Source organism: Seongchinamella unica, assembly GCF_004354085.1.
Classification (GTDB): Bacteria; Pseudomonadota; Gammaproteobacteria; order Pseudomonadales; family Halieaceae; genus Halioglobus; species Halioglobus unicus.
In genome coordinates this window covers 1-57,671 of sequence record NZ_SMSE01000006.1, presented here as the reverse complement: position 1 = coordinate 57,671, position 57,671 = coordinate 1, and the positions used below count along the sequence as shown (strand labels likewise).

44 protein-coding genes and 3 pseudogenes (1 of these 47 running past the window's edge) are annotated in these 57,671 nt (G+C 57.9%); 21 read left to right on the top strand and 26 right to left on the bottom strand.

The genetic code is table 11. The features are described 5' to 3' along the window. The 14 genes from E2F43_RS18545 to E2F43_RS18480 all read right to left on the bottom strand — a co-directional run. Nucleotides 1–1,770, bottom strand: partial view of an efflux RND transporter permease subunit gene (locus E2F43_RS18545; protein WP_133215541.1) — the 5' portion only. 663 nt of this gene lie to the left of the window's left edge; 1,770 of the gene's 2,433 nt are visible here — the first part of the coding sequence; its start codon is at nucleotides 1,768–1,770; its stop codon lies off the left edge, out of view. 185 nt (nucleotides 1,771–1,955) lie between these two features. Next, entirely contained in the window at nucleotides 1,956–2,120 is a 165-nt protein-coding gene (locus E2F43_RS19595) for a class II glutamine amidotransferase (RefSeq protein WP_133215539.1), read from the bottom strand. A gap of 34 nt (nucleotides 2,121–2,154) precedes the next feature. Beyond that, nucleotides 2,155–3,618, bottom strand: coding sequence for an arylsulfatase (locus E2F43_RS18535; protein WP_238947023.1), 1,464 nt, complete (start codon nucleotides 3,616–3,618; stop codon nucleotides 2,155–2,157). Nucleotides 3,619–3,922: 304 nt separating this feature from the next. After that, complete coding sequence (locus E2F43_RS18530; RefSeq protein WP_133215535.1) at nucleotides 3,923–5,326, bottom strand: wax ester/triacylglycerol synthase domain-containing protein; 1,404 nt, start codon at nucleotides 5,324–5,326, stop codon at nucleotides 3,923–3,925. 316 nt (nucleotides 5,327–5,642) lie between these two features. Then, complete coding sequence (locus E2F43_RS18525; RefSeq protein ID WP_133215533.1) at nucleotides 5,643–8,165, bottom strand: TonB-dependent receptor; 2,523 nt, start codon at nucleotides 8,163–8,165, stop codon at nucleotides 5,643–5,645. A 20-nt stretch (nucleotides 8,166–8,185) separates the two neighbouring features. Beyond that, nucleotides 8,186–9,805 (bottom strand): sigma 54-interacting transcriptional regulator, encoded by a 1,620-nt coding sequence (locus E2F43_RS18520; protein ID WP_238947022.1) that lies wholly within the window; start codon nucleotides 9,803–9,805, stop codon nucleotides 8,186–8,188. Continuing rightward, complete coding sequence (locus E2F43_RS18515; RefSeq protein ID WP_133215531.1) at nucleotides 9,802–10,410, bottom strand: isochorismatase family protein; 609 nt, start codon at nucleotides 10,408–10,410, stop codon at nucleotides 9,802–9,804. The genes E2F43_RS18520 and E2F43_RS18515 overlap by 4 nt, the downstream gene beginning before the upstream one ends. 5 nt (nucleotides 10,411–10,415) lie before the next feature. Then, nucleotides 10,416–12,290: a hydantoinase B/oxoprolinase family protein gene (locus tag E2F43_RS18510; protein WP_133215529.1), complete on the bottom strand. Its 1,875-nt coding sequence runs from the start codon at nucleotides 12,288–12,290 to the stop codon at nucleotides 10,416–10,418. 13 nt (nucleotides 12,291–12,303) lie between these two features. Continuing rightward, nucleotides 12,304–14,364, bottom strand: a complete 2,061-nt coding sequence (locus tag E2F43_RS18505) for a hydantoinase/oxoprolinase family protein (protein ID WP_133215527.1) — start codon at nucleotides 14,362–14,364, stop codon at nucleotides 12,304–12,306. Nucleotides 14,365–14,399: 35 nt separating this feature from the next. Further along, the gene (locus E2F43_RS18500) at nucleotides 14,400–15,299 is read right to left on the bottom strand and encodes a hydroxymethylglutaryl-CoA lyase (protein ID WP_133215525.1); all 900 of its coding nucleotides are present in this window, start codon (nucleotides 15,297–15,299) and stop codon (nucleotides 14,400–14,402) included. Then, on the bottom strand, nucleotides 15,299–16,498 hold the full coding sequence (locus E2F43_RS18495) for a CaiB/BaiF CoA transferase family protein (RefSeq protein WP_133215523.1): 1,200 nt from the start codon (nucleotides 16,496–16,498) through the stop codon (nucleotides 15,299–15,301). The genes E2F43_RS18500 and E2F43_RS18495 overlap by 1 nt, the downstream gene beginning before the upstream one ends. A gap of 223 nt (nucleotides 16,499–16,721) precedes the next feature. Further along, nucleotides 16,722–17,144 carry a VOC family protein gene (locus tag E2F43_RS18490; protein WP_165954402.1) on the bottom strand — a complete coding sequence of 141 codons (423 nt, stop codon included), beginning with the start codon at nucleotides 17,142–17,144 and terminating at the stop codon, nucleotides 16,722–16,724. 333 nt (nucleotides 17,145–17,477) lie between these two features. After that, complete coding sequence (locus E2F43_RS19590) at nucleotides 17,478–18,422, bottom strand: thrombospondin type 3 repeat-containing protein (protein WP_133215519.1); 945 nt, start codon at nucleotides 18,420–18,422, stop codon at nucleotides 17,478–17,480. A gap of 2 nt (nucleotides 18,423–18,424) precedes the next feature. After that, nucleotides 18,425–20,887, bottom strand: coding sequence for a gluzincin family metallopeptidase (locus E2F43_RS18480; protein ID WP_133215517.1), 2,463 nt, complete (start codon nucleotides 20,885–20,887; stop codon nucleotides 18,425–18,427). 422 nt (nucleotides 20,888–21,309) lie between these two features. Between E2F43_RS18480 and E2F43_RS19355 the strand changes: the two genes are divergently transcribed. From E2F43_RS19355 to E2F43_RS18465, 3 genes are all read left to right on the top strand, one after another. Beyond that, entirely contained in the window at nucleotides 21,310–21,558 is a 249-nt protein-coding gene (locus tag E2F43_RS19355; protein WP_133215515.1) for an SDR family oxidoreductase, read from the top strand. 402 nt (nucleotides 21,559–21,960) lie between these two features. Further along, complete coding sequence (locus tag E2F43_RS18470) at nucleotides 21,961–22,683, top strand: oxygen-binding di-iron domain-containing protein (protein WP_238947020.1); 723 nt, start codon at nucleotides 21,961–21,963, stop codon at nucleotides 22,681–22,683. A 133-nt stretch (nucleotides 22,684–22,816) separates the two neighbouring features. Further along, nucleotides 22,817–23,203: a nuclear transport factor 2 family protein gene (locus E2F43_RS18465; RefSeq protein WP_133215511.1), complete on the top strand. Its 387-nt coding sequence runs from the start codon at nucleotides 22,817–22,819 to the stop codon at nucleotides 23,201–23,203. A 68-nt stretch (nucleotides 23,204–23,271) separates the two neighbouring features. Here the strand turns inward: E2F43_RS18465 and E2F43_RS18460 are convergent, their stop codons facing one another. Beyond that, a complete protein-coding gene (locus E2F43_RS18460) occupies nucleotides 23,272–24,951 on the bottom strand; it encodes an OprO/OprP family phosphate-selective porin (RefSeq protein WP_133215509.1) in 1,680 nt (559 codons plus the stop codon). A 412-nt stretch (nucleotides 24,952–25,363) separates the two neighbouring features. Between E2F43_RS18460 and E2F43_RS18455 the strand changes: the two genes are divergently transcribed. From E2F43_RS18455 to E2F43_RS19350, 3 genes and pseudogenes are all read left to right on the top strand, one after another. Continuing rightward, nucleotides 25,364–26,908 (top strand): di-heme oxidoredictase family protein, encoded by a 1,545-nt coding sequence (locus E2F43_RS18455; protein WP_133215507.1) that lies wholly within the window; start codon nucleotides 25,364–25,366, stop codon nucleotides 26,906–26,908. 585 nt (nucleotides 26,909–27,493) lie between these two features. Further along, nucleotides 27,494–28,066 (top strand): hypothetical protein, encoded by a 573-nt coding sequence (locus E2F43_RS18450; protein ID WP_133215505.1) that lies wholly within the window; start codon nucleotides 27,494–27,496, stop codon nucleotides 28,064–28,066. Nucleotides 28,067–28,154: 88 nt separating this feature from the next. Continuing rightward, nucleotides 28,155–28,232: pseudogene (locus E2F43_RS19350) on the top strand (IS6 family transposase); the annotation flags it as partial. 97 nt (nucleotides 28,233–28,329) lie between these two features. Here E2F43_RS19350 and E2F43_RS18440 read toward each other — a convergent pair. Both E2F43_RS18440 and E2F43_RS18435 read right to left on the bottom strand, forming a co-directional pair. Beyond that, a complete protein-coding gene (locus E2F43_RS18440; RefSeq protein WP_133215503.1) occupies nucleotides 28,330–30,249 on the bottom strand; it encodes a flavin-containing monooxygenase in 1,920 nt (639 codons plus the stop codon). Between the two features lie 343 nt (nucleotides 30,250–30,592). Continuing rightward, nucleotides 30,593–31,492 carry a LysR family transcriptional regulator gene (locus E2F43_RS18435; RefSeq protein WP_133215501.1) on the bottom strand — a complete coding sequence of 300 codons (900 nt, stop codon included), beginning with the start codon at nucleotides 31,490–31,492 and terminating at the stop codon, nucleotides 30,593–30,595. Nucleotides 31,493–31,609: 117 nt separating this feature from the next. Here E2F43_RS18435 and E2F43_RS18430 point away from each other — a divergent pair, with 117 nt between their 5' ends. After that, the gene (locus E2F43_RS18430) at nucleotides 31,610–33,163 is read left to right on the top strand and encodes an NADH-quinone oxidoreductase subunit L (protein ID WP_133215499.1); all 1,554 of its coding nucleotides are present in this window, start codon (nucleotides 31,610–31,612) and stop codon (nucleotides 33,161–33,163) included. Then, complete coding sequence (locus E2F43_RS18425) at nucleotides 33,160–35,607, top strand: YbcC family protein (protein WP_238947019.1); 2,448 nt, start codon at nucleotides 33,160–33,162, stop codon at nucleotides 35,605–35,607. Before E2F43_RS18430 ends, E2F43_RS18425 begins: the two co-directional genes overlap by 4 nt. A 90-nt stretch (nucleotides 35,608–35,697) precedes the next feature. Here the strand turns inward: E2F43_RS18425 and E2F43_RS18420 are convergent, their stop codons facing one another. Both E2F43_RS18420 and E2F43_RS18415 read right to left on the bottom strand, forming a co-directional pair. Then, nucleotides 35,698–36,189 (bottom strand): MgtC/SapB family protein, encoded by a 492-nt coding sequence (locus E2F43_RS18420; RefSeq protein WP_133215497.1) that lies wholly within the window; start codon nucleotides 36,187–36,189, stop codon nucleotides 35,698–35,700. 318 nt (nucleotides 36,190–36,507) lie between these two features. Continuing rightward, nucleotides 36,508–37,389, bottom strand: coding sequence for an SDR family NAD(P)-dependent oxidoreductase (locus E2F43_RS18415; protein WP_133215495.1), 882 nt, complete (start codon nucleotides 37,387–37,389; stop codon nucleotides 36,508–36,510). 232 nt (nucleotides 37,390–37,621) lie between these two features. Here E2F43_RS18415 and E2F43_RS18410 point away from each other — a divergent pair, with 232 nt between their 5' ends. After that, entirely contained in the window at nucleotides 37,622–38,299 is a 678-nt protein-coding gene (locus tag E2F43_RS18410; RefSeq protein ID WP_133215493.1) for a glutathione S-transferase family protein, read from the top strand. Nucleotides 38,300–38,590: 291 nt separating this feature from the next. Here the strand turns inward: E2F43_RS18410 and E2F43_RS18405 are convergent, their stop codons facing one another. Further along, nucleotides 38,591–40,183: a winged helix-turn-helix domain-containing tetratricopeptide repeat protein gene (locus E2F43_RS18405; RefSeq protein ID WP_133215491.1), complete on the bottom strand. Its 1,593-nt coding sequence runs from the start codon at nucleotides 40,181–40,183 to the stop codon at nucleotides 38,591–38,593. A 163-nt stretch (nucleotides 40,184–40,346) separates the two neighbouring features. Between E2F43_RS18405 and E2F43_RS18400 the strand changes: the two genes are divergently transcribed. Both E2F43_RS18400 and arsM read left to right on the top strand, forming a co-directional pair. Then, nucleotides 40,347–40,571: a tautomerase family protein gene (locus tag E2F43_RS18400; protein ID WP_133215489.1), complete on the top strand. Its 225-nt coding sequence runs from the start codon at nucleotides 40,347–40,349 to the stop codon at nucleotides 40,569–40,571. Nucleotides 40,572–40,873: 302 nt separating this feature from the next. Then, entirely contained in the window at nucleotides 40,874–41,677 is an 804-nt protein-coding gene (arsM, locus tag E2F43_RS18395) for an arsenite methyltransferase (RefSeq protein WP_133215487.1), read from the top strand. 175 nt (nucleotides 41,678–41,852) lie between these two features. Here arsM and E2F43_RS18390 read toward each other — a convergent pair whose 3' ends face one another. Beyond that, nucleotides 41,853–43,040: an IPTL-CTERM sorting domain-containing protein gene (locus E2F43_RS18390; protein WP_165954401.1), complete on the bottom strand. Its 1,188-nt coding sequence runs from the start codon at nucleotides 43,038–43,040 to the stop codon at nucleotides 41,853–41,855. Nucleotides 43,041–43,429: 389 nt separating this feature from the next. Between E2F43_RS18390 and E2F43_RS19585 the strand changes: the two are divergent. The 6 genes and pseudogenes from E2F43_RS19585 to E2F43_RS18370 form a co-directional block, all read left to right on the top strand. Beyond that, nucleotides 43,430–43,592 (top strand): annotated as a pseudogene (locus E2F43_RS19585) (IS6 family transposase); the annotation flags it as partial. 20 nt (nucleotides 43,593–43,612) lie between these two features. Further along, nucleotides 43,613–43,813 (top strand): DDE-type integrase/transposase/recombinase, encoded by a 201-nt coding sequence (locus E2F43_RS19580; protein WP_420820784.1) that lies wholly within the window; start codon nucleotides 43,613–43,615, stop codon nucleotides 43,811–43,813. A 291-nt stretch (nucleotides 43,814–44,104) separates the two neighbouring features. Then, nucleotides 44,105–45,577 (top strand): NAD-dependent epimerase/dehydratase family protein, encoded by a 1,473-nt coding sequence (locus E2F43_RS18380; protein ID WP_133215483.1) that lies wholly within the window; start codon nucleotides 44,105–44,107, stop codon nucleotides 45,575–45,577. A 77-nt stretch (nucleotides 45,578–45,654) separates the two neighbouring features. Continuing rightward, the gene (locus tag E2F43_RS19145) at nucleotides 45,655–47,163 is read left to right on the top strand and encodes an NAD(P)/FAD-dependent oxidoreductase (RefSeq protein ID WP_165954400.1); all 1,509 of its coding nucleotides are present in this window, start codon (nucleotides 45,655–45,657) and stop codon (nucleotides 47,161–47,163) included. Continuing rightward, on the top strand, nucleotides 47,160–47,552 hold the full coding sequence (locus tag E2F43_RS19140) for a cyclic nucleotide-binding domain-containing protein (protein WP_165954399.1): 393 nt from the start codon (nucleotides 47,160–47,162) through the stop codon (nucleotides 47,550–47,552). The genes E2F43_RS19145 and E2F43_RS19140 overlap by 4 nt, the downstream gene beginning before the upstream one ends. Continuing rightward, complete coding sequence (locus tag E2F43_RS18370) at nucleotides 47,549–49,186, top strand: FAD-dependent oxidoreductase (RefSeq protein ID WP_133215479.1); 1,638 nt, start codon at nucleotides 47,549–47,551, stop codon at nucleotides 49,184–49,186. The genes E2F43_RS19140 and E2F43_RS18370 overlap by 4 nt, the downstream gene beginning before the upstream one ends. Before the next feature lie 39 nt (nucleotides 49,187–49,225). On the opposite strand, the gene E2F43_RS18365 is transcribed toward E2F43_RS18370, so the two are convergent. The 3 genes from E2F43_RS18365 to E2F43_RS18355 all read right to left on the bottom strand — a co-directional run bounded on the left by E2F43_RS18365 (nucleotide 49,226) and on the right by E2F43_RS18355 (nucleotide 51,641). Next, nucleotides 49,226–49,471: a CorA family divalent cation transporter gene (locus E2F43_RS18365; protein ID WP_133215477.1), complete on the bottom strand. Its 246-nt coding sequence runs from the start codon at nucleotides 49,469–49,471 to the stop codon at nucleotides 49,226–49,228. A 356-nt stretch (nucleotides 49,472–49,827) separates the two neighbouring features. Beyond that, on the bottom strand, nucleotides 49,828–50,607 hold the full coding sequence (locus E2F43_RS18360) for a hypothetical protein (RefSeq protein WP_133215475.1): 780 nt from the start codon (nucleotides 50,605–50,607) through the stop codon (nucleotides 49,828–49,830). Between the two features lie 122 nt (nucleotides 50,608–50,729). Further along, nucleotides 50,730–51,641: a DMT family transporter gene (locus E2F43_RS18355; protein WP_133215473.1), complete on the bottom strand. Its 912-nt coding sequence runs from the start codon at nucleotides 51,639–51,641 to the stop codon at nucleotides 50,730–50,732. A 400-nt stretch (nucleotides 51,642–52,041) separates the two neighbouring features. Here E2F43_RS18355 and E2F43_RS19485 point away from each other — a divergent pair, with 400 nt between their 5' ends. From E2F43_RS19485 to E2F43_RS18340, 4 genes and pseudogenes are all read left to right on the top strand, one after another. Further along, nucleotides 52,042–52,173 carry a hypothetical protein gene (locus E2F43_RS19485; RefSeq protein ID WP_275259699.1) on the top strand — a complete coding sequence of 44 codons (132 nt, stop codon included), beginning with the start codon at nucleotides 52,042–52,044 and terminating at the stop codon, nucleotides 52,171–52,173. A gap of 191 nt (nucleotides 52,174–52,364) precedes the next feature. After that, nucleotides 52,365–53,543: a N(5)-(carboxyethyl)ornithine synthase gene (locus E2F43_RS18350; RefSeq protein WP_238947017.1), complete on the top strand. Its 1,179-nt coding sequence runs from the start codon at nucleotides 52,365–52,367 to the stop codon at nucleotides 53,541–53,543. 60 nt (nucleotides 53,544–53,603) lie between these two features. Further along, nucleotides 53,604–53,687: pseudogene (locus E2F43_RS19575) on the top strand (IS6 family transposase); the annotation flags it as partial. A 379-nt stretch (nucleotides 53,688–54,066) separates the two neighbouring features. Continuing rightward, nucleotides 54,067–54,351: a sll1863 family stress response protein gene (locus E2F43_RS18340; protein ID WP_133215471.1), complete on the top strand. Its 285-nt coding sequence runs from the start codon at nucleotides 54,067–54,069 to the stop codon at nucleotides 54,349–54,351. 546 nt (nucleotides 54,352–54,897) lie between these two features. Here E2F43_RS18340 and E2F43_RS18335 read toward each other — a convergent pair. Next, on the bottom strand, nucleotides 54,898–56,973 hold the full coding sequence (locus E2F43_RS18335) for a TonB-dependent receptor (protein WP_133215469.1): 2,076 nt from the start codon (nucleotides 56,971–56,973) through the stop codon (nucleotides 54,898–54,900). A gap of 88 nt (nucleotides 56,974–57,061) precedes the next feature. After that, nucleotides 57,062–57,496, bottom strand: a complete 435-nt coding sequence (locus tag E2F43_RS18330; RefSeq protein ID WP_133215467.1) for a hypothetical protein — start codon at nucleotides 57,494–57,496, stop codon at nucleotides 57,062–57,064. Nucleotides 57,497–57,671: the final 175 nt, after the last annotated feature.

The window sequence follows — 57,671 nt, the reverse complement described above, 5'->3', positions numbered from 1 at the left end:
GACGGTGTACCGGGCCTTACGGAACTGGCTGTCCACGAAATCCTCCAGGTCATCGGTACCGGTGTTTTCGAACAGGAACAGTTCCTGGGCCACAAGTTCCCTGTTGTCCGGAATGATGTAGTGCTCCGGTTGGTCCGCATTCAGAGCCAGGTTGATCTCCTTGATCACATCGGTAATGGATAAAACTTTGTCGCTCGACATACCCCGGTGCTCTATTGCCAGAACATCCCCTGCCAGGGAATCGATTGTCTGTAGAAGTGGCGGGGAGTAAAGACCGTTTTCCTCGCCGGTATCGATCACCAGTTCCATGGTCATCACGCCCTTCAGGGACTCATTCAGTGACTCGATATCAGTCCTCAGGGTGTGGTCGTCCGGAAACCATTGCAGCGGATCGTGTTCAAACTGTAGTCGGGTCAGCCCCAGAACGGCGAGCAGGGTGATGACGGCCGCTGCCAGCATGTTGGTGCGCCGGTGGCGGATCGCGAAGTCGGCGCAGCCAGCGAGAAATCGATCCATGCGTGTGCCCGTGGAACCTTTCGGTGCCTTGCGCCTGATGGGCACGAGCGCGAGCAAAGCCGGTATGAGAATCAGGGTGTACAACAGGGAAATCAGAATGCCGGCGCCGGCGAATATACCCATTTCTGCAAGCGGGGCCAGGCTGGCGCTGCTGAACGACATCATGCCCACTGCGGTGGTCAAAGCGGCGCCCAGGACCGGTGCGCCACTCTGCCTCAACGCCCCCGTGAGTGCCTCGATCCTTTCATCGCCGGCGTCGAAGCGCCAGTAGAACTGGCTGAGTATATGTACCGAGGAGCCCACCCCGACCGCTATCAGGAACGAGGGGAGTATCTGCGTGGGTACTTTGAACGCAACACCGGTGAGGCCCATCAGCCCGAGGGTACACAGCAGGGTTAACAGTACGGAGAGCAGCGGCAGCACAACGCCGGATATCCGCCGGAACATCAGATAAAGTAACAAGGTGATACCGACTATGGCGGCCAGCAGGAAGCGTGCCATATCCTGGCGCATGAGCTGCTTGACTACCTCGGTCATCACGGGCATGCCGCCGACCCTGAGCCGGAAGTCTTCGGATTGGAACTGCTGTACGACCTCCAGGGTGGCCGCCACGAATTCCGCGGTTTGCCGGTCATTGAGAAACTCGGCCGGTGCCGCGCTATCCCCCACTGGCATATCCTCGAAACCGGCCATGATGTCGCCTTCGTAGTCAGGGACGGCAAAAGGGCTTGGTCTCACAACCAGTGCGGTTACCCGTCCGTCGGCTGATAGCAGCAGATTGCGATACAGGGGGTTGGAGATGGCTCTTTGTCGCAGGGCCTCCATCGCATCATCGGTCTCTGGCCATGACTCAAACAGGTCCTCTACGATCAACTCGTCACCTTCACCGCGCGTATTGCGCGCGTTCAGGAGGCTGGTGACTTCATTGAGGTAGGGAACTTGTGCCTCCATGGCTTCGTGCAGGGAGCGGAGCCGACGCAGGAAGACGGGTTCGAACACGTTCTCGGTCTCGGTGGCGACAATGATCATGTCTTCCCGGCCGAACTCTTCCTTGAAGGCCATATAATTCAACAGCTCTGGCGAGTCGGCGTGGAAGAAGCCCTCGTTGGAGGTATCCAGGGTCAGTTTAGGCAGCTGCGTCACCAGGGCGATCGTGGCGAACGCAACCAGCAAAAGCGCGGATAAGGAGTGGCGGTAGATGATCTGCGCCAGGCCGGCAAAAATGTCCTCTACAAAACGATAGATTGCTTCCATGCCGGGTGCCGGTTGTGGGGCGTATCGGTCAGTTATAGTCGACCCGTCAGTGATCAGTCAACCGTCCCCCGGCTGAGCGGTTCAGTCACCCTACCAGAGAATGGATGGAAACCGCCTGAACTGCAGGCCCAGGTTTGGCAGCACCTCAGGTTCTTGTTATCCGACCACGCGGCCAGCGGAAATCATCAGCAGTTCACCTTGCTCGAGCGGCCGCCACGATGGTATACCTGCTGCCTGCTGCAGGAGGCCTGGACTGCACACACCTCGGTCAGCCTGTCCAACAGCACACAGAAAGCATACTCTGAGCCTGTTTGCCCGATTGGGTGATATCCCCGGGGGGCCCCACCCAAAAACCCGTCTCAGTTCGCGATATGTGCGATAACTCTATGGTCGGGCCTTGGCGGGCAGGTAAGGATCAGGCGTGCCCAACTTGATGGGGGGCTCTTCAATCAGGGTCTGCTGGTGCTGCAGTACCAGCTTCATCACGGCCGGCGTCACCCACATGCTGTCCTCGCCATGCGGACCTCCGTACTTATAAATGTCGTATTGCTCTTTGGGGTCGCTGAGTAGGTTGAATACTTGCGGCATACCCGGCCGATCGATGTCTCCCAGCATTGAATTCTGCGTCAGGAAATGCACTTTCCAGTTTCTCCACTTGTAGGCCTGCAGTTGATCTCCGTTGTACGCCGGAAACCCATCGCGTACACCCTTCCTGGTGCGACCAGTGAGCAGGGCAGACTGGTCCAGGCCATCGATGTATCGGTCATCGGGGACCCTGGCACCGACGATGCTGGCCAGTGTCGGGTAGACGTCCGTAATGTGCATGATTTCGTTGTGGACGGCGCCAGCCTCGATTCTGCCAGGCCAGCGGATGATGAAGGGTGCCCGCAGCGAGCCTTCGAGTGCTGTGAAGTAGGTGCCGCGCCAGGGGCCCGCAGTTCCGTTGTACGGATAGACCTGTTCAGGTCCGTTTTCACTCATGAAAATAATGATGGTTTCGTCGCGTATGCCCAGGCGATCCAATGCGTCGATAACCTGTCCGGAGCGATGATCGACCTCGGCCAGGACATCAGCCCAGCGCCCATTGCCGGTAATGCCCTCGAAATCGTCGTTCGGCAACGCCGGCACATGCACCTGGGTGAAGGGAAGATAGACAAAGAAAGGCTTGCCGGCCTTTACATTCTGCTCCATGAAGCGAATCGATCGCTCCGCGAGTTCGGCGTCGATCTGGCGCCGCGCGGCACGGTCATAGGGTTTGATCTTTCGAGGTTTCTCGCCCCTGTTGCTGGCGAAAATATAGGGAGGGGACACGCTTTCGGGGTCGAACTGTAATCCCGCCGCGTAGACCGACTCGTCCGACGTGTTCGCGATGCCGTAAAACTCGTCAAACCCCTGATCGGTCGGGAATCTACCCACCGTATCACCGAGATGCCATTTGCCGTAGAGGGCGGTGGCATAGCCTGCGTCAGATAGCGCCTCGGCGATGGTGTATTCCCACTGGGTCAGTCCGTAGAGTTGGCCCCAGACCACCTTGGTGGTGCCCGAGCGTATCGGGTGTCGGCCGGTCATCAATGCCGACCGACTCGGTGTGCACTGGGACTCAACGTTGAAGTTGAGAAAACGCATCCCTTCGGCGGCCAGCTGGTCCAATTTCGGTGTTTCGGCACCGCGGAGGATGCCGCCGCCGTAGACCCCGAGCTCTCCCCAGCCGAGATTGTCCATCACGATCAGGACGATATTGGGCTGTTTCTCGTTTGCAGAGACGCTGCCAGCGACGAGTAGGCTGGCCAGCAGAGCGGCCGCCAGGAATAATGCTCCTGCATTGAATTGTTGGATTTTTGCGCTCACAGAACCCTCCTTTCCCATCGCCGACGAACCTACCGACTGGTTGTTCCGTATTAGTCAGTTGTCAGCATATATTGCAGTGCCCCCGAAAGGAACCCGCCAGCCCCGCATGCCGGACCAATACCATCCGCCTGCGCGCGGCCGCCTGGTGACGCGCCGAGCACGAACAGCTTGGAATAACGAGAGACGGGTAATGCGAGCGCAGATAACACCCATATGTTTAACCTCCAACGTCACGCCCAGGGATTCCATTTGGTAGACCAATCTCGCCCATGTGTGTTCATACTTGCTGATCCCGGTCAATGGTTCAGAGAAATTGTGTCCCGGCGTTAGTCGCCGCATCGAGGAGTTCTTGGTGCGACTGCAGCAGCATTCTGCGGTAGTTGTCTGCATCCGGAAGCAACTTGCTGCAGGCACTGAACGTCAGGCTGACGTAGTGGTCGCTGCTGCTGATTATCTGGAACAGGCCCATGTTGTCCCGCACCGGGCCCAGTCCGGCGCAGGCCAGCAAGGGCAAGCCATCCAGGGATATCTCACCGGTCGGTCCCGGTACGTTCGAGATCATGGTGTGGAAGGGCACCGGCATCGAGCCCAGGCTGCCGGCCACGGCCAGGGTGCGCAACCCGCCCGCCAGTAATGCGGGGTTGAGGCTGTCACTGATGTCCATGATGGTGCCGGTACCCAGGGCATCGATATTGCGCTTGCCGGCCACCGCGTAGCGATGCAATAAGCGGGTACGCGCTATGGGGTCTGCCACCTGGGTTCCCAGACCAACCGCCATGGTGGCGATCTGGTTGCTGCCCGATCGCCGGGTATCGCCGCCACGCAGGTTGATTGGCATCCCGGCGACAAGGCTTTTGTCAGGGAGTTCGCCGCGGCCTGACAGATAGCGGCGCAGGGCCCCGGCAATGATGCTGGCCGCGATGTCATTGTAGGTGACGCGACGCAAGGCGCGCTTGATGTGCTGTACTTCCTCCCGCGGCAGCAATACCACCCCGACACTGCGACCGCTGCTGATCTGGGCATTGAACAGCGCTCGAAAGCGCCGCACCGGCGGCAGTTTCTCCTTTGGCTTCACCCCGTTGAAACGGGTGAGTGCGGGGAGCAGGCGCCCCACCGTGTCCGCCAGCTTTACCTGCCGCAGCAGATTGTTCTGGTTGACCCGGGACCACAGCTGCCACGGGCTCGGCTGCGGGGGAGCGCTCCCGGACTGCTGAGTGTCCTGCAGGCCCTGGTCGTGCAGCCGGTGCAGCAGGGAGGCCAGGCTGATACCGTCGATGGCTGCATGGTGCGCCTTCAGCAGCAGCGCCTGGCAGGGCTCTTCTATACCGGGCACCCCATGAATATTACTCACCAGGCGCAGTTGCCACAGGGGTTTTGTCAGGTTCATGCAGCGCGCGTGGAACTTTCCCAGCCGGGACTGGTACTGTGACCAGGGCAGACCGTCGGCGTCCTCCACCCCCAGGTGATAGCGCCAGTCCACCGGGCCGGCGGCAACCCAGTAGGGCGTGTCCATATCCAGGGTGACCCGCTGCATGCGGCGCTGGAACAACGGCAGCTGCAGGAGGCGCTGCTCGACGACTCCGCGCAGGGTGTGCAGGTCGAGGGAACGCCCTCCGGCTTCGTAGAGCAGGATGGCGGTGACATGCATGGGCGTGCGCGCACTGTCCTGGTGGACAAACGCGGCATCCAGCCCGGATAGCTGCTCCATGGAATGCTGCCTACCGGCGTTGACTGGCCAGTTTATAGTCTAGCGCCTCCGGGATCGAAAGGGCAGCGGGAGCGGATCCATCGGCAGCACGACCGCAGACGGCAGGACGTGTTCGATTACATTGAACGATTCTCCAGTTGCTTGAGATCCCACGGCTCAGTCGGGAACTTGAGCTCACTGCAATATGAGGAATTCATCCTAACCAAACCGTCTACGACACCGTGGGAAATCCACCGCGCGCATGACCGGTATTCGTTGGAACAGGCAGGCAAAAAAATGCGCGGTGTTAGCCGCGCAGTTTTATCAAGCGGGCCAATCAGAACCGGTACGAGAAATCCACGCCGTACGATCGCAGGGCTGACGGGTGGTTGAAGCTGCCGCCGAATTCCGGAGCCGGAATGACCTCCTGTAAATAGTCCTCATCAGTAATGTTGCGGCCCCAGGCGGTAACCGCCCAGTGCTCCGCCTCCAACCCGATTCTGAGGTCGAGGGTATCGTAGGCGTCACGACTGGCCTTGGAGAAATTCTGGTTGAAGCCAGGCCCGAAGAACACGTTCCAGATGGTCGGTGTTTCCTCACCCTGCAGGGTGTGGAACCACATCTCGCCGACATACTGCCAGTCAAGACGGCTTACCAGGTTGATATCTCCCTTCACCGGGAATACCCACTCAAGGCCGAGGTTGCCCGTAGTATCAGGCGCCTGAGGCACATCATTGCCCTCGGACAGTGGCCGGTTATCGTTCTTCTCGATTTCTGAGTCCATCAGGCCAATGCCTCCGTAAAGAGTCAGGCCCTCCGTCGCTGCAAAGGTGAAATCTGCTTCGAAGCCCTGGATATACATTTCATCGATTGTGGTGACTGAACGCAATAAACCAAACGGCCCGGCGAAGAATTCGAAGAATTGATTGTCCTCCACGTCGGTCCGGAAAACCGCCGCATTCAGTCGCAAGCGACGATCCATGAATTCTGACTTCATGCCGATCTCAAACGCTTCGGACACCTCTTTGTCATAGTCGTCAGTGACCTTGAGCTTTGCATCAACTGCCTCGCCAGGGCCTCCGTAGCCGGCGTTGAACCAAAAGTTCAGCAAATCCTCGGTGCCCACAGAGTTAAAACCACCGCTGCGGAAGCCGATGCCATAGCTTGCGTAGAGGTTTATGTTGTCACCGGCGGCCCAGTTCAGTGTCAGCTTGGGCTGGAACTGGCTGTAGGTGTCGTCACGTTTGGGGATCCCACCCGGATTGGAAGCAAATGCGGGGTTGATTGGGCCCGGCAGACCCGTTACCGGATCCAGCAGGTTTGAATTGAGCCCCGAATTGTTTACGTTCGGCACCTGGTTATCCACTTCTCGTTCTTCCCGGTCGTAACGCGCGGCGAACGCAACCTCGACCGTTTCACTCAAATCAAATTCGATCTGGCCATAGGCGGCATAAACCGTGGTATCAAACTGGTCCCAGAACAACAGGTCTGTCGGGTTGGGCCCGGTAGGCGAAACGTAGGGCCGACGTGCAAAACCCTGGCCCTGGTCGGCACCGTAGGCCACCACAACTTCTCGTTCGATCTCGGCGAAATACAGGCCGCCGATCCAGCGAATAGCCTGGTCGCCCGGTGAAACCAGGCGTGCGTCCAGGCTGAGGTCTTCCTGGTTGCGCTCCTGGTACTGGTAACCGTCGCAGGACGTCGCAGTATATGGCCCGTAGACACCCAGGCCCTCTCCCGGCGGAAACACCAGGAAAGGCTGCCCCGGCGGTCCGAACAGGTCTGGCCTGGTGAAACTATTCAGCGTTTCCCGGTCACTCTCGCAGGCCGGGGTAAACTCATAGCCGTAGAATGTGGCACTGGTACCGTCCGACAGCAGATACTCTTCCAGGTCGTTGTAGGCAATGCTTGCCACCAGATCTGCAAAGCCCAGGTTCCAGTCAGCTTTCAGGGCTAAATCCAGCGTTTCCTGCTCGTTCTCGCCCGGTGTGTTGAAAATGAACTTGAAGTCCAGGTCATTCACGTCTTTATAGAACTCGGGTGACCCGAAGGCGGCTTCGAATTGCGGAATGGCGAATGCAGCATTGAAGTTGATTGCGCCACCTTTCACTTCGGAGTAGCCGGCGCGAAAGTCGAAGGACAGGTCTTCATTGACATTCCAGATCAGGCGGCCCCGGGCGCTGGTGTCCTCCAGATAGTCTACGGAGTTATCTGAACCGGTAAATATGTTCTTGTAAAAGCCGTCAGTCTCGCGGGTACTGATAGCGAAACGCCCGAGCAGGGTGTCTTCAATAATCGGTCCGCTAATCATTGCATTGACTTTGTAGGCATCGTTATTGCCGATACCTCCGCCAATTTTTGCTTCGACTTCATTGGTGGGCTCTTTGGTGGTAACGAGGATAGCGCCTGCTACCGCGTTGCGACCGTACAGTGCGCCCTGGGGGCCTTTCAGAACTTCAATCTGCTGCACATCAAACAGTTCTTCGTTAAAGCTGTTGGGATTGGTGCTCAACACGCCATCAACGACATAGGCAAACGTTGATTCTGCATCCCGGGTGGATACGACACCCCGTATGCTGACTTGCGTGTCACCAACGTTGGCCGCATCGACGAGGGTTACATTGGGTATCAAACCGATGTAATCCGATGCTCGTTCGATACCGGCACGAGAAATTGTCGTTTCGTCAATGGCACTGATGGCAATCGGAACCTCTTGCAGGTTCTCCGTCCGTTTGCGGGCGGTTACCACAATTTCCTCTATCGCAAAGCTCTCGGACTGCGCCACCGCAACCGGCGCTGTTGTCATTACAGCAGCCGCCGCTGCCAGTCCCACTACCAATGGCTTCTTCTTAAGGTACATGGCATTCCTCCTGCCTTAAATCACCTGGATTGAGTGTTGCTTGAAAACTTTGTAGGTTTCTCTTCACCTGTCTGGGTCATCGCTCGCAGCCGTCGCCACAAAGTCGTGGTGCTGATGCCGAGATACTGGGCCACCTTTGCCTTGTCGCCAGCGAATTTCTGCATGGCGCTGCGGATGGCCTCTTCTTCCTGGTCGCGTAATGAACCACCATTGGCGTCCGTCCCGGTAACACGTTGGTGGAGTTCGGGAAGAATTCGCTGTACTTGCTCCCCACCCAGCTCTTCGTCGGGACAGGAAATGCGACTGACGACGATACGTTCGACGAAATTCTGCAGTTCGCGCACGTTACCCGGCCACGGATAGCGGAGGAAGTCGATGGCGACAGCCTGATAGAGCAAATCCAGGTCGGTGTTAAGCCGGTATTGCTGCGCATAGCGCTGAAGATAGTGTTGCGTCATCGCCTCGATGTCCTCGGGGCGCTCCCGCAGCGGTGGCAGCTTGAGTGAGAATACATTAAGTCGGTAGTAAAGGTCGTCGCGGAAACGTCCACTGCTGACCGCATCCCGCAGATCCCGATTGGTTGCCGCGATCAGTTTGAAGTCAACCGGAATCTCGCGGTTACCGCCGACCGGGCGAAAGCGCTTCTCCTGAAGTACACGCAGCAGTTTCACCTGTTGCGTCGGCGGTAATTCTCCCACTTCGTCGAGATACAGCACACCGCCGTTGGCCTGCTCTACGAGTCCGCGCCGGCCACCCCGGCGGGAGCCGGTGAAGGCGCCGTCTACATAGCCAAAAAACTCGCTTTCGAACAATTCATTGGGAATGCTGCCGCAGTTCACCGCAACCAGTGGTCCGTCCCGGTATTCGCTGTGGCGGTGAATTTCCCGGGTTATATGTTCCTTGCCTGTTCCGCTTTCACCTTCCACCAATACCGCGCCGGAACTTAGCGCGTAGGTCTGAGCCAGGTTAGCAACCTCCCGCATCAGCGGCGATCGGATAACAAACTGTTCGTGCTCGGCGGACGCACTCTGAACCGGCGAGAAACTGAGCCGGTTGCGACCGGCCTCTATCGCTTCGCGCAGCATCTGCCGCGCAGACTCCTTGCTGTATAGCAGAATCGTCGCCACGCCCTCTTGCTCCGCCATGTGGCAGGTGTATGAGGGACCGACCACGACCTGGGGATCGTCTTCTGCGATAGCGAGCTGCAGGCGCTCGTTCGCCTCACCCGATGTGCTGTAGCTGTGATGCACCAGGTCGATATCCAATAGCTCTGGCAGACTCAGGAAAAGTCGCCCTGGCGGCATGTTTTCGGGCTGGTAGGTAAAGAGGTGAACGCGGCCCGCAATGCGACAGGCCTTGGCCAGTGCCTCAATGATATCGGTATCGGTAACCGGCTGGCCAATGACGGGCACGGAAAGGGTGTTGGCCAGGTACGCCGCATTGGACCCGGCACTGGCCACGACGTCCGGATTGTGACGGGCGACAAGGCTATGGTACTCGGTATTGTGGCTGGCGACCGACTCGACAATGGTCACCTCCGCTTCGTCCGCAAACTCCGGCATGATTGCATTGATAAGTTCGCTGAACTTGCGGTAGCCAACAATCAGGATGCGTACCTTCTGGGTAACCACGGTACTCATGGGCCATCCTCCAGTGCGTCGAGATGAGCCAGCACTGCCGCGCTGTCTGTGACATCGGCATACTTGGCATCCAGGTCGTCCAGGTTGGCCAGATGTGCGTCCGGGTTGCGATCGCCAACGGCGTCAGCCACCACAGTCACTGGAAAATCGTTCTGTAAACCATCCACAGCCGTCGCGCGCACACATCCACTGGTAGTCATGCCGGTGACAACAAGAGAATCCACGCTGTCCTGGCGAAGGCGCTGGAGCAGATCGGTGCCGTGAAAGGCGCTGGCATACTGTTTCTCAATCACCGCCTCTGTGCCCAGGGGCTGTAGCCTTGGGTCGACCTGGACCCAGGCAGACCCCGGCTGCAACACATTGAGAGCCGGGAGCCGCGCGCGAAACACCTGGGCCTGCTTATCTGAGTGGTAGACAACCGTAGTGAAATAGATGGGCAGCCGGTGGCGGCGAAAAGCCTGCAACAGGCTCAGATTTACCGCAACCACACTATCGCATTCGCTGCCCAGGGGGCAGGCTGGATCTGTGAAACCATTGATCATGTCCACCAGCACCAGTGCCGGCCGCTGGCCGAGAGACTGTGATTGGCGGGCTAGATCAGGCATTCGATTCAGGCCGGGCTGCTGCCGATAAAGCTCGGCGATTCAGGTGGCGGCAAGTGGGTCTCCTCAAGGCACCGCGCTTTCAATTCCTCGATCGTACCACCACGGTTGAACAGTTCAATGTCACCGCGCTCGGCGCGTAACTCCGCCCGCAGGGCATCTGTAGCCGAGGCGTCTATGGTTCCGTCATCGCCCATTACCACACCGTAGCGCCTGGCACCTTCGTGGCTGACCAGGCGCCGTTCGACATCCTGGCGGACCAGCTCCGGATCACGTTCGTAAGGGTCTCCCCAGCCGCCGCCTCCCCAGGTGTTGAAGTAAAGGATGTCACCTGCACGTACCTTTACACCTTCGATCTTGGCTGGCAGCCATTGTTCGCTGCCGTCAGTCCGCACCAGGCGCTTGGTGGAGCGCAGGCCGGTCTCGCCGCCCAGGACACCCCAGGGATAGGTCAGCCAGCGCTCGTCGTGAATGCCGATCTCGCCGTCGGCCAGGAAGCGGTAAGCGACGCTCAGCCCGTTACCACCGCGATGCAGCCCGGCGCCACCCGAATCGCAAATCGTCTCATAACGCTCGATACGCAGTGGAAAGTAGGATTCGATAAACTCGTTCGGAACATTGGTAAAGCCCGGCCACAGTGAATGCCCGTCGGGGCCGTCCCCTACCGGGCGACCGGGGATGCCGCCAAACCCGATCTGGAATAGCTGGAACCACTCGCCGTTGTTGTCATAACCGGAATAGAACAGGTGAGGTGAGTCGGAAAATCCGGCGGCGTTGAGCATCTGCTCCGGCGCGCCCATGCCGAGCAGGGCGCCGAGCAGGTCGAAAATCCGACCAAGCGCGTGCGTGCGGCCAGAGAGGGCGGCGGGGAAATTTGGCTTGAGCAGGGTTCCCTGGGGGATACGCACGTCGACCAGTTCGTAAAACCCATCGTTGAAAACGATCTGCGGGTCCACAACGTTGATGGTGAAGGAACCAAAGAACATCTTGAACATGTCCTCGTTCAGGTAAAAGTTCACCGAACTCTGTGCCTGCGGATCCGTGCCATCGAAATCGAAGATTGCGGTCGAGCCTTCACGCCACATCCGGCATTTTATCTTGTAGGGCCCCATACCCATGCCGTCATCGCACAGATAGTCCTCGAACTCCCGGGGCTCTTCCGGGATGAACATCTCAATGATGTGCTTCATGGCCCGATAGTTGCGATCCAGCATGATATCCATGGTCGACATCAACACGTCGTCACCAAATCGCTCAGCCAGTTCGACGCAGCGCTTTGCCGCCGTGTTGCAGGCTGCCACCAGGGCATTGAGATCAAAGCGGTTCCACTGGGGGGTTCGCACATTGTGCAGAATGAGCTCCAGCAGATCGGTTTGCAGCACGCCTCGCTTGTACAGCTTGGTAGGCGGAATACGAATGCCTTCCTGGTAAATGGTGGTTGCCTGGATCGGAATTGAACCAGGTACCATGCCACCGTTATCCGACATATGGCCAAACATCGCCGACCAGGCGATGTGGCGGCCGTCCTTGAATACCGGCACCAGCACAACCCAGTCCGGCAGGTGCGATACCGCCGCGTTGCACAGGTAGGGATCGTTGGTGAGAATGATGTCTCCCTCTTCGATCTCCGCATCGTAGGCCTCGAGGAAAGGCCCGATAAATGAGCCGAACTGGCCCACAACCATTTTGCCCTCGCGGTTGGCGATCATCGGGAAACAGTCACCCTGTTCGCGGATGCCCGGGGACATGGCGGTGCGAAACAACACCGCGTCCATTTCCTCGCGGGCATTACGCAATGCGTTCTCGATGATGTCCACGGTGACGCCATCAACCTCTACCGTATTAATCTGGGCGTCGTTGGTCTGGATTATTTTTGCAGCCATAGTCCTGGTCTCCTTAGGCCACCGGATTGATTAACAGATTGCCGATCGCGTCGACCTGCGCATCGTAGCCCGGCAATACAACCGTGGTGGAATCCATTTCGCCGATGATCGCCGGTCCCGGGACCACCAGGCCCTCGTGCAACCGACCGCGATCGTAAATAGCAATGTCATACCACTGGCCCTCGTAGTAGAAACGGCTGTCGTGAATCTTGCAGTCCTCCAGTGTTGTCTCGGCCTTGCCCACGCGAAGCTCGGCGATGGTCCTGGCCCTGGCTTTGGCAACCGCGCGAATCATCAGAATCTCGTGACCGTCACCGAGCTTGAAGGTGAACAGTTGTTCGTGCTCAGCATCAAACTGGTCGGTGAGCAGCTTGATACCGCGCTCCGCCAGGTCAGCCTCGGTAAAATCCACCGTAATCTGGAATGCCTGGCCCGCATAACGCAGGTCTGCCTGATAGGTCACCTCGTGCTCTTCCAGCGGGATACCGTCCGCGAGCAGGGATTCCCCCGCGCGCAATTGCAGCTCTTTCAGATCGGCGTGCAGCTGTTCATCGGATATATCGGTCGCTATGGTGAGATAGGTCCGTGCCGCCTCGTCCTGCACCTGGGTAGTAGCGTCACCGTAGGCACAGAGAACTCCCGGGCCGGGGGGCACTATAACCGGCCAGGCATTGCTGAGAATACCCAGGGCATTGGCGTGCAGCGGGCCCGCACCGCCGAAGCCCACCAGTGCGAAGTCGCGCGGGTCGTAGCCCTGCTCCACCGACACCAGTCGCAGGGCACCAAACATTGATTCATTGACGATCTTGATGATGCCCTCGGCCGCCTCCATCAGCTCAATACCCATCGCATCGGCCACCTGCTGTACGGCCTTGACGGAAGCGTCGCGGTTGATTTCCATTTTGCCGCCGAGCTGCACGTCAGACGGGAGATAGCCGAGTACCACGTTGGCATCACATACCGTAGGCTGATCACCACCTTTCATGTAACAGGCCGGGCCGGGGACCGCTCCGGCGGATTCCGGACCCACTCGCAGTGCCCTGGTCAGCTCGGGGACAAACGCGATGGAGCCGCCGCCGGCCCCTACGGTGCGTACATCCACCGATGGCGCGCGCACCCGGACATCCCCGACGATGGTTTCGCGGCGTACGCTCGCTCGCGAGTCCTGAATCAATGCCACATCGGTGGAGGTGCCGCCCATGTCAAAGGTGAGTATGTCGGAAAAGCCCGCCCGGCTGCAGAAGTAAATCGCCCCGGCAACACCGCCGGCAGGACCGGACATGAGCAGGTTCACCGGCGATTCAGCGGAGGCCCTGGCGGAGGCAAGGCCCCCGTCAGAGCGAAGTATGGAGAGCTGGGTGTCGTCGCCCAGCCGATCCTCGAGTGCGGTTTGCAGGTTTCTTACATAGCGCGCTACTTCCGGGCGCACATAGGAGTTCACCACCGTGGTCTCGGTGCGCTCGTATTCCTGCATTTCAGGCACCACCTCACAGGAGATGGAAACGGGCGTGTCACCGAATATCTCGGCCGCGATCTGCCGCGCCCTGCGTTCGTGCTCGCCATTGAGGTAGGCGTTGATAAAACAGATGGTCAGTGCCTGTATGCCGCCCTTCGCGTGCAGGGCTTCAAGGTCTTGACGCAGCTTCTCCTCATCCAGAGGTTCCACCACGGTGCCGTCTGCCGCAATTCGCTCCCGTGCGCCGATGGTCAGCTCCAGCGGTGCCAGCAAAGGATTTTTCACATAGCTGACCCAGCCACCCAGGCCACCCGGGCAATAGGAGCGGGCCACCTGCAGGGTGTCCTCGTACCCTGAGGTCGTTACCAGGCCCACGGTTGCACCCTTGCCGGTAAGCACTGCATTGGTCGCCACGGTAGTCCCGTGCATCACCAGCTTGATTTCGTTGGGGTCTATACCTGATTCTTCGCAGATGCGCCCCACGCCATTGAGTACACCTATGGATGAATCTTCCGGTGTGGAAGGGACCTTGGCGGTGTGCGTCTCGCCGGTCTTTTCATTCATCAGCAGAAAGTCGGTAAAGGTTCCGCCGACATCGACACCCAATCGGTATGCCATCCCTGTTGTCTCCTCGTCTTTACATCGTTTGTTTGTCAGGCGGCGTTATTGCTCAACCAGTAATAGGCCCGACCACCCTGAGTGTAGCCGGTCAGCTCGCTCGACAGTTGTACAGCCGCGAGCAGAGCTGGCATGTCGATGCCAGTCGTAAAGCCCATTTGCTCACACAACATCACTACGTCCTCAGTGGCCACGTTGCCCTTGGCACCCGGTGCGAACGGGCAGCCGCCGAGGCCGCCGATGGCACTGTCGAACTTGCGCACGCCGCTTTCGATAGCGGCAAACACATTTGCCAGGCCCATGGCGCGGGTGTCGTGAAAATGACAGGCCAGTCGCTGCGCCCCATGCTCCGCAACAAGGGCATCCATCAGACGGCGTACCGCAGCCGGGTTCGCAGCACCGATGGTATCGGCGATCACCACCTCATCAGCACCCCAGTCGGCGAGTTGGCGAACCTGCTCAACGATGATCTCGTCGGCCACCGGCCCCTCAAACGGGCATTCGAAAGCTACCGACAGGTAGGCCTGTACCCGAGCGCCCTCAGCCTTGCCGCGGTTGATAATGGCCTGCGCGACGGCGAAGGTCTGCGCCAGGTCCATGCCAATATTTTTCTGATTCATGGTCTCGGTGGCACAGGCCACCAGGGCTACCGTACCCGCACCGGCTTCACGAGCGAGTTCATAGCCTTTCATGTTGGGTACCAGAACGCTCAGCTCAACGTCGTCTGGTATGCGCAGGCGGGCCAGCAGTTCGCCGGTTCCCGCCATCTGTGGCACCGCTTTGGGTGACACGAAACTGCCGGCCTCGATGTGTTTCAGGCCTGCCCCGAGCAAAGCCTCGATCAACTGCTGGCGCTGGTCGAGATTCAGGTGCCGGTCCTGGCTCTGCAGTCCGTCACGGGGACCTACCTCATTGATAACGATGTGTTGCGACATCAGCCAATGACTCCTCTATCGCGCAAGCCCTGGATTTCCTCGGCGCTGCAGCCCAGCAAGCCCTTGAACACGGCTTCGGTGTGCTGGCCCAGGAGCGGCGCGGGGGTAAAGGATTCCTCGGCGGTACGCGATAGCTTGATCGGGTTGCCGGGGCCGCGAGTGGCGGGGCCATCGGGGTGCTGCAGGTCAATTACCATATTGCGATGCTGTACCTGGGGATCCGCCAGGGCCTGGCTGAAACGGTTGACTGGCGCACAGGGAATACGCTTTTCCTCGAGCTGTTCCAGCCAGTAGTCACAGGTATTTGCACTGAGCAACTCGTTGAGCCGGGTGTTGATCATGTCGCGCGCAGCCCAGCGGCCGGGTTGCCCGTCCAGCGCGGGGTCATCAAATTCGTCGCAGGGCACCACCTGTTTCAGGTTTTGCCAGAAATTATCGGTAATGACAGCGATCACGATAAACCCGTCAGCACAGCGGAACGTGTTATAGGGTACGTGGACGAAGTGTGAATTGCCGATGGGGTACGGATCCTCTCCGGAAAGGAAGTGCATGGTTGCCATGTAATTGAGCAGGGATATCTGGCAGTCGAGCATGGAGATATCCACGTGCTGACCCAGGCCGCTGCGCTCACGCTCGTACAGGGCCGCCAGTATGCCCATCACTCCGAACATGCCACCGCCAAGGTCGCCGATCGGTATCCCGGCCCGCACCGGATGATCCGGGTCCGTGCCGGTAATAGACATCCCGCCGCCGGTGGCTTGAGCAACCTGGTCGAAGGCTGGCCGCTTGCTGCCCGGACCGTCTGAACCAAAGCCGGTAACAGCGCAGGTGATGATGCGTGGGTTAATCTGGTTGAGGGTGTCGAAATCAATCTTCAGGCGCTCGGGCACACCAGCGCCAAAATTGCTGATCACAACATCGGATTTTTCAACCAGGCGATAGAACTGGGCGAGACCTTCTTCGCTCTTCAGGTCAATGGCGACACTTTGTTTGTTGCGGTTGAGCGTGAGGAAATAGGCGCCCATGCCATTGAGGGAATGGGCGGGATCACTGGCCAGCAGTTTGCGCGTACCCTCGCCCTGGAGGGGTTCAACCTTGATTGTCTCGGCACCGAGGTCGGCGAGAATCATCGCGCCGTAGGGGCCAGACAGCATGTGGGTCAGGTCCAGTATTCGCAGGCCGGCGAGCGGTTTTTTCATTATGGGCTGACTCCTGTGCATGGGTTGCGTAAGGCAGACTTCTCCAGCCTTGGTCGCAGGAACCATGCCAACGGCTGTACCTGCTCCGCATTTCGGCGCTAACTTTAAAAAAACCTGATAAAAATCAGCAGGTTGTCGAAGGCGCTATTATTTGCTGCGAGCGGAGCCTGATAGCTAGTGTACGCCAAGTGTCAGCGAAAATGTTCAGGTTGAAATAAATATTTCATTCTGAATCAAAATCTGTCGGTTTTTCTTCAGTGAGTTGCAATAGGGCGCCGGAGAAAAGCGCCGGGTCCAGGTCCAGAACCTGCCAGCCCTCGAGACCGGTGCGCGGCTTGTCCTGGGTAAACGCTCCGCCCCCGGCGAGAACCGTCTCCCGTGCCGACGCCAGCGAGTCTACACCCAGCGAGAGCAGGAACAGGCCCTCTCCGTGGGCAGCCAGCTGTTGTCCGGGCACGCTGTCGGGGTCGGTGGGTTGTACCAGTACTATCCAGCTTTCCCCGGCGCGGAAGCGGGCCGTGCGTACGCCACGCTCTGGCAGATCGCCGAACTCAAACCTGGCGATGGCAAATGCGGCGCGATAGCGCGCCACCGCGGCGTCCAGGTCCCGGACCAGCAAATTGATGTGGTGAACCCTGGTGAGCATCTGTCTAGCTCCCTGCCCGCTTCGATCACGCCCAGTGTTTGTGGCTGGCCCGGTAATGACAAGTGGCTTTTTATCATTACCGGCGGGCACCGGCATGCACTAGACTGATTTTGCGAAAAATCGATTTACCTGAGACTGGCGATGCCCCGCGCAGGAATTATTATAGGCATACCTGGCGCTGAAGTAATGCAGGTCAAGAGCAAGCGTCGTATTGATGTCTGGGCCGGGCCATCACAGTGACCCAATGCCATGTTACCAATTCGCGAACTGCGCAGAAGCCGTAAACACGAGAGGCTCACAAATTCCGATCAGTAGTGCCACTGACAGGGGAAGTTACTCCGATTGGACCCAGTTTATCAGCGCACTTGTCGAACATCCGCTCTTCAAGTGGCCCGAACCATATCCGGCGGCGGCAATGATCTGTTCACAGGAGCAGCCGCGGGTATCCGAAAGTGTAAAGGTATGCTCTGTTCCCTCCTGGGGAGGCGCCTGTACAAAGTTGCCACCGGCATCAAGTGCCCAGCGATTGCGTCCGAGGACCCCGGATGTTGGCGCTGACTCCGGAAATTGAGTAGAGGGGCAAAGATCCCGAGTGTCGACTATGCCGTCGCCATCGCTGTCATCGCCGCCGGGACTATCGTCGCAAGCATCGCCGATAGTGTCACCATCGGCGTCGGCCTGATCCGGATTGGCGACGTCGGCGCAGTTGTCTTCACTGTCGATGACGCCGTCACCATCCCGGTCTTCGGTTTCAAAGCCCGTGCAGTTGTCGTCGGCAGGATTGCCCAGGCAAAACGCCTGCACCAGGTCACTGACATCAACGTCCACGAGTTCCAGTGGGGTCGCCAATTGCTGGTCCAGGAACCGGATATGTGTGATCCTGTGGTCGAATGGCACCTGAAAACGGCCAATCCCTTCTGCAAGCAGGACAACCTGTTCTCCTGTCCCTGTTTGCTCGTATTCGTAGCGCGGGTCCCACCCATTCTGGACGCCAATGATCTGGCCACTCGCATCGAGGAATTGCAACAGCAGAAGCGGTGGGTCGTCATCAGTTGCGCCGGGGGGAAGGTCGGTTACCCCGGATCCGAGAAGCTGTGTGCTGCCGTCTGCAAATACAGAAAGCTCGATGTAGATCCCACGCCTGCTATCCAGGATCAGTTCGCTTATGTTTGGAACCGGTGACGTGGAGGGGTCGGCCTCCAAGGAAGAGGCATGCGGAGTCAGGAGGGAAAAGGTCATTCCCAAGAAGGCGGCGATTCGAATGTTAGGAATGTTCATGATCAGCACCTCCCCGCCTTGCACTTATTGATCTTCCACTCCATTCGATCAATCTCGGAAGGGCCCACGCCATACTGGGCGCATGAGTCAGCGCTGCTACAGCTCCCAGATCCGGACTGCTGCATCAGGTCCGGTGTAGGCGGGCTGGTAGTGCGATAGTCTGGCTCGAATATCCAAGTTGCATTGAGTAGGAAAACGCCCCTGGCTTCAGACAGATATCGGCACGCGTTCGGGTCCTTATCTCGACGTTGAGCGGCATTTTTACAGGCGTTCTCACTAGTCAGGAGGTTCGGAAAATCCGGTAGTGTGAAATACAGCGAGGGTTCCCCCTGGTATTCGTCGGACAGGCTGAACGCAGCGTGTCCGATTTCATGGGCAACGACTTGCAGTCTATCAAGCTTGAATTTGGTGGTGAAAAAATCCATGGAAGAGTTGTCCCTGCATTCCCGGTCGTGAATCGTCCCCGTTGCATCTGAAAATTCATAACCATTCGGGTACACAGCGGGCTTGTCTTTTTTGCATTTCGAGGATGCGTTATTGGCGTCCTTTGGCGTTACGGTTGCGAAATCACGCCCGAGCCAGATATTGATCTCGCTTTGGTGCTTCACGAACCAGGGGATTTCAAGCAAACCCTCTCTGACTACCTGGTAGATATCGCTCTGGAACAGGGCCCAGCCTGCTGTGCCTGAATGGCGATTGATTTCGGGAATGAAGACCAGGTCCAGTTTTTCCTTTACCGGCCCGTTATACACGACCGGCACCGCGCGATACCCGCCCATTTCAGGTTCACCGACGTCAACGTCTCGCCAGCCACTGAACGTCGCTTCATCGCCCAGTTCTGCCCGGCATCCATAGTGGAGGCTCCGGCCGGATGCGACGGTACTGGTCTGTAAGCCACTGGTGGTATCCAGAGCAGCAACAGGATTGCTGGTATCGTTGACATAGATTTCTACTCGATCTGCGATCAGGTCGGCGCCGTTCTTGTCAATTGCTTCCGCGTGAATGGTGATCGGTTCGTTGTCCTGCGGCCACAGGGGCTCGTGGATGCAGCGCACGAGAAGACCGACGGGAGGCTCGTACGTGGCGCAATCATCGTCGGCTCTGTCTATCAGGCCGTCGCCGTCATCGTCGAAGGTGTTATCACAGGACTCGCGTGTGGCGAGCCTCGGCTCGCGGGAAAGAAAGTAACCGTGGAAGGGGTTGGGGGTGTATGTATCGCCGATGTTTGGCCCTGGAGCAGTAGTTATAAAGTCTTCAAGGGGGTCATCGTCAAAATAATCGACAACCGAGAAAATCCTGGAGCTGTAACAGGCGGGGTCTGCAAAATCCACCGAGCCGTTGAGATTGTCGTCGAGGCCATTGCGGCAGGTAAGCGGGTCGCCGAAATCCTCCACGCCGTTATTGATGGCGGAGAATGCGTACCAGAAGTCGCCTGACCTGGATGGGCTCTCGCTGCGGATGCTGTCATAGGTGTTACCAAACAGGATATCGGCCGTAGCCAATGAAGCGGTGGGACTGAACTTGTCGAACACCTTGGGTACCACCGTCGGGTCGGCGGGAATCGACTCAAATGCACCGTATCCGGTCAGTGCTTGAAACATGTAATAAACCTCGACGCTGTTGGCCCAGATCCAGCCATCGAAATTAACGTTCCCGACCGAGCCGCTGCAGGGAAGTCCGCCGGCGGGGCAAACGGCGGCCACATCCCAGAATGCCATGCCCTGTGTCACTGTAAGCTGCCGCCACTCACGCCCGTTGATGACTGGATTAAGGGCTGTGCAGGCCTCATCATCGATATCGGCCAGCCCATCGCCGTTGTCGTCGATGCCGTTGTTGCATATCTCCAGCGCAGGATCCCGGACCAGAAACACCCCGATGGGCTGACCGCCAAAAAAAGTGCCGCCGGCCTCTGTTGCGGTAACATCAATCGGCTGCTCATCAATGGCGTCAGTTCCCGCCGGGACCTTGGCATCGATAATCCAGATGGCCCCCACCATCGCGTCACCCGGGATTTCCGGCAACGCGTAGATGGCGTGAGACAGTTTCACGCCATCGGTTTCCTTTACCGGAGCGAACTGGTCGAAAAACAAGTCCAGCGTTGAACCGTAGTAGGGCCCTGAATCACCGATACTCCAGCCCGTGAGTTGGTAGAGCATTGCTTCCACGCGAGACTTGGAAGCCCAGGTCCAACCGGTGAAGTCAATGCCGTTGACACTACCTTTGCAAGGGGTTTCGTTCAGGGGGCAGACCGTGGCCACGTCGCTCCACGACAGGCCGGCGCCCGCGGTGTCGGTCAGCGCCCGCCATGCGAGGCCGTCGATCAGCGTCTCCCCGGCTTTTGCGGGTGCCGCCTGTGCCGTCAGCATCAACAACAACACGAGAGCGCCTAGAGCGGCTGAAAATGTTCGTCCAGGAGAGGTGGATGAACGTCTTTTTGTGGCCTTGTCTTCCTGCAAATCGTTCACGGCTGGCTCCCTTTTGTTGGACTCTTCGCCTGAGGTGTAATCCAGAGGTGATCGATCGGTGGTGCTTCTCAAGATTTGACCGACATCTTTCAGGTCGAAAAAGCGATGTGGCTTTGGACCTTGGGTTGGGTGGTCGGTAAAATGCAAGGTACATCGCGCATACTGAATCCTGAACCTACTCGTTTCAGCATGGCGCGACAATGAGCTTGAATACTCAACCCACTAAGCATAAGTACTCATCTGGGTTACAACAGAAACCAAAGCGCGACGGACAGGGTTGGTGGATTAGGCGAGACTGTTCCGTCTTGCCTGAACTGTCGTTTTGTCACCCTCCCGGGCCCGCTTCGCATTGTTGGTTTCAGACGCCTTCAACCACTATTACACGTATCGAGTAACTCTCTACCAACCGGTAGCGCCAGTCGATTGCTACGCAGAGGTATAGTCAGTGCGCGCCGGAGTTACCCTATCGCCTGGTCACGGACGAGGCCTCGCCTGCGCCAAACGGCCGGCCTGAGACGTCCTGCGGACAAACCGTGGCAGAGCAGCTGCCCCTGAAGCGGGTGGGCTGGCCATCGGACATGGCGGGACTGATACTTTATCTCTGCTCCGAGGCGGGATCATTCATCACTGGCAACTGTATTCATATCGACGGCGGTATTTCCATCCATTAGCGCACGCTCAGACATTGACAAGGTGCCACTCGCCGAACAGCCTGCCAGACTCTCTGTGGGTAAGCTCGCAACCTGAGAGCAGAATTCTTCCGGAGAGCAGAATTATTCATCGACCGGAGATAGCGTGCGATTTTGCCCTGGGTCATTCGGTGATACGGGGCGCCCCGAGTGTGCTCGTTGTCCTGCATTGGGGAACTAGGGGATTAGCACTTTGTAGAGGTGTACTCCCACGAGCAAGAACACCAGCACCTTTCGCACATAGGGTGAAATATAGGAGCCAATAATCCTGACCATTGTTTTCCCCGCGCGATCGATTTCAGTCTATGCTTCAGGTGCGCTTTGCAAGGTATTTGAACTGGCGGTCAGTAGCAAGTCGCCAACGCCGGATGGGGAGATATGAGCATGAATACACCGGGCACCCGTATCGACGATATTGGTAATGGCCTGTACCGAATCAGCACCCCCGTTTCACCCGATACGGTACCGGGAGGGTTCAGCTTTAATCAGTATTTATTGGTGGACGAGGCGCCGCTGTTGTTCCATACCGGCCTGCGCAGGCTATTTGAGCCTGTGAGCCGGGCCATCGAATCGGTGCTGCCATTGAACGAGCTGCGCTACATCTCCTTCTGTCACGTGGAAGCCGATGAGTGCGGCTCACTCAATGAATTTCTCCAGGCAGCCCCCCGGGCCGAAGTGCTGTGCGGTCAGGTCGCGGCAATGACCAGCGTAGCGGACCTGGCCGACCGGCCACCGCGGGCGTTATCCGATGGTGAGGCGCTGTCACTGGGTGCGCGCACGGTGGTCTGGCTCGATGCACCCCATGTTCCACACGGGTGGGAAAACGGTTTTTTATTCGAACAGACCACCAGGCTGCTGTTCTGTGGTGACCTCTTCACCCAGCCGGGCAGTGAGCACGCTCCGGTATCGGATGATGTTCTGGACAGCAGCGAGCAGATGCGCCGCACCATGGATTATTTCGCCCACGGCGCAAATACCGGCCCGGTGCTGGAACGGCTGGCGGCCCTGCAGCCGCAAACCCTGGCCTGCATGCATGGCAGCGCCTTTCAGGGAGATGGCGCAGCGCAACTGCGCAAACTGGCCGACCGACTCTGCGGCGCTGGTTGAACAGCGCTCTACCGTCGAAGATCGCTAACCAGTTCCTTCGACTCCAATGGATGCCTGTCACTCTTGGTTCGCCAGAAGTAAGCTTATCGATCTGCAGGTGCTTGGCATCAAAAACTGTTCAGAGGGTTAGTAAATGCAAACGATTGACGTAGTGCGCGGTGTCTATGAAGGCTTCGGCAATGGCGATATTCCGGCCGTACTCGAGCTCCTCGCTGATGACTGCAGCTGGACGGAAGCTGCGGGGGGACCTTATGGGGGAGTGTACGTTGGCCCTCAGGCGATACTCGACGGTGTCTTCATGAAGCTGGGTGATGACTGGAACGGATTTACCGCAATGCCCCAGGACTTTGTGGCCGACGGCGATCGCGTTGTCGTACTGGGTGAATACAGCGGCAGCTACAAAGCCACTGGCAGGAGCTTCAGGTCACCCTTCGCCCACGCCTGGACGGTCAAAGATGGCAAGGCTGTGCGGTTTCAGCAATATGTCGATACCGTCCTGCACCGGGAACCCATGGATTGAGCTAGCGGGTCATTCTCGCGGACTCTGCTACCGGTGCTTATGACTGGATCGCAGCGTTCGCCCACCTGTTACTCCAGCATCAGCAAAAGCCGTGAGTTTATGCCCTGGCTGCTGCTCTCCAGACCGTTCCTGTCCAGGGTGATATAGCGGTAATTGAAGTTGAGGTTGAGGTAGGGCGACAACCACCAGTTGAGGCCCGCTGACCAGATGTCCATATCACCTGCCTCAAGCAGACCGTCGTTGGCATCCAGGGTTGAGTAGCGTGCCGCGACTTCCCAGGCGCCCCAGCCATTCTGGTTTACGGTGCGGGCGATGGGCAGGCGCTGGAATACGCCGACACGCTTCTTGTATGGCCGCATTTCACCGCTCAGTGACCAGGATGCGGTGACGCTGTACCCCTTCACCGTCGGATCGCGGAGCGCCTCGGCGTCGACATTGGTGCGTGTGTACTCACCGTGAAGCCAGAGCCTGCCTGAGCGCCATGATGTCTCTGCCCGGTAAGTGTTCAACTCTTCGGCATTGAACACCGCGCTGCTGATAAAGTCCGGTGACTGGTTGAACTCGGGTTCCGTGGACACGCGTGTGCTCTCCTTGGCATCAGAGTAGCGGTAAGCCAGGCCAAGGTGGAGCAGGCTGCTGCGGGAGTCGTCCTCGAAGGGTACCCATGTCGCACGCCCGACGTAGTTGATGGTATTGTCACTGAATGAGTTGGGTTGATCCCGGTCCAGCCAGTTATTGAAAGCGCCGCCCGCGAGTGCCACACGGTCATTTAAAATCGTGCTGGAGATCACTACCCCCACATTACGCGAGGGCAGCAGCGCGTCGGCTACGCTGCTCCGTTCCTGCATGGGCAGATGGACGAGTGACATCAATCGCTCCATCGAAATAGGCTCCTTCTGCTTGCCAATAGACAAGCTGGCTTTTTCCGCGATCGGGATGTCCAGCCGAACATCGGTCCAGCTGAATGTGTCATCGTCCTTATCGTCGAAGCCCTTGTCGTAGGAATGGGTGGCGCCATACAGGGCCCAGACCCAGGGGCGATTGAAATTGATGGTGCCAAAAGCACCCATGCGCAGGGCGCGGATTTCTCCACCTTCGAACCCTTTCAGGTCGCCGACCTGCTGTCTGCTGTCGGCGCTCTGGTCCAGCCAGTACATTCTGTCCAGCCCCAGGCCACCGGTGAAAATCCCGGAAACCGGGGCGGTTTCAAATCGGTTCAACTTGCCAGTATCCTGGTAGTCAAGGGGTACCGCCAGCGGCGGGGGTGAGTAGGCCAGCCATCCCAACTCGGATCTTCTCCGTTCCTCCGCAGTTTCATCGATGATGGTGAGTAATCGATTGCGTACGATCTTGCCCTCGCGCATGGCGAAAATACCGTGGACCCTGGTATCGAGCAGGATACCCACGTCTTCGCGAGGGTCGCCGTCCAACAGGAGGAAACTTGCGGGTTCGCCCAGGTTCAATTGTCCCAGGACTACGCCATCCCGGCCGTCGTAGGCGATTTCTGCCTCATTGAGAGGAATCAGGTCTTCGGAGATCAGGTCCAATCGGTCATTCTTTACCAGAATATTGACCCGGAGGGTTTCGGCGGGCCTGGCCGGGTCGATCAACACGACGTTGCGCAACAGGATCGATCGCGGCTTGTTTGCTGGTACCGGCTCCCTGAAAGTGTCCTTCAGTTGTTGCGCGTAACCTGGCATGGCTGTCAGCAGGTACAGTGCGGCGATCAGTGTGACGAGGTGTCTCATGGGACGAAAGCGATCTCGACTTAATCCAGGGTGTTCCAACCTTAAAGCAAATCTGGGAAAAGTCACGGATCAGTAGGGAGCCCGGTTTTGTCGGTGCTGCCAGTGCCCGATGTCCGGCCTGTTTGGTGGGCGCACTTTGCCTGTTTCAGGGAAAGCGCAGATTTATGTTGCCTTGATCGATAACATCGCCTCTACTTCTCCCTATAAGTATTCACGCTATACAAACAGGGACGTTTTCATTTGGCTTACCGCAGATACCTGGTTGGTGTGAGCGCTTTCGAGCGCGTCATTCACACAGCCCGCAGCGCAACATTCTGCTGCCACTCAGCGCCTGCCTGCGGCATTGCCCCCCATTCAATTGTCGGTATCTATTGCAGATTGATTGATTTCCTACCATGGACTGGAGACTCTTATGAGTAACACATCGGTAATTTTCACAGCACGGATGGCTACCGGCGTAGCGGGGCCCGTTTTCGCCGCCCTCGTCATGCTTACCACTTCCAGTGCTCTGGCACACGATTGCCTCCCGCCACTGGAAGCAGACGATGCCATCATCGGCACTCACCTGGAACAGGCGGACATTGCTCTAGGACTGCACACCTTCCAGGAGATCGTTGATCACGGCAAGGCACTGTTTATCGCACCTTTCAATACCTGTGATGGCGCCGGTCGCCCCGCGACTACCGGCGGCGGCGACAAGCGATCCATACCGGTGATAGCCGACAATGGTGAGCTTCTCACGGATGGGCAGGTGGCGAAATTGCGCACCTCTGCGCCAGACTCTGATTCCTGCGCCGGCTGCCACGCGCAGCCCGCGGTAGGGGGTGCCGGGGACTTCGTCGCCAATGTTTTCGTGTTGGCGCAGACACTGGACCCGGTAACCTTTTCGACCAGCGCCATGCATAGTAACAGCCGTAATACCCTGGGCATGAATGGATCGGGGCCGATTGAAATGCTAGCCAGGGAAATGACAGTCGACCTGCAGTCGCAGGTCCAGGGACTCCCGGACGGCTGGCACACGCTGATTACCAAAGGTGTCGAGTTCGATGTGAAACTGTTGGACGGCAATGTCGTCGATGCCCGCGGCATAGACCACGATCTGGTGATAAAGCCCTTCCATCAGGCAGGCAAGGTGGTATCGCTACGCGAGTTCTCCAACAACGCCATGAACCACCACCACGGTATCCAGGCGGAAGAACGGTTCGACCTGAACCCGGACAAGGGATTTGATTTCGATGAAGACGGCTACAACAGGGAACTGACCATCGGCGATATTACCGCGCTCAGCCTGTGGCAAGCGCAACTGGGCGTTCCCAGCCAGGTATTGCCCAAAAGCAGCGTCGGTAAAGCGAGCGTCAGGCACGGTGCCACGGTGTTTGAGGACATCGGCTGCGCCGCCTGCCACACACCGGAATTGACCCTGAACAGCCGCCTTTTCAGCGAGCCGAATCCGTTCAACCCACCCGGTACCTGCAGCGACCCGATTGCCTGCCCCGAGTACGTCTACGACATGACCAGCCAGGGGGAAGGCCCGCTGTTGGAAAAGCGGCCCGAAGGCAAGGCGGTGGTTCGCGCCTACACGGACCTCAAGCGCCACAACCTTTGCGACGAACCCGGACCCGGCGCCATACGCCATTTCTGCAACGAGACACTCGCCCAGGGCCGGCCGGATCAGGACGGCAAACCCGGCAGTGAATTCTTTCTAACCCGCAAGCTGTGGGATGTGGGCAACTCGGCTCCGTACGGTCACAGGGGAGATTTGACAACCATCACTGAGGCCATCCTCGCCCACGGCGGCGAGGGCCGCGTCGCCCGGGACACTTTCGAGGCCAGTTCGCTGTCTGATCAGAGGGCGCTGGTGCAGTTCCTGAAAAGCCTGCAGGTTGTACCTCCAGGCGACCATAGGGGCAACGGCTTATGGCAGCAGCGCTTGCACTCCCTGGCTCATTCTCCTTAGCGGCTCCCCGGCGACACCGGCATCCGGGGTGAGCGACCTCACGCCCCGGATGCACTCCCAAACGTCACTTCCCCACCCGATGGGTACCATATCCTTTGTCGACGCACAGTGCGGGGCTATCACTCGGATTCTTTTCGATGTGGCCAGGATGGGAGTGGCCCTTTGCGCCGGGGAGGGTTGCCGAAAATAAGTAATGAAGACGTTGGCAAGCAGCTAGCTTGGTTCGGACGAAGTCGTGACAGGCATAGTAGATCAGTCGCGACTGATCACCCGTAGCAGGACTGAAGGGGTGATCCTGTGCATTTGCGACAGAGGTGTCAACAGCGTCCTGGGTATTTGATCACTGTATTTGCGGTTTCCTGTTCAAGATACAGCAGGAATTATGGATCAATCATGTCGGCCCAGAGTCGGGTCATGGTTCCGTGGGGTTATTAAATTGCTTGGATATAACTAATGGTTATTGAAGAGTGCACCAAGAGCATCTTCGACTTCACCGTCTGGATCATCGTCTATAATAAACACCCCTTCGGGGAAACAGGGTTGATCTCTGTAGCCCAATTAGCCAAGTAAGACTGGAGGCAGATTGTGAAAAATTCATTGATATTGTTCATGGGCTTCGTCCTGGCGTTATCCATTTCAGGAGGAGCGTTTGGGAAAGATAAGGGCGGTGGCAAACGCTACATATTCAGCCTTGTGGGTACGGCCACAGGAGAATTGCAAGAGGTACCCGACCCAGATAATCCTGGTGAATTGATGGAAGCGAATTGTTTTGAGTTTGATTTATTTGAGGTAAAAACTCGGCGAGAACTAGGTACGGTCGTGGACTGCCAGACCATCCAGGACGTCCTGGGTGACTTCGAGTTCATTCGTGTTGTGACGACGACAACGTTTAACCTTCCCCAGGGATCCATTACTACCCAGGGATTAACTACGGTCGCAGCTTTACAGGATGGTTGGCCGGGCGTGGCATCTCCTGTAGTGGGGCCAATGACGCATTTCTCAGCTTACTACGGAGAAGGGAGTGTGGTAATTGGAGGCACTAAGCGATTCAAGAACGCCACAGGGATTTCCCGTCTCTCAGGTCTTGCAAATCTCGATAATATGTTTACAGGAAATGAGCTAACCGCGGACTGCATATTCGTCGTAGATATCGACTAGCAATGTACCCGGGATTGTCAGTTTAACTGCGCGAAACTGGTAGAATCGGTGGACGAATACCTATAAACGCCACCGATTCCCTCCCGACATCACCAGCTACGCTGGATGGCTCTACTATCGCTTTGATATGAGCCATAGGGATATTGAAGACCCCAGGGCTCAGAGATTCGTCACTGCCTATGCTGCTTCCAGAGTCTTTCCAATTTGGGGAGGCACTGGGTCAGATCTGGACACTACCGGAATCTGAGGGTCGCCGAACCCGACTAGTGCTTGTCGAATACCAACTCGTCAGGCTCAGGGCTCCGGGTCTGTTTCCAAAACTCCCAGTGCGTTCCCGGCCAATTCTGGGTTACACGCCCCTGTCGATTCTTGTACCAGCTTGAAACCTGCGAAGCTCCCCATGCCCGCTGGCGGTTGAGCGCATCGATTTGCTGATTGTAAGCCTCCATCACCTCCTCGCGGCACTCCAATGCGCGGTGGCCCTGTTCCAATTGCAGCTTGAGGCAGCCCAGCACATAACGCAGCTGACACTCCACATAAAATATAATGCTGCTGCCAACAACGATATTGGTATTGGGCCCGTAGAGCGTATAGAAATTGGGGAAACCGGGCACCATCGCGCCTTTATAGGCACGGGCGTTACCACCCCACACCGTGGCGAGCCTCTTTCCCTCGCGGCCGTATATCTGCATGTTCGCGAGAAACTCGTCTGCCGTAAAACCGGTGCCGAAGATGATGACGTCGCACTCGTGGAGCTCACCGCCCTCGGTGACGATGCCACTCGTGACGACTTGTTTGATGGAATCTGTTTCCAGATTCACGTTGTCGCGCTTGAGTGTTCTTATCCAGGAACCATCATCTACCACCGGGCGTTTACCTCCCGGTGGATAGCTGGGAATCAGCTTTTCCAACAGTTCCGTATCTCCTGCGCACTGCTCAGTTACCGAGTCAATGAGCGCGTCACGCAGCAGTTGATTCCCTTCACTCACTGTATTGGGAGGCCCACTCCAGTCAGGGTCGGAATAGAGAAGGGGCAATTCGCCGTCCACTGCCCGTGTACGAAAAAGGAAAAAACGGTACCAGCGCCCGTAGAAGGGCAACTCACGAAAGAGCCAGAGCTCCTCTTCCGTCATTGGCGTGTGATACTCATCCACGGGTAACAACCAGGGTGGAGAGCGTTGAAAAATTGTCAGCTTTCTGCACGAAGGGGCAATCTCCGGCACGAACTGAACTGCGCTGCAACCCGTGCCAATTACCGCAACCCGCTTATCCGACAAGTCGTATTGATGATCCCAGCGCGCGGAGTGGAAGCTGGTTCCGGAAAAATCCTCGAAACCTTTGAACTCGGGATATTTGGGAATATTCAACTGGCCAACTGCACTGATAACCGCATTGGCTAGGAGTTCCTGCTGAAGGCCATTCTGTTCAATGGTCACAGTCCACAGGCCTGTCGTTTCATCGTAGCGAGCCCTGGAAACGGTACTGTTCACTCGTATGTGCTGGCGCAGATCATGCTTATCGACAACGTCACTGAAATACTGATACAACTCCGCCTGACCCGAGAAGTGGTTAGGCCACTGGGTGTTGTGATCGAAAATATAATTGTAGAGATGATTGGCGGAGTCCACTTGGCAGCCCGGATAGGTGTTTTCATACCAGGTACCGCCAACTTCAGGGTTTTTCTCCAATACCAGAAAAGGGATTCCCTGCTGCTTCAGGCGAAATGCCGCAGCGATTCCCGACATACCCGAACCTATAATCAAAACCTGAAAATCAGAGGTCATGGATTGCGTATCGATATCGACCCGCCGAGTATCCTCAGCAAATAAATTGAGTTCCTCGCGCAACATGGGAAGTAGATGCTCCGGAAACTGTTCCCCGGTAATACGCTGCATCGTATCCACAATCACTGCGGCGGATGGCTCTATCAATTCGCCATGAGCGCGATAGTCCTTAAGCGCATCAAACGCCAGTTTGCGCGCGCCCGATCGCTCTTCCTCGGTCAGGCCATCGTCATTCTCGGCAAACAGCTCAAATCGAGGTTGGACCTGTTGAAAATGGTCGGCTTTACCCGTCAGGTGAATGATCGACGCCAACAAGGCAGGAATATGGGCCTGCTCTAGTGCAGCGCGCAGTTGCGCATCGGACACTTCGCCCAGAGAGGCCTTCCAGTCGTAGGTCATAGTTTGTTTCCGGCTTTATGAGCGCTTTCCGCAGTATGGTTCATTGTCGCGGATGGAACAAACTGCAGATCCGATGCGGCGCGCCAGTGTGCCGCAGGAGGGTTGCGGGTGCTGGCAAGTTAACGGACCGAAATTGCCAAGAATGGCCCATGAGCATCTATCTACTCAACCGATGCCCACCAGATAGCATTTCCTACCCTGTCTGGCTCCACTGTTGATGCAATCTCAGCCACCGGGATATTAAAGACTGACTGACTGACTGACTGACTGGCTCAGCGAGGCCTAATTGTATCCAGAGAAGTCACTGCCACTGCGTTACGCCTGCAAGTAGTCGCAGGCGTGTTTAGTCCAGCGCCTCCAGGCTTTGCTGGGATTGTTCCAGAAGGGTATTCAGGGCCACCAGCTCGAAGTGCCTTTTTGCCGTGATCGCGTAGAAGCGTTCCACCACGTCTTCAAGAATGCAGTAACGCTGCAGCCGCCCGTTCTGCAGTTCGTCCTGAACGACAACCTCGGGCACTATCGACAGTCCACCGGAGTCGCGTGCCAATAGCCGCAGCATGGCCATGTCGTCCACTTCGGCGTAGGGGTCTACTTCTACGCCATGTTCCTCGCACAGCAGGTCGAACTGGCTGCGAATGTCACTGCTAGGCCCCGGCAGTAGCAGGGGCAATTGGCCGAGGTCGCGGGGGAACTGAAACTGCTTCGCGGCCTTTCCAGGTGGCCCCACAATGCACACGCGCTGCTGCGCTATCTGTTGGCAGCGCCAGGGCGTGGAGTTGTCTGCCGCAACAGCCCGGTTGGACAGGATGAGGTCCAGCTTGTACACCCGGAGCTGTTCCAGGAGTTCGTCCAGGGTTGCGGAGTGCAGGGTCAGTTTGATTTTCGCCTCACCAATGACCGGGCGCAGGAAGTTCTCCTGGAAGTTGCGCGACAGGGTCGCCACCGAGCCGATGCGCAGCCGCTGCAGGCGTTGCAGGTCGCCGCTTTCGGTCAGTGCCAGCAATTCACTGCCAAGGCTGAAAATGCTCTCGGCATATTCGAGAACCACGTGCCCCACCTCGGTGAGCCTGAGATTGCGCCCATCGCGGTTGAACAGCTCGTGACCCAGTTGCTCCTGCAGCTTGCGTATCTGTGTTGATAAGGCGGATTGAGAGACATGGAGCTGTTGTGCGGCGCGGGTGAGATGCCCCTCCTTGGCCACGACCCAGAAGTAATAGAGATGATGAAAGTTGAGATTGCGCATCGCATAGTTCTCCAAAAAAGAACGATAATATAATAACAATATATTATACAAAAGGATGAATTGGCCTCAGGATGTCGCCATCAAGAGTCACTATGGTCGCGCAACAGGGGAACCCGGATGACAGATTTTCATGGCGGTTGGCTGTTACCGTTGATTTACACGGCAGGTTTTATCCTGTTATGCCTGCGAGATCACGAGCAATGGCAGCTGGCTCGTACCACCGCAACCGCAGGTCTGCTCGCTACCGGCGCAATGACGCTGTTGGCACTGGTGTGGGCGCAACTCGCTCCCTTGCGCGTTGACGCGCCGGGGCTCACGGTGGCCCTGCTGGTCGCCTTACTGGGCTGGGTGATTGTCAATTATTCCTCCCGCTACCTGAATGGCGAGCCCAACCAGGTTCGGTTTATTCGCGCCATGGTGTTCACCCTGGCGGCGGTGTCGGTGCTGGTCACCAGTCGCAACCTCCTGGTTATTGTGCTGGCTTGGACGGGAACCAGCGTGGGGCTGCACTACCTGTTGACCTTTTATCATGAGCGCAAGGCCGCCCAGATCGTGGCGCACAAGAAATTCCTGGTCAGCCGCTTTGCCGAGGTCTGCCTGGCCATTGCACTGCTGCTGGTTTACCAATCGGTGGGTACGCTGTCACTGGATGGCCTCAATGAGTACCTGTCTAGCGCCGCCTCACTGCCCACTGCCCTGCACTGGGCGGCGCTGTTGTTCGCACTGGCCGCCATCCTGAAAACAGCGCAGTTGCCGTTGCATGGTTGGCTCATCCAGGTCATGGAGGCACCCACGCCGGTGTCAGCGCTACTGCATGCCGGTATCGTCAACATGGGTGGATTCATCCTGATCAGGCTGGCAGACCTGCTCTCGCTGGCCCCCGCCGCACAGTGGGCGCTGGTTGTCGTGGGCAGCCTCACTGCAGTGCTGGCCGGCCTGGTGATGCTGACGCGTATCAGCATCAAGGTGCGACTGGCATGGTCAACCTGTGCACAAATGGGCTTTATGCTCATGGAGATAGGACTGGGGCTTTACGAGCTGGCATTGCTGCACCTTGTGGCGCATTCACTTTACAAGGCACACGCTTTCCTGAGTGCGGGGGAGGCCGTGCGCACTGCGCGCAGTAACGATTTGTTGTCGCCCGGAGCCTCGAAACGCACCCCCGTCTGGTACCTGGCTGCCGTGGGTCTCAGCGCGGCGTTGGTCGCTGGGTCCACCGCTGCCTGGCAGTTTTTCCTGCCCTCCCTGTCTGTGCCGCCGGTGGCGCTGTTGGTTGTGACCCTGGGCCTGGCGCCCCTGCTGTGGATGGAACAGCAGAGCAACGGCGAGCTGTTGATTCGCGGTGTCCTGCAGATTCTGGCTCTCACTCAGCTCTACCTGCTCTGGCATGTCGCATTTGCGGCACTGGCCCCGGCGCCGGCGGACGTTGCCTCGCCACTGGTTGCCTGGGTCATGCTGAGCTTTGTGGTGCTCTATGGCACCCAGGTCTGGTTGCGTTGCCACCCGCAAGGCCGCTTTGCCCGGGCCTTTTATCCCTGGGCCTACTGTGGGTTTTACCTCGATGAAACCTACACCCGGCTCACCTTTAAAATCTGGCCGGTGAAACTGAGCGCCACCCAGGCCCAAACCCTCGCCATACGAGAATCTGCCCTGCAAGGAGAACCGCTGTGAACGCTCCCGTCAAACCCTTGTTGCCGAATGTTGCAACGCTGCCTTCGGCCATTGCCGCCGCTATTGATAGCATCGCTCCGACCTGGCCGCTGGACAGGATGATTGCGGTAAATCCCTACTGGGGGTGGATTGATCAACCCTTCGACAAAGTGGCCGCAGCCATGGCGCGTTGCGCCGGCTCTCCCATGACCCTGCCGTTGCGAGACTACGCCGCTGCCTGGAAACGTGGTGACATCACTGAGCCAGACTTGCAGCTGGCGCTGGCAGAGACCGACAGCGAGCTCAGTGTGGGACAACTCATCGCCGCGCTGGAGTCACCGCAACCTGCGCCGGTCCCGCTGCCACTGCTGAGCGATGTGCTGGATCGCAAACGTGATCTGCAACAGGAGCCGGCCTGGTGCGACACCATAACCCACCAGGTGTCCCAGTTCTGTGCCGCCTACTTCGACCGCGAGCAGGCTGACTGGCACCCGGACCAGGGCGGCCGGCTTTATGCCAGCTGGCGCAGCGCGCTGGGCGATGACCACAGCGTGGCTTTGCTGATGCGTGCACCGCATATTCCCGCCAAGGCGACAGCCCTGGCGGAGGACCCGCAGCAACAGATTCTGGACACACTGGTGCAGCTGGCGGTACCGGAATCTGAATGGCCGGGCTATCTCCAGGCCGTGTTGATGCGGGTGAGCGGTTGGGCTGCCTGGTGTGCCTACCTGCGCTGGCAGGCGCGCCTTGATGGCGGTGATGACGACACCCTGATCGACCTGCTTGCCATTCGCCTGAGCTGGGAGGCGCTTCTGGACGATGGCAGCAGGGGCTACAACTCCCAGTGGTCGGCGTGGCGAGAAGATTGGCTCAAGCGCTCTGCCGACGAGGACTGCAGCTCGCTCCAGGTCTCGCTTGTCTGGCAGCGTGCCCATGAGCTCAGCTATCAGCGAGGTTTACGCCACAGTCTGCTGTCGGCACCGGCCGCGGACGTGACCGTGGAGCCGGCGTTGCAGGCGGCGTTTTGTATCGATGTGCGCTCGGAAGTGTTTCGGCGCCATCTGGAGGCCCAGTCAGCTGATATCCAGAGTCTGGGATTTGCCGGTTTTTTTGGTTTGCCGATCAGCTACGCCCCACTGGGAACCCGGGCGCGGCGGCCCCAGCTGCCCGGACTGTTGGCACCGAAGCTGGCTATCACGGACAGCGCCGGGAATGCCGCCCGGGATGCTGACATTGTCGTCCACAGGGCCCGGAAGCTGCGCGCGATGTCGGGCTGGCGGGTGTTTGAGTCAGTGCCGCTGTCCAGCTTTACCCTGGTGGAGTCGCTGGGGCTGGGATATCTGGGCAAACTGATCAAGCGCACCTTGCCCGCAGAGACGCCTCCGGCCTCCGCGGACACGCTGGGTCTGGGTGCCCGGCAAGCAGCACAGGTAAAACCGACGCTGGACGCGGCCACAGCGGGTGGCGTTGAGGGCCAGGCGGACATCGCGGCCCAGGTGTTGGCCGGTATGGGTTTGGGCGAGTCTTTTGCGCCGCTGGTACTATTGGTCGGGCACGGAAGCCAAAACCGCAACAACCCGCACCGGGCTGGCCTGGACTGCGGCGCCTGTTGCGGGCAGACCGGTGAGGTCAATGCCCGGGCCCTGGCCGGGCTGCTCAACGACGCTGCGGTACGTCAGCAGTTGGCGACCAGAGGAATACATGTGCCCGAAAGCACACACTTTATCGCCGGCCTGCACAATACCACCACCGACGAAGTCACTCTCTTTGATTTGCACGACGTGCCCGCGAGCCACAGCCAGGAACTCGAGCGTGTGCAGGCACAGCTTGCCGCGGCTGGCGCAGCCGCTCGCGCAGAGCGAGCGCCCGCCTTGGGTCTGGGGGGGCTGGCGCAGGAACCGGAGGCCCTGCAGAAGGCGCTGCGCCAGCGCGCTGATGATTGGGCCCAGACGCGGCCCGAATGGGGGCTGGCAAACAATGCCGCCTTCATTATTGCGCCGCGAGCCAGGACCCGGGGTGTGAACTTACAGGGCCGCAGTTTCCTCCATGACTACGACTACCGTAAGGACATCGACGGCAGCCTGTTGGAATTGATCATGACTGCGCCCATGATCGTCACCCACTGGATCAACATGCAGTACTACGCCTCGACCGTGGACAACAGGCGGTTTGGCAGTGGCAACAAGACGCTGCACAACGTGGCCGGAGGGCGCATCGGCGTCTTTGAGGGCAATGGCGGCGACCTGCGCATCGGGCTGCCCTGGCAGTCGCTGAACGATGGCGAACGCTGGCTACACAACCCGTTGCGGCTGACGGTGGTTATCGCAGCGCCCCGAGACGCGATCGAGGGCGTGATCGACAAGCATCAGGTCGTGCGGCAGCTGCTGGATAATCGCTGGCTGCACCTGATGCGTCTGGAGGGCAAGCAGATGGAGTTCTATCGCAACGGCAGCTGGGAATCCTGATTGGCTAGGAGGGCTTGAAGCAGGGCGTTTGCAAGCATCTCCTGGCCGACTTACGGTGAAGGCGCAGCCACCAGGCTCGGTATCCCAGGGTCAGTCGCGGCGCCGCCACCCGGTGTATCGGCTGTGCACTCCCCGGGTCAGGGACGAGGAATAATCCTCGAGCAGGTCGACACCGTAGAGGATACCTACAATCACCAGCGAAAGCTTGATGGCGGTGGCTTCGCTGGCCAGCGGGATCACTACACCGACGGCCGCAAGGGCCCAGATGGTGGCGGCCGAGGTCACTCCCACTACCATGCCCTCCTTGGCCAGCATCACGCCGGCGCCAAGAAAGCCGATACCGGTAACTACCTGGCCGATAATCCTCGAGGAATCCATCAGCTCATTGGCGGTAAAGTTGGAGATCGCGATGAAGACGTAGGTGCCGAGCACGATCAGCGACGACGTGCGAATGCCAACGGGCTTGCCTCGCAGCTGGCGCTCCAGGCCGATAATGGTGCCGCACATAATGGCCGCCCCCACCGCACTCCATTCAAGGGGATGGATTGAAAGCCATTCATGGAACGGAAGTGAGTTATTCATCGTTACAAATTTCACAGTGTAAAAAGTATCGGGCGCTGCCGCGCAGGTGATCGCCACAGCGAGCGGGTGTCAGGGATTGGCATTGCCGCAGCAGGAAGGCAGCTGCGGGCGGCCTCTGCCGCCCATCATCGCCTATTCCGACCTGCGAGGTAGCACTGAATTTTTGAGAATTATTGCCGCAGATCCGGCTTGGGTGGCAGGGGCCGGCTGCCCTGGAATTGCACCCCTTTCTTACCCTGGCGCAGCTGCCGTCACCCTTGAGATACGCGGGTGCGAACGCCTGAATAAGATTTTTCTGGTGACCGTTGGTCGTTCTTTTCAGCGGTCAAACCGCGTCACTTCCTGATCTGATATTCCCTCCAGAATCGGACTCTGGGCGGCGCGCTCAAACGCAGCGGCGATAGCGGCACTGCGTTGCTGTGGCACCACACTGTAGTTGGGGTGAGTGAAGATATACAGTTCGCCTTGCTCCAGCGCTTCCAGCACGCGCGCGCCCACTACCTCAACGTCAATACCGTTCTCCACCGCTTTGGCGGTGACTTTTGCTATGTGCAATACGTCGGGAGTGGGTGCTGAGACCGGTGCATAACGGGCCTGTCGATTGCGATGCGACAGGTGGATACGCGTTTTCACGAAGGCTGGAGCCAACACGGATACCTGTACGGGGGTGTTTTTCAGCTCGTCATGCCATGACTCGGACAAAGCGACCACCGCGGCCTTGGTGGCGGTATACGCGCCGCCAAGGGGCGCACCCGCCATACCCGCCATGGAGGCAACGTTGATCAGCCACGCTGACTCACCGTGCTCCTTCAAGAGTGGAATGAAGGTATTGGCGCCGTACACAACGCCCATCAGGTTGACATCAATCGCCCAGCGCCAGCCTGGCTCGTCCAGTGTTTCCAGGGCACCGATACCACCGCCCACGCCGGCGTTGTTGACCAGCATATGTACGCTACCGAAACGCTGCACGGCCACCTCAGCCGTCCGCGCCCAGTCCTCACGCAGGGCCACGTCCATGGCCACGGCAAGCACCTCGATACCTGCGTCGCGTAGTGCTGACTCAGCGCTGGCAAGTTGCGGCTCCTCGATGTCGGCCAGCACGATATTCATGCCGGCCTTCCCCAGGGTCATGCCCAGGTTAAAGCCAATGCCGCCAGCGCCACCGCTGATGACGGCTGTCTTGCCTTCTAAATCCAGCACCTGATGATCCTCCGAAACGTGTCACTCTGAAGTGTCCGATTGGCACTTTATACAGGGTAAGCAGTCAGGGCAACTGCAAGGACTGAGGTGACTCAGTCTCCTGGCACCGGTATCCGGCTTTGGTGACCCGCGCGGCGGCAATTACGCGCTATGCGCTAAATGATAGCCAGTACCTGTCCATTGCGGGTTCAGGCGGTGATACACTGCGTGTTTTTCCAACCAGGCGGTGACCATGCTCAAACTTTACGGCTTTTCTTCCAGCAACTATTACAACGCACCGAAGCTGGCGCTACTGGAAAAAGGGGTGCCTTTTCAGGAAGTGGTTTCCTATACCGGTGTTGGGCCCAAGTACCGACCCGAGTACCTGGACAAGAGCCCGCTCGGCAAGGTGCCCTGCCTGGAAACCCCGGAAGGATTCATCAGTGAGTCGCGGGCCATTCTTGAATACATTGAACGTGCCTATCCGACGCCGACCCTGCTGCCGGGTTCGCCATTTGATGTTGGCAAGGTGCAGGAACTGTCACAGTTCATTGAGCTTTATTTTGAACTGGTGGCAAGACGCCTGATTCCCAACCTGCTGGGGGGTATGGAACCCGACCCAACCGTGTTGCAGGAAGTTGAAGCCGCTCTGACCAGGGCAGCACAAGCTCTGCCTAAACTGTCCCGGTTCGAGAACTTCGCTTATGGTGACCAGTTCACCCTGGCGGACATTGCAGCGATTCTCAACCTGCCTATCGTCCGCAGGGTGAGCAAGCGTTATTTTGGCAAAGACCTGTTGTCCGACGTTCCGGGCCTCGATGCCTATCATGCCCGGATGGAGGAGCGTCCCCACGTGAAGACCATCAGGGCGGACGCGGCGGCTGACCAGCCGGGATTCATGGCGCACCTGAAAAAACTGTACGGGTTCTAGGAAACTGTGTCGGACGCCACCTTGTGACTTTTTCCGCAAAACTGTTGATTTGCATCGAGATCTGAACCATTTTGAGGCGATATCTGCATTACCGAGTGACCCATTGGCCCGCAAAGATATGATCAAGTGTCAAAGACTTGGCGAACTTTACCCGGGAAAATATTCAGTGCAAATGCAGGGTCAAATTTGGGCGCAATTCAACAATTACGTGGGACTGTTGCGATCAGTCATCGCACGGGACGCATAGCAGGGGACCGCGAACAGTTGTTGCCGGCGCGTATTACCCCGCAATCAGGGTAGGGCGCCTTTGAACCCCAACTGGGCCAGTGCTTCTGCCATTCTCTGGCGCTGCCGCGGGTCGCGGATGGGGAAGGCCTGGAAGAAATCCGTGCGGGTGACGCCCGGCAGGCGCCGCCGGACGTCGGTGGCCCAGGTCTGCGCGCGCTTCTCCTGCCCGGCCAACTGGGCGGCTGCTGCCGCGATCAAGGCAATGAGGGCGTGGGCGCCGGGTGCACGGGCGCCGCGATCGGTCCAGTCGGCTGCCTCCAGGTCCTCGCCCAGGGTTACGTGGGTCAGGCCGCGGGCGGAGAGCATGCCGTAGTACAGCGGGTCGAGAGGGCTCAGACGCATGGACAGGCTGAGGTGGGCGCGCGCATCGAGCGCCGCACCGGCCATCGATTCGGTCCAGGCCTTGGCGTACAGGCCCTGGGCGTAGTTCGGGCACAGCGAGGTGGCTCGCTCAAGCCAGCCGTAGGCTCGATCGAGGTCAGATTCGAGCCAGTAGGTGCGGCCCATGGTGAAGTTGACGAAGGGGTCCAGCGGATCGAGATCGACCCCCCGCTCTGCGCACTGCCTCGCCTTCGCCACCTCCGCATCGACGTCACTGGCCTGGCGCAGGAATGCGGTCTGGAAGTGCACGAACGACAGTCCCGCATGGGCGCGGGCGAACCCCGGATCGCGTCGTACGGCGCGGCCGAACATATCCGCTGCAATCGCATTGTCTTTCTGGTTGAAGCGGTACAGATGCTGCAAGCCCAGATGGTAGGCCGACCAGGCGTCGAGATTGTCCGGCACCTTTAGCCGTGCACTGGAGGCTTCATGTTGGGGAATTCGAATTTCCAGGTGCGCAAGGACACTGGCACAGATCTGCTCGCGCACGCTGTGTACATCATCCAGCGATCCAGCGTAGCGCTCTGCCCACACCACGTCGCCGCCGGCCGTGTCTGCCAACTCGGTGGTAACAGTCAGTCGCTCCCGGCTAACCTCTACCGCACCCGACAGACAGTAGCGTACGCCCAGAAGCCTGCCCACCTCGCAGGGTTCGATGTTATCGCTCCGGAGCCGGAAGGAGGAGGCGCGCGCCACCACAAATAGCCAGCGCAGGCGGGACAGTTCGGTAACAAGCTCGTGCGGCAGGCCATCGGCAATGCTGAGCCAGTCGCCAGCTTGGCCGTGGGTACGAAACGGCAGTACCGCGATAGAGGGCCGAGCGTCTGCTGCCAGTTCCACTGCCTGGGAAGGCTCCGCCGGCTCAGCGGGTGCCGCCGACGGTGACGGTAGCGGCTGCTGCCTGCTGCGAATCTGCGTTGTGGCAACAAAGCGAAGTCCCTTCCCGTGTACCGTGCGGATATAGCGCTGGACTTTACCGTCGTCCCCCAGCGCACGGCGGGCCGACTTGATCCGGCTGGTGAGGGCCGAATTGCTGACCACGCGATGTTCCCAGATCTTTTCCAGAATCTCGTCCCGCGACACCAGCCGGTCCCGGTTCTCCAGCAGCAGCGCAAGCAGTGCAAACACCTGCGGTTCCACCGGGCAAACCGCCCCTCCGCGCCGCAATTCGGCACGGGCCAGGTCGAGCTCGAAATCATCGAATGCGTAGATCATGAGCGGAGCATAGACCAAGGCTGAGATAGCATCCGCAAAAAATCCACAAAACCTCCACAGTCTCTCCATGCCTTCCAGACCGATTATGACGACAATGCACCTGTCGTCGCAATAACGCGGCCTCAGACCGAAACAACTGCCATAGGGCAACAGGAGAACTCACATGCCACTCGTAACCATCGATGTCATTAAAAACGTATTCACCCCGGACCAGAAGCAGGCCCTGATCGAAAAGGTCACGGAAGCCATGGTCGCTGTGGAGGGCGAAAATATGCGCTCTGTCACCTGGGTCCGCATCCAGGAGATCGAGGGCGGGGACTGGGCCATTGGAGGCAAGTGCCTCGCTGCTGCGGACGTCCACGCCCTGCAAAAGGGCGAGGCAGCCTGAGGACGCGCCGCTGAGCTCCCAAGGGCAGGAGCGGGACGCGCAGGCGTCTCGCTCTGAAGCTGTGGCCAGGCGTCAAATATTGATCACTATTGGCGGCAGAACATTCTCCGACCCACAGTCAGTGGTTATGCGTTCAGATCTTCGTCGTAAATAGGAACACTTCGGCATTCTGATAAATACAAAGCCGCGCAACTGACAGTAACAACTCCTGCTATCCGTATCTCAGGATTCAGGTTGAACTTCTGGAAATAGCATCCAAACTTCAGTGCAGAGGGTCAAAAACCGCTGCGAGGTGAAGTTCCATGAAAGCTTCCGAAACCCATGACATCGTCAGGAAAAGTTATGCGGACATGCTGAAAAAAGCGCAGGAACAGGGTAGCTGCTGCGCGACCAGCCCGACGGCAAAATTGGCTGGGTACGGCGATTCAGCCAAACACTCTGAAGCGGCTGGCGCCTCCCTTGGTTGCGGGAACCCCGTTGCTTTCGCGGGCGTTCGCGAGGGTGACACGGTGCTCGACCTGGGCTGCGGAGGCGGTCTGGACCTGCTACTGGCAGCGGAGAAAACCGGTCCGAGTGGCAAGGTCATAGGGGTCGATATGACAGATGAGATGGTGCTCGCGGCGAGACGGAACGCTGCCAGGGCGGGATTCGACAACATCGAAGTGCGCAAGGGTTTGATCGAGCACTTACCGGTAGAAGATGGCTCAGTGGACTGGGTGATCTCAAATTGTGTGATCAACCTGTCACCGGACAAAACCGCGGTCTTCCGTGAGATTGCCCGTGTAATGAAACCGGGGGCGCGGTTCATGATCTCGGATATGGTTGTAGGTGACCTGCCCGAGGTTATTCGCGAGAGTGTGGCGGCATGGTCTGCCTGTGTGGCCGGGGCCATCTCGGAAAATGAATACAGTGCCGGTTTACGCGAGGCAGGACTTGAGGACGTCGAGGTGAGTGAGCGATTGGTCTACGATGCAGCTCAGCTCCGCGCCATTCTCAGTGAAGATATTCCAGGCTTTGACCTCGATTGTGATCAGGTGGACGGGTTGTTGCGGCAGTATGCGGGCTCTGTCTGGAGTGCCAGGTTTATGGGTCGTAAACCACTTTGAAAATAGATAGAAATCCCACATCATCATGGCTCGAATTAATGGGATACGGTCAGACAGGCGCTCTCAGCTGAGAAAGTCCACTGATGCCGAAGCCGGTCTTTCCGCGGTAACCAGCCAATCAAGAAAAAGCCGGAGACAGGCTCCGGCTTTCTGGTTAGCGCAAGGGAGAACTCAATCAGGTCTCCATTCGTCGGGACGCCCGGTAGCCACCGTACAGACCCAGAGACAGCACCAGCATGATCATGGCCCACTCGCTCAACGTGGGAATGGGAGTCGATTCGGCGGCCGGATCGCCCCCACCACGGGTTGGGGCCGTACCAACACCCACCAGCAGGTTGACACTGTCAGTCAAGGGGAACGTCCCGTCATCATCCTGCGCGTCAAAGTTTATCCCGAATACCTGGCCCTGTTGGCTGTTATCCGGGTTAAAGGTGAAGGTGCCGCTGACAGGATTACCAGGCGAGCCTGGGACGAAGGTAGCATTCGCGGGCACCCCGGTTGCAGTCAGGGTAATGAGCTGCCCGCTATCAGGGTCGGTAGCCGTTACGTTGATAACCAGACTATCTCCCACCTGAATGGTGCGGGAATTGCCACCCGGCAGGGGATCACTGATAACCGGGGGGCTGTTTCCGGTATTGGCGGCAATAAACATGATATCGCGATCAGACCAGGCACCAGTGGAATCCGTGATGCGAATCTTGGCGACGAGGTTATCTCCATCGTTGAGATTGCCAGTATCTGCACCAGACATGGACAATTGTCCGTCACTGTCTACGCTCAGGCCCGCAACCTGCGCTGCGCCATACTCGGGATCAGTGGTGTTGGTTAAAAACACGTAGGTCAGCGGCAAGTCGCCGTCTGGATCATTGGCGTTCAGGTTCTGGCTGAAGGGCTGGCCGATGGCGATACGGAAGTTGGGGTCGGAGAAAATGACCGGAGCGCTATTGGTGCTACCACTGTAATTGACCACAGTCTCGACGGCGAAATCACCGGAGACAGCATTGGCAATTGCCCCGATACGGCAACAACTCGAGTAACGGATAATGTAGGTTCCCTGAGCCAGCGGTATGGCAGACAGGTCCCAAGCCAGGTTGGCGGTATGCACGTCATAGTCTGGATCGCTTGAATCTGTTCGCGGGCTGGGAACTTGGATAAAACCCAGTGACGTTGCTCTGGTTGTGTCGCCTATGGCATAGACATTGAAAGAAGCGGTGCCATCACCGGCATTTTTCCGCCAACTGGTCTCCATCGTCGCGGTAACAACGCCGTTACTATCGATAGTGGCAGTAGTAAATGTACCACCACGAAAGTGGCTCGCCTGTGCAACGCCGGAGAAACCGCAAAGCAGTAAAACCAGAAGCACAATTTTAGTTGCTGCTGAATTTTTCATGGGATTAGCGCCTATTTTTTTGGTGTATTGGCGTACGCCGGACAGAATTTTGTAATTAAAACTAGGTTTTTCTTGTCCGAATCTCATCCTTTATAGGCTCCCGACAGCATCTTGTCAATCGATTCAAAAGGGTCGAAGGGAGCTACACTTCAGATGTGATAATACGGCTAACAGGCGTCCATGTGCTGCGTTGGTATCGCCAAGTTAACTCACCGAAATGACATAATCTGGCGATAAACACCTACAAGCGACATAGATTTCCACCCGATATAATTTGGTTCCTCGCGCATTTCCGGGGAATGCCGTACGGGTCTTCAAGGGTACTGACAAGTTAAGTCGCTGATTTCGGCTAGAATCGGCATGTGAACACTTACAAACGCCACCGATTCCCGCCCGACATCACAAGTTACGCCGTCTGGCTCTACTATCGCTTCAATCTGAGCCACCGCGATATTGAAGATTTACTGGCCGAGCGAGGCATAACCGTCAGCCGAGAGTCCATCCGCCTTTGGTGTATCAAGTTCGGAGCTATCTACACTCGAAGATTGAAGCGAAAGCAAAGAGGCTATGGTGATACTTTCTACATCGATGAAGTCTTCGTCAAGATAAACGGTAAGCGACATTACTTGTGGCGTGCTGTAGACCAGGGTGAGAGAGCGAGGGATGAGGCGATTCAAATCAATTGGGCGGGCACAGAGATTTCTCGGTGCCCATGCGGCTGTTTCCAATCTGTTCAATCTAGGTAGGCACCTGGTCAGAACTGAACACTATCGGAATCTGAGGGTAAGTGCGTTTGAAGATTGGGGTAGGGCGGTTGCTTGAGATTCAAGGTAGGATTAGGACAGTCTTTAGAAGTTAACTTGCCTGTACCCTTGGAGGAGATTGCCACGTTCCTGTCAAGACAGGCCCTGACTGACGCCAGCAACGACTACACTCAGGAGTAACAGAATGGCTCGGACGTTGGCGGCTAAATAAATGGCCGCCCCGAAGCGGCAGCTGCCAACACTCTCGATCGGTTCACAAGACGGCATCGCAGAATGACATTTCCGCCAACAGAGAATGAGCAGTTGCAGGCTGGCCAGCCCCGCAGTCGCGTTGCCATCGTAGGCGCTGCCGGCAGTATCGCGGAAACCTTGAGCCATGAACTGGCCCGTGACTATGACGTGCTCGCGGTAACCGGCATCGAGACCCGAGCGAGCGCGGGAGACCCGGACGGCAGGGTTACATGGCAGCACTGCGACCTGTTTTCCCTCACCGAGATGCAACGCATTCTCGAGGGCTCGCAGTACGCCATTTTCATGGCGCACTCGGGCCTGCCCAACTCCCGCCTGCACCAGGCCAACTGCGGTGATATGGACCTGCTCATGGCGGAAAATTTTGCCCGTGCTGCCGAAGAGTGCCAGGTGAAGCACATCTACTGTCTCCGCTCACTGCTGCCTACCGGTGGCACTGTCTGTGACGCCCAGATCCGACATCACCAGATCGGGGAAATTATGGGCGCCTACAAAACACCGCTCACCGTCATCTGCTCGGGACTCGTCATTGAACCCGGCAGCGCCATGATCAGGCTGATCAGAAACCTGGTGAAGCGCTCCCCTTTCGTACCGGTACCCTATTGGAGCCTGCAGGCGATGCAGCCCATCGCGGTGGATGATCTCGTGCGCGCCTTCCGACACTGCCTGCAGCAGCCCTCGCAGTTCGTCGGCAGGTTCGAGATCGGCGGACCCGAGAAGATACATTGGCAGGAATTACTGGAGGCAGCAGCAAAGCTGACCGGCGCCCGGCCGAAGTTCTTCCGCACGCGGCGACTCTCACCGCGGGTCTATGCATGGCTTCTGCGACAGGTGCGTCCCGGGGCGCATCCCGAGGCACTGCAGCTCTTTGTCGAGAACCTGCAATTCGACACCATCGCGCATGACAACCCCCTGCAGCACTTCCTGCAGCCGGAGTTGCAACCCGCCCTGGACGCGATCAACCTGGTCAGGGGGAAGGACGAGGTACGCCAGGCAGTGCGCTTTCGCCGCAGGCTGCGAGACAGCTACGGCGAGCAACTGAGATCTTCCAATACCGTGCGTTCAATTCAGCGCGTCAGACTGCCACCTGGTCGAGATGCCAGCTGGCTGTCACGCAGGTACTTCAACTGGCTGACGGCCTATCTCAACCCCTTTATTGAGTGTCAGACACTGGAAAATTCATCCTACTGCATGCGTATCAACGGCCTGAAGACCTGCCTGTTACGCCTGGAGTTCAGTCCGGAGCGCAGCAGCGCTGACCGGCGGGTCTATGCCATCACCGAGGGCCTGCTGGCCTCCCGCGCACGCAACAGCCACGGCCGCATGGAGTTTCGCGAGGTACCGGGGGGCAGCCACGCCATGATAGCGATTCACGACTTCGCTCCAGCCCTGCCCTGGCACTTCTACCTCGCCACCCAGGCCGCTATTCATCGCGTGGTGATGGGCGCTTTCCAGAAATACATCGAATCCCGCGGGGAAGAAGAGACGAGTTATTGACCTATCGCATGTATCCGTCAGAAAACTAGTGTTAGCTTAAATATAGGAATCATCCAGTAGGTGAAAGGAGAGGGAGGATGGTTCAGAAATACAACAATAAGATTTCCAGGCCCGACGAAAAGGACGGGAATAAGGTTCAGCCCGAGGCTGTTCGCATTCTTACCGACCCGGACTCGTGGCGGACCGGGACCGGCAGCGGATCCGGACATAACAACGCACCAGATCCCCACTCTACCGACGGTCTCTGCCTGACCGACGGCAATCGTGTTGCGGTAGTTGGAGGCGGTCCCGCAGGAACCCTGTTTTCCCGTTTCCTGATGCGCACGCTGCGACGCATCGGCACCCACATCGAGCTGGACATCTTCGAACCGAGAAACTTCAACTACTGTGGTCCGGCGGGGTGCAACCACTGCGGCGGCGTCGTCTCGGAATCACTGGTGCAGTTGCTGGCCGCGGACGGCATTATTCTTCCGGATGAAACCGTGCAACGCGGCATAGATTCGTATGTCATGCATATGGACGTCGGCAGCGTCAGGATCGACACGCCCCTGCAGGAGAAACGAATCGCGGCCGTTTACCGAGGCCATGGGCCGAAAAAATCCGAGCAATCCCACATCACCGGCTTTGATCACTACCTGCTGCGGGAGGCCGTACGGGCAGGCGCCCATCACCGACCCCACATGGTTACCTCGGTGGATTTCGACAGCGGGCACCCACAAATTAAACTGGCAGACGGCCGCAAGGAATCCTATGACCTGGTGGTGGTTGCCAGCGGGCTCAACAGTGCCCTGCTCGGACTCGTCGAGCAGACCGGCCGCGGCTTCAGTCGCCCGCAAATGGCAAAGTCATTCGTGGCCGAATTCAAACTCGGTGCCGCCGCCGTGGAACGGCACCTGGGAAGCTCTATGAACGTGTTCCTGCTGGACCTGCCGCATTTGCAGTTCGCCGCGCTGATTCCCAAGGGGGACTACGTGACACTGGTCATGCTGGGCGACAAGGTGGACGAGGGGCTGGTGAATGCCTTCCTGAATGCCGAAGAAGTCAGAAGGTGCTTCCCGGACAACCGACCTCCGCAGAACATCTGCCAGTGCCTGCCGCGGCTCAACGTCACCCACGCCCGCAAGCCCTACGCCGATCGCGTCGTATTCATTGGCGACAGTGGCGTGGCTCGCCTCTACAAGGATGGCATCGGCTCGGCCTATCGAACCGCGAAAGCGGCGGCGAACTGCGTAGCCCTGTACGGCTATTCCGAGCGCAATTTCAAAGAACATTACTGGCCTGCCTGCCGCAAGATCGTATTCGACAACATGATCGGGAAATGTGTATTCGGTGTCTGCCACCTGATACAGAGGCTGACCTTTGCCCGACGGGGCGTACTGAGAATGACAGAACAGGAGCAATACGGTGCCGGCGTGGCACCGCGAATGAGCAGTGTACTGTGGGACGTGTTTACAGGCAGCGCTCCTTATCGGGAAGTGTTGCTGCGTACGCTACACCCTGTATTCATATCCCGGCTGCTATGGAATCTCGCCGCGGCAAACCTGCGTTTGCCGTCTGCGAGAAAACGGGGGGTAACCGCATCGTGAACGAAGAGTTGGGCCGCGTATACCAGGACGGTGAAATCATCATCACCGAGGGCGAAGTGGGCGATTGTATGTACATCATCCAACAGGGTACCGCCGATGTTATCCGCATGGAGGAAGGACGGCCCACCGTTGTGGATACCATGGAAGCGGGTGAGCTGTTCGGAGAAATGGCTATCGTCGAGAATACAGTTCGGTCGTCTACCGTGAAGGCTCGCGGCACCGTTCGCGCAATTACCATCGATCGCAAGACCTTCATGCGGCGCATCCAGGAGGATCCTTCCCTGGCCATGAGTGTCCTGGAAGTACTGTGCCATCGCGTACGCAACCTGGATGGTAACATCGCGCACCTGAAGCAACAGTTGGAAAGCCAGCGGGGAGGTGGTGTATGAGCACCGACGCCACTGACAAGGGAGCCCCTCCGTCCGGGGAGGGCTTCGCTTTTAGTCCACTGAAACCGGACCTGGCACCCAAGGTGGCCCCCTGCCAGGACAACTGTCCCTGCGGGACCAGCATCCGTGACTGGATCGCCCCGATTGCGCAGCGCGAAAGCATGGGACTGTCCACCGAGGACGCCTACACCCAGGCCTGGGAGCGGATCGTGGACAATAACCCGTTTCCCGCAGTCATGGGCAGAATCTGTCCCCACCCCTGTGAGTCGCAGTGCAATCGTAGCGATACAGATTCGGCGGTCGCCGTCAGCAGCATGGAACGTTTCCTGGGGGACTGGGCCTTGGACAAGGGCCTGCAACTGCCCTGTCTCACGCCCGCCGAAGAGCGTCGTTCTTTTGGCGTGATCGGTGCCGGTCCAGCAGGACTCTCGTTTGCCTACCAGGTGGCACGCCGTGGTCACGCGGTCACCGTTTATGACTGGCACCCACACGCGGGAGGCATGCTGCGCTATGGTGTGCCGGACTACCGGCTGCCTCACGACGTGCTGGACGGGGAAATTCAGCGGATCGTCGACCTCGGGGTGGAGATACAGACCGATGTTCGCATCGGCAGGGACCTGACCCTGGATGAACTCAGGGACCGGCACCAGGCCCTGTTTTTCGGTCTGGGAGCGCAACGGGCCCGCATGCTCAATGTGCCGGGCGAAACCGGGCCCGGCGTATGGACCGGCACCCAATTCCTGGAGCGCCATAACACCGAACAGCCCATATCCGCCGGAGATCAGCTATTGGTTATAGGCGGCGGTAACACCGCCATCGACGTGGCGCGTGTCGGGCGCAGGTACGGGGCCGAGGTCACCGTCGTCTATCGGCGCGAACTCGCAGAGATGCCGGCCATCGCTGCGGAGATCGAACAGGCCCGGGCCGAGGGCGTCGAGTTCATGGGGCTGACCGTTCCCCTGGAGATCCTGCACGCCCCATCAGGCGAGCTGCGCGGACTGGTCGTACAGCACATGCGCACCGGGCCGACCGATGGCAGCGGCCGGCATGTGCCAGAGCCCATTCAGGACAGCGCCACGGAGCTACCCGCCACGACGGTGGTCATTGCGGTTTCGCAGGAGCCCGACTGGCAGGGGCTGGAGCAGGCGGTACCCGAAGGTCCAGGCCCTGAGGCGGCACCTCCGGGAGTCAGTTCAGGTGGCGACGTGCTGCATCAGGGAATCGCCAGCGCCGCCATCGCCGAAGGGAAGCAGGCCGCGTTGAGGGCCTGTGACATCGAACCCTCCGAAAGCTCCGAGGAACACGAATCGCCAAAGGTCAAGACCGAACGCTACGTTCACATCGACCGGGTCGCCGACCACGAGGCAAGCGCAGAGTTGCGCCTGCGCAATCCCGCGCTCGAAGTCGCTGAGACGATCAGTGAACGGGAGTTCCTGGCCGAGGCCGAGCGCTGCCTGTCCTGCGGTTCGTGCCTGGGCTGCTTCCAGTGCTGGATGTACTGCAATGCCGGCAGCTTTACGCCCGTCGAGAATCCCACACCCGGCAACTACTTTAGCTTCGATCCCGATATTTGTGAGGGATGTGGCAAGTGCATCGAGCTGTGCCCCTGCGGCTTCCTCAGCCCGCTCGAATAAGATTGCGCAGGCCTTATTTGCTCACGTGGATGGATTTGATTAAAGCCATCGATTGAGGCGAAACAACAGTGCCAGCGCCACCATGATGCCGGCGCACATGGCCACTACTATCCAGAACGCGGCATCCGCGTCCACACCTGGCATGCCGCCCACGTTGATACCCATCAGGCCGGTGAAGAAACCCAGTGGAAGGAATATGGTCGCCACCACCGTAAACACGTAAGAGCGCCGGTTCATTTCCTCCGACACCCGGGTCACCAGTTCCTCATGGGTATTGATTTGCATCCAAATCTGACCCTTTTTGAAGCGATAATTGCATCACGGAGTGATCCATCTACGCGCAAAGATATGCCCGCATGTCACACACTTGGCGCCCTTCACCCGGGGCAAAATTCAGTGCAAATGCAGGGTCAAATTTGGGTGCAAATCAACATGCTTGGTGTCTGATATACATGCCGATCCAGTTTGTGGCCTGGCCAGATTTCGATGCCATAAGTAGTCAGAATTGGACGCCAGCCCACACTCGACAATCGCTGGCTATAGCTGATGCGTATTGATGGCGAACCGCTGGAGATTTATCCAGGCAGCAACTGGCAACAATATAGTTGAGCTGTCATAAGCAGCGAACCTGGCAACGCGTTTCAGCCGTAGCGGCGCTGATGCTTCCCGAGAATCAGTTCGCAGCGATCTGCGGCTTTGCGTATGCGTTCGCCGATTGAGGCCCCACGATTGGATTCGGCTAACAGGTTGCCGGAATGTGCGGCACAGAGATTTTCAGCCTCGCCCCAGGCGTCAGACAATTCCTTCGTCCACTCCCTGAATTCCGCGGCGGCCCCTTTTCGTTTTTCCAGCGCCATTGCCAGTGTGGGATGGAAGCTGACCCGGTCGGACAAACCGACAAGGCTCAGGAGGCGCGGGAGACGTATATACATCAAGGTATCATCCACGTGGATGGTGCCGGATGCCCGGTGGTAGGCCAGGACGGACGCAAAGTGAATGTTTTCATTGGCGGAAATGAAATCCACACCTCTCGGGATGGTGAAATCCAGTTCGTCGGCGTACCAATCATGAAGCTCCTGGTCTTCGCTTCGCACCTCTTCCCATGGCAGTTCGGGGAATAGATCAAGATGCCGCTGGGTACCATGAAGACGTGCATCGGGGAACAATTCATGCATGCGTTGCACGTGTACCGTATGGAAGGGATGCAGGTTCAAGATGGCTTCGATTTCGCCATCGCCCACAATAGCATCGATTTCTTTTCGCAGGGGCTCACTGATTGAATACGAATCCAAAAGCAGGAAACTGCCGCTGGACAGTTGGACAAGTGAGGCCTGAGTGCCAATGTCCACAACGCCCCCTATTCGGAAGGAGCCCCGGATATTCCAAAAGTTTTCCGCTACATGGATTATTTGCTCGGCCATAAGGTGCCCTCTGTGCGGTGGAATCTGCTTTGTATTGGTTAATAACCGGCTAATTAATGAGTGTAGCGCACACAATGCACGTTCACCCGGATCGAATGCTTTAGTGGCCTTGCATAAGCCAGCTACGCGTCTTCCCTGGCAAAATTTCTTGATGCCGGTGAGCGGTTTTGGGTTAGTGCTATGCCGGCCAGAATCAACAGCAACCCGGCGAACTGACTAAGCTGCGCGCTCTCGCCCAGGAAGATTACCCCGGCGGCGAAGGCAATGGCAGGGATAATGTAGTTGATAATAGACAGAAATAAGGGGCCGCAGTCTGATATCAGCCGGAAATAGATCCAGGTTGCAAGCCCCGTTGAGACGACGCCCAGCGTCAGAGTCGCGGCCAGTCCATTGAAAGAGGGGGCCACCCAGTACGCGTGCTCCAGGTAGAGGCTAAATGGCAACAGCAGCACGGTCCCGATGCCAAGCGAGCCGGTGGCCACCACGATAGTATTTATGGGTGGTAAGCGTTTGGTGTACACCGCGTTACTGGCATAGGACAGGGTTGCCCCGATCACTGCCAGTTGTGCGAGCAATGCGCTGCCGCCAATGCCCATTAACGCCTTCCCTCCGATCAACACAAGCACGCCGCCAAACCCGAGGATAACGCCGCACAGTCGGCGTGGTGTCAGCGAGTCCTCATGAACGAAGAAGTGAGATAGCACCATGGTGCTGATCGGCATCAAGGCCATTAGCAGGCCAGCCTGTGAACTGCTGATCTCTGTCTCTGCCCAGGTAATCAGCGAGAAGGGAACCAGATTGCCGATGGTTGTTAGCAATGCGAATCGCCACCACCAAGCTGACTCCCGTGGCAGGCGATGCCCTTGCCAATGCATTACCAGGAACAGGGTCACCGCCCCGACCGCGAGGCGTATATTGACGATCGTTAGCGGCGGGAATGACTCAAGCGCGACTGCAATCAGGTAGAATGCGAAGCCCCATGCCAGGCTCAGCAGTATCAGCAATATCCAGTGTTTTGGTTGTGGTGCTTGCATGGGCGGCGCTTACGGGAAAATCAAATTGGCAAAATTCGGTGTGCTGAACAGGCCATCAACAAAGTTCTCAGCACTCGTTTCACGCTTCATAACCGAAGGAGTCGTCCACCGAATGAGCGGGTTGAGTAAACCACTTTGGACCTGAGTCTGTCATGTAAAAATGTGGACTTCCCCCGATAAAGAAATACCGGCCAGCCTCACAATGAGGCCGCCTCGAAGGCCCCGGGACTGACACCGCTCAGCAGTCGACGTCGCCACACCGCGGTCATCAGGGCGTCTAGGACGATGTGCCGGGCCAGCAGGAATTAAAACGGATTTAACGCCTGTATAGGTCTATAGTGGAGAGGCATCAAGGCCTGTCTTGGCCGTGCACGCCTGTTTCGGGCTCGGAGACACCATCATGTCAAAAAATCAGCGTAGTAATAAGGAATCCAAGAAGCCATCCACCCTTACCGCCAAGGAAAGAAAAGCAGCGAAACGGGAAAAAAAGAATGCTGGCGGGCACACCCCATTCATCGTGAAGGACAGCTGAAAGCAGCAAGTTTTTCAGTTTGCGATAAAGCTTAATTCGGGGGCTTTATCCGCATCATCACCACGGGTTCACAGATAGGGAGTTTTCTCTGCGCTTCCGACTACGGTTTTTATTGTTCCTGATGGATCACCCGGCTCACCGCAAACTGCTGCCAAAAATATTACTGGAACCGTTCTCTGGCGCCGGTTTTTATGAATTTAAAATTCTACGGAGGCAAAAGAAATACATTGAATGCATTATCAGTAGGCGTTATCGGAACATCAAGGAAGGAGGATGAGCGACGGGTGCCAATTCACCCCGAGCACCTGCCGCGGCTGGCCGGGGCACTGCGCAAACAGCTGGTTTTTGAAGCGGGTTATGGTGAGCGATTTGGCGTGTCGGATCTAGAGCTTGCCAGGCAGGTTGGTGGGATTGCTTCACGCGACGAGTTACTGGAGAACATGGACGCGGTGATAATCGCCAAGCCCTTGCTCCAGGATTTTCAGAAGCTTCGCGAATATGGCGTTCTGTGGGGGTATCCCCATTGCATACAGCAGCAACAGATCACCCAAACTGCCATAGATCGAAAACAGACTCTTATCGCCTTTGAGGATATGTTTGTCTGGGGTCCACAAGGTCAGGTTGGCAGGCATACCTTCTATAAAAATAATGAGATGGCCGGCTACTGTGGAGTGATTCACGCGCTGCAAATAAAGGGAATTGATGGACATTATGGTAACCAGCGGAAAGTCGTCATTTTCAGCTTTGGCGCGGTGAGCCGTGGCGCGATCTACGCGCTGAAGGCGCATGGGTTTCGCGACATTACGATCTGTATCCAGCGGCCTGACCACGAAGTCCGCGAAGAAGTGCTCGACTGTCACTATGTGAGATTGAGAATGGGAGGGGAGGATGAAGCACGCCTGATTGTTGTTGAGCATGACGGCTCGCAAAGGCCTTTAACTGAATTGATCAACGAGGCCGGCATTATTATTAACGGCACCTATCAGGACACCAACAATCCCATTGATTTTGTTCTTGAAGAAGAGAAAGCCTGCCTCAATCCGGGTTGCCTGATTATTGATGTCAGTTGCGACGAGAATATGGGTTTCTACTTCGCTAAACCTACTACCTTCAAGGAGCCGATGTTTCAAGTTGAGAGGGTGGATTACTACGCGGTAGATCACACGCCAAGTTATTTCTGGGAAAGTGCCTCTAGATCCATCTCGGCCGCGTTGATTGTCCATTTACCTACGATTGTGTCAGGCGCCGACGCGTGGCAGAAGAATGAGACCATTCGCAGAGCGATAAATATCGATAAAGGGGAGATACTTAAAACAGATATTCTGGCATTCCAGAATCGACAGCCAGACTACCCGCATGCGGTCATTTAGTGAGAAACGAGAATTGATCATCGAAGCTTTGAGGCTGTATTGACCCCTGCGCAGCCTTGCGCCGTGTGCGCTCGAAGGCTGAAACGCAAGCATTGTGGGTACGGCGATACCCTCTATATCGACGAAGTCATCGTCAAAATTGACTTTTCCTTCAATGGGTTAGTTAGACATTTGAGTGGAACCACTCGTGCCAACAGGGGACAATATTGGGCGCCAGTCCACATCCTTCCCCTTAAATTCCGGTTTGACCGTCAGTCATTGGACAGTACGCTGACGCATTAGTGACAGTTCCTGATCTGATCACGGCAGGTGCTGTGACGTCAGTCAGTGTGTGCGATGATGACTCAGTGGCGGATCACCGTCTGTACGCCCCGCACACTGAACCTGGTTTCCTATCGAAACAGCCTTGCAATGTATGGTAGCGAACAGAAAGACCGCAGGTTTCCAGCCATACTGTCGCAGCCAATTTGGGCTGGTGACTCATTTCACGATCCCGTCCGCAAACTTAGAAAGGTATATACCTATGAAAACAAGAGATGAATACGTCGCGAAGATGAAATCCCAACTCGACGAGATGAACGCACAGATCGACAAGCTGGCGGATAAATCCAAGAGCGCGAAGAAGGAAATGCAGGCTAAGTACACGCAGCAAATGTCTGATCTGCGGGCACAATCAAGCAAGGCAAATGCCAAACTGGATGAGCTCAAGAAAGCCGGAGACGATGCATGGGAAGATACGGTCGTGGAAATGGAAAAAATCAGTGATGCATTCAAGCATTCTTACAATTACTTCAAGTCCCAGCTATAGGAACATCGGCTGCCGGAAATTTCTAGCGCTGGTCGAATCATTCAGCGTAGCCTGTTGATTTGCATCGGAATCTGATCCATTTTGAGGGGTTATTTGCATAACGGAGTGACCCGTCGTTCCGCAAAGATATGCACCGACGTCTGGCACTTGGCGAAATTCACCCGGGACAATATTCGGTGCAACTGCAGGGTCAATTTTGGGCGCAATTCAACAGTGTGACAATGTCCAGCTTGACAGGCACAAGAGGCTAACCGGCCAGGATAGCGCAGGATGCGGAAGTTCAGTTCTGTCGACCAGGTTGAGCGATTTTTGCCTGCCCATGCCGCTGCCAGGAATTTGTTCAATCCCGGATGGCACCTGATTCGGGTCGAACATTATCGGAATCTCAGCGTCAGTTTGTTCAATGAGTGGGGCAGGTCGGTTGCTTGAAACACACCTCCTGGTTTCAGCCGCCTTGGAAATTCAACTTGTCATACGCTTTCCGGCACCTGAAGGGCGCATCGATATAAAAGGGGGGCGATGCACCCCTACTCGCAGTGCCGGAAATCACAACGTGTAGCTGACCCGGGCGAACACGTTGGTGCCGTATCCCGGCAGGCGTTCGCCGATACCGACGTCGGGATTGCGGGCGCGATTGTATCCGCCAAGATGTGGGCGATAGGTCTTGTCGAACACGTTGTCCACTCCACCCGCCAGCTCCAGCGCCGGTGTAAGCCGCCAGCGCGCGCTCAGGTTGATAACTCCGTAGCCAGCCGACTCAGGCTCACGATTGGTACCGCTGACCCTGTCCTGCGAGGCGTAAAGCACACTCTCGACCGAGACATCCCACCGGTTCGCTGCGAAGGTCAGGCGATTGGCCACGTTGGTCGGTGCTATGCGGTAGAGGTCGTCGCTAACATCGCGACGTTCACCGCGCACATAGTTCACCAGCCCCGATAGCGACCAGCTCGGGGACAGCTGCCAGCGCCAGTCCATATCAAAGCCATACAATTCGGCATTGACGTTATTGAACTGCAGCGGGTCGGCCCTGTTGCCGCCATTGGCCATGTTCATCATGCGCACCATCATCGTGGCCGGGTGCTTGGTACCCAAGGGTGTACCCTGGATGTAGTCGTCGACCCGACTGTAGAACAGTCGAGGGTGTAGGCTTAGGCCGGACTGCTGAAAGTCGATACCAAACTCCAGGCCGAGAGAGCGCTCCGGATCAAGTTCGATGTTGCCGAGATACACCTGGCCATCGGCCAACCCGCCGGTGGCTTCCAGCGGCAGCCAGAGATAGCGCTCCTGGTAGCTAGGCGAGCGCTGCTTCTGCGCCAGTCCAACGTAAAGGCTCAGCGACTGTGACATGTCGTACTCGAGCCGGGCGACAATGTCGACATTGGTATCGCGCTGGTTGCGATCGGCCGCATTGAAGGTATCTCGCAATACCTGTGCCGGCGGCATCATCATCGCGGGAGTGCCATTGACCTCACCGGCATCTGTGCTGACCCGATTTACCCGCAGCCCGAGCTCGCCGGACCACTGACCGCCCAGGTCCTGCTGGCGCTCAATAAATGCGCCCAGTACCTCGCGTTCGGCGGCGTTGAAGTTCACCACAAAAAACGTTGGGCTGTTCGGGTTGTCGATATCGGAATCGTGGTCCTCGCTGAAACCGTCGATGCCAGCTGTCCAGGTGCCCGCATCATCGCTAAGAGTAGCTTTGAGTTTGAAGCCACGGTTATCGGTGGTGGCAATGTTCTGGCGCCACATGGCCAGCCCGGGGGGCTGTCGCAGGTGATAGTTGGTCATGTCGTGATCAAGATCGGAGGCGTAGAAGGAGGTCGTTAGCGCCAGGTCGCCAGCGGGCGCAAAGCGGTAGGTTAGGTCGTACAGGTCGCCCTCGAAGGAGTCGATATCCATCGGCAGCGCAGGCGTACCGGATTCGCCAGTATCGTTGTAGCCGTATTCAACCTGGAGACTGTGATCACCCAGGCGCAGGCCGTAGCCAATGTCATAGCGCCGACGTTCGTAGCGGCTTGGCAGGATTTCCCCGCCGGCAAACTCGGCATCATCGCCATCCTGGAGCATGGCCCCCACTTTGAAACGTTGGGTTTGATTGGCAGCCTGCAAGTCGGCGTCAAGCTGGTAACCCGCATTGGCGGACTGCGCGCTGCCGGCCACCCTGCCCTCAACAGTGAAGGCGTCGCTGCTGCCGAAGTCGATGCGACGCCTGCGTGCGTCGATGGCGCCACCGATCGCTTCCTGGGCGACGCTGACCGGCGCTATGCCGCGGTATACTTCCAGTGATTCCAGCTGGGCAGAGACTGCATAGGACAGAGGCGGATCCATCCAGTTGGGCCCTGAGGGGGCCAGCTGATTGCCGTCCAGGGATACCGCTATGCGCGGGCCGAACATCCCTCGGTACTGGGGAATCCCGGTAATGGGCCCGTTGGTATTCACATTGGCTCCGGGGGCCTCGCGTAGCAGCTTTGCCACATCCGGTGACACCGACAGTGTGTCGGCCACGTCGATGGTGCGGGTGTCATGCCGGCTCGACACCACCAGTTCTTCCAGTTCCTGTGCCGACACCATGGGCGTCAGCAGTGCAACGGTGAGCCCGCCGCAGATACTCTTTATTCGCATTCTGTTACTCCTTGGGTGCGCAGGCGCGCACGAACAACCCGGGCCGCCAGGGCGGCCGGGACATCGTTGTTAGTTGTTCAGTGGAGTATCAGGCGGGGGGCGATCGTGCTGGCGGTCGCAGCCAGGCCGGCGACAGTGTGCCGGGTGTTGACCGTCTCGCGGGCGCAGGTGCTATGACCCCGCGATTCTCCAGGACACCGGCCTGGAAATCCGCGACAGCGCTGCCAAACCCGGCAAATGTACAGCCAGGATCCGCGGCGGTTTTATCGACACCGCCGGCATCGTGATGGCCGTGATGCCGGTGATGATGTTCCCCTGCCGGCATAGGCAGCGCGGCGATGATCTGGGCGCTGCGCGAATCGCCGGGGCAGAGGTGAAACGGGGTACCGCTGGATATCGGGGCCGCCATATGGCCCTGCGGCACAATCGCCCCCGCAACCACGTAGGCCAGCAGCGCCAGGAGAACCAGGGCGCGCTGTGGCGGTGTTGCATTGCGGCGATGTGCGGCGAAACGTGAAATCAAGACAGGCGCCCGCTGAAAGGGTCGCCAAGTTTAGCATGAGCGGCAGCCATGGAGGTATCGGCAAGTTAACTTTTGGAGACAGCGTTAATCCGACCTTGATTCTCAAGCAACCACCCTGCTCCATTCAGCGAACGCACTAACCCTGAGCTCCCGATAATGCTGAGCCCTGACCAGA

Coding starts and splice junctions, on each gene's coding strand:
- E2F43_RS18530 (WP_133215535.1), bottom strand. CDS start 5,326: ATGGAGCAGCTATCCGGGCTGGATGCCGCGTTTGTCCACCAGGACAGT.
- E2F43_RS18525 (WP_133215533.1), bottom strand. CDS start 8,165: ATGTACCTTAAGAAGAAGCCATTGGTAGTGGGACTGGCAGCGGCGGCT.
- E2F43_RS18520 (WP_238947022.1), bottom strand. CDS start 9,805: ATGAGTACCGTGGTTACCCAGAAGGTACGCATCCTGATTGTTGGCTAC.
- E2F43_RS18515 (WP_133215531.1), bottom strand. CDS start 10,410: ATGCCTGATCTAGCCCGCCAATCACAGTCTCTCGGCCAGCGGCCGGCA.
- E2F43_RS18510 (WP_133215529.1), bottom strand. CDS start 12,290: ATGGCTGCAAAAATAATCCAGACCAACGACGCCCAGATTAATACGGTA.
- E2F43_RS18505 (WP_133215527.1), bottom strand. CDS start 14,364: ATGGCATACCGATTGGGTGTCGATGTCGGCGGAACCTTTACCGACTTT.
- E2F43_RS18500 (WP_133215525.1), bottom strand. CDS start 15,299: ATGTCGCAACACATCGTTATCAATGAGGTAGGTCCCCGTGACGGACTG.
- E2F43_RS18495 (WP_133215523.1), bottom strand. CDS start 16,498: ATGAAAAAACCGCTCGCCGGCCTGCGAATACTGGACCTGACCCACATG.
- E2F43_RS18490 (WP_165954402.1), bottom strand. CDS start 17,144: ATGCTCACCAGGGTTCACCACATCAATTTGCTGGTCCGGGACCTGGAC.
- E2F43_RS19590 (WP_133215519.1), bottom strand. CDS start 18,422: ATGAACATTCCTAACATTCGAATCGCCGCCTTCTTGGGAATGACCTTT.
- E2F43_RS18470 (WP_238947020.1), top strand. CDS start 21,961: ATGAATACACCGGGCACCCGTATCGACGATATTGGTAATGGCCTGTAC.
- E2F43_RS18465 (WP_133215511.1), top strand. CDS start 22,817: ATGCAAACGATTGACGTAGTGCGCGGTGTCTATGAAGGCTTCGGCAAT.
- E2F43_RS18460 (WP_133215509.1), bottom strand. CDS start 24,951: ATGAGACACCTCGTCACACTGATCGCCGCACTGTACCTGCTGACAGCC.
- E2F43_RS18455 (WP_133215507.1), top strand. CDS start 25,364: ATGAGTAACACATCGGTAATTTTCACAGCACGGATGGCTACCGGCGTA.
- E2F43_RS18440 (WP_133215503.1), bottom strand. CDS start 30,249: ATGACCTACGACTGGAAGGCCTCTCTGGGCGAAGTGTCCGATGCGCAA.
- E2F43_RS18435 (WP_133215501.1), bottom strand. CDS start 31,492: ATGCGCAATCTCAACTTTCATCATCTCTATTACTTCTGGGTCGTGGCC.
- E2F43_RS18430 (WP_133215499.1), top strand. CDS start 31,610: ATGACAGATTTTCATGGCGGTTGGCTGTTACCGTTGATTTACACGGCA.
- E2F43_RS18420 (WP_133215497.1), bottom strand. CDS start 36,189: ATGAATAACTCACTTCCGTTCCATGAATGGCTTTCAATCCATCCCCTT.
- E2F43_RS18410 (WP_133215493.1), top strand. CDS start 37,622: ATGCTCAAACTTTACGGCTTTTCTTCCAGCAACTATTACAACGCACCG.
- E2F43_RS18405 (WP_133215491.1), bottom strand. CDS start 40,183: ATGATCTACGCATTCGATGATTTCGAGCTCGACCTGGCCCGTGCCGAA.
- E2F43_RS18400 (WP_133215489.1), top strand. CDS start 40,347: ATGCCACTCGTAACCATCGATGTCATTAAAAACGTATTCACCCCGGAC.
- arsM (WP_133215487.1), top strand. CDS start 40,874: ATGAAAGCTTCCGAAACCCATGACATCGTCAGGAAAAGTTATGCGGAC.
- E2F43_RS18380 (WP_133215483.1), top strand. CDS start 44,105: ATGACATTTCCGCCAACAGAGAATGAGCAGTTGCAGGCTGGCCAGCCC.
- E2F43_RS19145 (WP_165954400.1), top strand. CDS start 45,655: ATGGTTCAGAAATACAACAATAAGATTTCCAGGCCCGACGAAAAGGAC.
- E2F43_RS18370 (WP_133215479.1), top strand. CDS start 47,549: ATGAGCACCGACGCCACTGACAAGGGAGCCCCTCCGTCCGGGGAGGGC.
- E2F43_RS18365 (WP_133215477.1), bottom strand. CDS start 49,471: ATGCAAATCAATACCCATGAGGAACTGGTGACCCGGGTGTCGGAGGAA.
- E2F43_RS18360 (WP_133215475.1), bottom strand. CDS start 50,607: ATGGCCGAGCAAATAATCCATGTAGCGGAAAACTTTTGGAATATCCGG.
- E2F43_RS18355 (WP_133215473.1), bottom strand. CDS start 51,641: ATGCAAGCACCACAACCAAAACACTGGATATTGCTGATACTGCTGAGC.
- E2F43_RS19485 (WP_275259699.1), top strand. CDS start 52,042: ATGTCAAAAAATCAGCGTAGTAATAAGGAATCCAAGAAGCCATCCACC.
- E2F43_RS18350 (WP_238947017.1), top strand. CDS start 52,365: ATGAATTTAAAATTCTACGGAGGCAAAAGAAATACATTGAATGCATTA.
- E2F43_RS18340 (WP_133215471.1), top strand. CDS start 54,067: ATGAAAACAAGAGATGAATACGTCGCGAAGATGAAATCCCAACTCGAC.
- E2F43_RS18335 (WP_133215469.1), bottom strand. CDS start 56,973: ATGCGAATAAAGAGTATCTGCGGCGGGCTCACCGTTGCACTGCTGACG.